The sequence below is a fragment of the Shinella sp. HZN7 genome, assembly GCF_001652565.1.
Lineage (GTDB): Bacteria > Pseudomonadota > Alphaproteobacteria > Rhizobiales > Rhizobiaceae > Shinella > Shinella granuli.
Genome location: NZ_CP015739.1, coordinates 341,925 through 397,828, shown reverse-complemented (window position 1 = coordinate 397,828; position 55,904 = coordinate 341,925). Strand labels below are relative to the sequence as shown.

General features: G+C 64.1%; 55 protein-coding genes and 2 pseudogenes (2 of these 57 cut by a window edge). 22 read left to right on the top strand and 35 right to left on the bottom strand.

All coding sequences use genetic code 11. The features are described from left to right. Positions 1–389, bottom strand: partial view of a DUF917 domain-containing protein gene (locus shn_RS29075; RefSeq protein ID WP_064334005.1) — the start only. 706 nt of this gene lie to the left of the window's left edge; only the first 389 of its 1,095 coding nucleotides appear in the window; it begins with the start codon at positions 387–389; the stop codon falls past the left edge of the window. A 101-nt stretch (positions 390–490) separates the two neighbouring features. Here shn_RS29075 and shn_RS37230 point away from each other — a divergent pair, with 101 nt between their 5' ends. The 3 genes from shn_RS37230 (at position 491) to shn_RS29060 (ending at position 3,966) form a co-directional block, all read left to right on the top strand. After that, a complete protein-coding gene (locus tag shn_RS37230; protein WP_245337499.1) occupies positions 491–1,441 on the top strand; it encodes an AroM family protein in 951 nt (316 codons plus the stop codon). A gap of 133 nt (positions 1,442–1,574) precedes the next feature. Continuing rightward, complete coding sequence (locus shn_RS29065) at positions 1,575–3,227, top strand: OPT/YSL family transporter (protein WP_245337498.1); 1,653 nt, start codon at positions 1,575–1,577, stop codon at positions 3,225–3,227. Positions 3,228–3,240: 13 nt separating this feature from the next. Beyond that, complete coding sequence (locus shn_RS29060; RefSeq protein ID WP_168168989.1) at positions 3,241–3,966, top strand: aspartate/glutamate racemase family protein; 726 nt, start codon at positions 3,241–3,243, stop codon at positions 3,964–3,966. Positions 3,967–3,993: 27 nt separating this feature from the next. Here shn_RS29060 and shn_RS29055 read toward each other — a convergent pair whose 3' ends face one another. From shn_RS29055 to shn_RS29035, 5 genes are all read right to left on the bottom strand, one after another. Next, entirely contained in the window at positions 3,994–4,746 is a 753-nt protein-coding gene (locus shn_RS29055) for an ABC transporter ATP-binding protein (RefSeq protein ID WP_064334002.1), read from the bottom strand. Further along, positions 4,743–5,552: an ABC transporter ATP-binding protein gene (locus shn_RS29050; protein WP_064334001.1), complete on the bottom strand. Its 810-nt coding sequence runs from the start codon at positions 5,550–5,552 to the stop codon at positions 4,743–4,745. Before shn_RS29050 ends, shn_RS29055 begins: the two co-directional genes overlap by 4 nt. After that, on the bottom strand, positions 5,549–6,394 hold the full coding sequence (locus shn_RS29045; RefSeq protein ID WP_145926092.1) for an ABC transporter permease: 846 nt from the start codon (positions 6,392–6,394) through the stop codon (positions 5,549–5,551). The genes shn_RS29050 and shn_RS29045 overlap by 4 nt, the downstream gene beginning before the upstream one ends. Before the next feature lie 14 nt (positions 6,395–6,408). Next, positions 6,409–7,374 (bottom strand): ABC transporter permease, encoded by a 966-nt coding sequence (locus shn_RS29040; RefSeq protein ID WP_084438639.1) that lies wholly within the window; start codon positions 7,372–7,374, stop codon positions 6,409–6,411. A gap of 79 nt (positions 7,375–7,453) precedes the next feature. Continuing rightward, positions 7,454–8,977 carry an ABC transporter substrate-binding protein gene (locus tag shn_RS29035; RefSeq protein ID WP_064333998.1) on the bottom strand — a complete coding sequence of 508 codons (1,524 nt, stop codon included), beginning with the start codon at positions 8,975–8,977 and terminating at the stop codon, positions 7,454–7,456. A gap of 209 nt (positions 8,978–9,186) precedes the next feature. On the opposite strand from shn_RS29035, the gene shn_RS29030 reads away from it, so the two are divergent. Further along, positions 9,187–10,425: a Xaa-Pro peptidase family protein gene (locus tag shn_RS29030; protein ID WP_064333997.1), complete on the top strand. Its 1,239-nt coding sequence runs from the start codon at positions 9,187–9,189 to the stop codon at positions 10,423–10,425. 103 nt (positions 10,426–10,528) lie between these two features. On the opposite strand, the gene shn_RS29025 is transcribed toward shn_RS29030, so the two are convergent. Next, positions 10,529–11,536, bottom strand: a complete 1,008-nt coding sequence (locus shn_RS29025) for a LacI family DNA-binding transcriptional regulator (RefSeq protein WP_245337497.1) — start codon at positions 11,534–11,536, stop codon at positions 10,529–10,531. Positions 11,537–11,671: 135 nt separating this feature from the next. On the opposite strand from shn_RS29025, the gene shn_RS29020 reads away from it, so the two are divergent. The 3 genes from shn_RS29020 (at position 11,672) to shn_RS29010 (ending at position 13,499) form a co-directional block, all read left to right on the top strand. Further along, a complete protein-coding gene (locus shn_RS29020) occupies positions 11,672–12,508 on the top strand; it encodes a phytanoyl-CoA dioxygenase family protein (RefSeq protein ID WP_064333995.1) in 837 nt (278 codons plus the stop codon). A gap of 148 nt (positions 12,509–12,656) precedes the next feature. Beyond that, positions 12,657–13,094, top strand: coding sequence for a VOC family protein (locus tag shn_RS29015; protein ID WP_064333994.1), 438 nt, complete (start codon positions 12,657–12,659; stop codon positions 13,092–13,094). A 180-nt stretch (positions 13,095–13,274) separates the two neighbouring features. Beyond that, complete coding sequence (locus shn_RS29010) at positions 13,275–13,499, top strand: hypothetical protein (protein ID WP_064333993.1); 225 nt, start codon at positions 13,275–13,277, stop codon at positions 13,497–13,499. Between the two features lie 40 nt (positions 13,500–13,539). Here shn_RS29010 and shn_RS29005 read toward each other — a convergent pair whose 3' ends face one another. From shn_RS29005 to shn_RS28990, 4 genes are all read right to left on the bottom strand, one after another. Next, positions 13,540–13,755: a hypothetical protein gene (locus shn_RS29005; RefSeq protein WP_064333992.1), complete on the bottom strand. Its 216-nt coding sequence runs from the start codon at positions 13,753–13,755 to the stop codon at positions 13,540–13,542. A gap of 53 nt (positions 13,756–13,808) precedes the next feature. Next, positions 13,809–15,437 (bottom strand): chaperonin GroEL, encoded by a 1,629-nt coding sequence (gene groL, locus shn_RS29000; RefSeq protein ID WP_064333991.1) that lies wholly within the window; start codon positions 15,435–15,437, stop codon positions 13,809–13,811. 58 nt (positions 15,438–15,495) lie between these two features. Further along, positions 15,496–15,810 (bottom strand): co-chaperone GroES, encoded by a 315-nt coding sequence (locus shn_RS28995; protein WP_064333990.1) that lies wholly within the window; start codon positions 15,808–15,810, stop codon positions 15,496–15,498. Between the two features lie 246 nt (positions 15,811–16,056). Next, positions 16,057–16,938, bottom strand: coding sequence for a LysR family transcriptional regulator (locus shn_RS28990; RefSeq protein WP_064333989.1), 882 nt, complete (start codon positions 16,936–16,938; stop codon positions 16,057–16,059). 122 nt (positions 16,939–17,060) lie between these two features. On the opposite strand from shn_RS28990, the gene shn_RS28985 reads away from it, so the two are divergent. The 8 genes and pseudogenes from shn_RS28985 to shn_RS28945 all read left to right on the top strand — a co-directional run bounded on the left by shn_RS28985 (position 17,061) and on the right by shn_RS28945 (position 24,004). Further along, positions 17,061–17,714 (top strand): hypothetical protein, encoded by a 654-nt coding sequence (locus shn_RS28985; protein WP_064333988.1) that lies wholly within the window; start codon positions 17,061–17,063, stop codon positions 17,712–17,714. Between the two features lie 167 nt (positions 17,715–17,881). Next, complete coding sequence (locus shn_RS28980) at positions 17,882–18,496, top strand: glutathione S-transferase family protein (RefSeq protein ID WP_064333987.1); 615 nt, start codon at positions 17,882–17,884, stop codon at positions 18,494–18,496. Between the two features lie 53 nt (positions 18,497–18,549). After that, entirely contained in the window at positions 18,550–20,607 is a 2,058-nt protein-coding gene (locus shn_RS28975) for a pyridoxamine 5'-phosphate oxidase family protein (protein ID WP_064333986.1), read from the top strand. Between the two features lie 196 nt (positions 20,608–20,803). After that, positions 20,804–21,268 (top strand): DUF1348 family protein, encoded by a 465-nt coding sequence (locus shn_RS28970; RefSeq protein WP_064334054.1) that lies wholly within the window; start codon positions 20,804–20,806, stop codon positions 21,266–21,268. 129 nt (positions 21,269–21,397) lie between these two features. Then, a complete protein-coding gene (locus shn_RS28965) occupies positions 21,398–21,724 on the top strand; it encodes a hypothetical protein (RefSeq protein ID WP_245337496.1) in 327 nt (108 codons plus the stop codon). Between the two features lie 65 nt (positions 21,725–21,789). After that, positions 21,790–22,425: pseudogene (locus shn_RS28960) on the top strand (LysR family transcriptional regulator); the annotation flags it as partial. Between the two features lie 75 nt (positions 22,426–22,500). Next, positions 22,501–23,720 (top strand): IS3 family transposase gene (locus shn_RS28950; RefSeq protein WP_145925869.1). Its coding sequence is split into 2 segments (ribosomal slippage): positions 22,501–22,837 and positions 22,837–23,720, totalling 1,221 coding nucleotides; the frame shifts between segments, so codons are not numbered across the junction. A 14-nt stretch (positions 23,721–23,734) separates the two neighbouring features. Beyond that, positions 23,735–24,004, top strand: a complete 270-nt coding sequence (locus shn_RS28945) for a LysR substrate-binding domain-containing protein (protein WP_245337511.1) — start codon at positions 23,735–23,737, stop codon at positions 24,002–24,004. 416 nt (positions 24,005–24,420) lie between these two features. Here the strand turns inward: shn_RS28945 and shn_RS28940 are convergent, their stop codons facing one another. The 3 genes from shn_RS28940 to shn_RS28930 are packed head-to-tail and all read right to left on the bottom strand — an operon-like array spanning position 24,421 to position 26,892. Next, positions 24,421–25,860, bottom strand: a complete 1,440-nt coding sequence (locus shn_RS28940) for an MFS transporter (protein ID WP_064333984.1) — start codon at positions 25,858–25,860, stop codon at positions 24,421–24,423. After that, entirely contained in the window at positions 25,853–26,500 is a 648-nt protein-coding gene (locus shn_RS28935) for a DsbA family oxidoreductase (protein WP_064333983.1), read from the bottom strand. Before shn_RS28935 ends, shn_RS28940 begins: the two co-directional genes overlap by 8 nt. Next, entirely contained in the window at positions 26,497–26,892 is a 396-nt protein-coding gene (locus shn_RS28930) for an antibiotic biosynthesis monooxygenase (protein ID WP_064333982.1), read from the bottom strand. Before shn_RS28930 ends, shn_RS28935 begins: the two co-directional genes overlap by 4 nt. Positions 26,893–27,049: 157 nt before the next feature. On the opposite strand from shn_RS28930, the gene shn_RS28925 reads away from it, so the two are divergent. Both shn_RS28925 and shn_RS28920 read left to right on the top strand, forming a co-directional pair. Continuing rightward, positions 27,050–27,370 (top strand): helix-turn-helix domain-containing protein, encoded by a 321-nt coding sequence (locus shn_RS28925; RefSeq protein ID WP_064333981.1) that lies wholly within the window; start codon positions 27,050–27,052, stop codon positions 27,368–27,370. Between the two features lie 485 nt (positions 27,371–27,855). Further along, positions 27,856–28,119, top strand: a complete 264-nt coding sequence (locus shn_RS28920; protein ID WP_064333980.1) for a helix-turn-helix transcriptional regulator — start codon at positions 27,856–27,858, stop codon at positions 28,117–28,119. Positions 28,120–28,195: 76 nt separating this feature from the next. Here the strand turns inward: shn_RS28920 and shn_RS37655 are convergent. Both shn_RS37655 and shn_RS28915 read right to left on the bottom strand, forming a co-directional pair. After that, positions 28,196–28,338 (bottom strand): annotated as a pseudogene (locus shn_RS37655) (type II toxin-antitoxin system VapC family toxin); the annotation flags it as partial. A gap of 25 nt (positions 28,339–28,363) precedes the next feature. Further along, a complete protein-coding gene (locus shn_RS28915) occupies positions 28,364–28,915 on the bottom strand; it encodes a TetR/AcrR family transcriptional regulator (protein WP_168168991.1) in 552 nt (183 codons plus the stop codon). A gap of 402 nt (positions 28,916–29,317) precedes the next feature. Here shn_RS28915 and shn_RS28910 point away from each other — a divergent pair, with 402 nt between their 5' ends. The 3 genes from shn_RS28910 to shn_RS28900 are packed head-to-tail and all read left to right on the top strand — an operon-like array spanning position 29,318 to position 33,721. Beyond that, positions 29,318–31,468 carry a TonB-dependent siderophore receptor gene (locus tag shn_RS28910; protein ID WP_064333979.1) on the top strand — a complete coding sequence of 717 codons (2,151 nt, stop codon included), beginning with the start codon at positions 29,318–29,320 and terminating at the stop codon, positions 31,466–31,468. A gap of 11 nt (positions 31,469–31,479) precedes the next feature. Further along, positions 31,480–32,586, top strand: a complete 1,107-nt coding sequence (locus shn_RS28905; RefSeq protein ID WP_371328628.1) for an ABC transporter substrate-binding protein — start codon at positions 31,480–31,482, stop codon at positions 32,584–32,586. A 28-nt stretch (positions 32,587–32,614) separates the two neighbouring features. Further along, positions 32,615–33,721, top strand: coding sequence for a siderophore-interacting protein (locus shn_RS28900; RefSeq protein WP_064333977.1), 1,107 nt, complete (start codon positions 32,615–32,617; stop codon positions 33,719–33,721). Between the two features lie 119 nt (positions 33,722–33,840). Here shn_RS28900 and shn_RS28895 read toward each other — a convergent pair whose 3' ends face one another. The 8 genes from shn_RS28895 to shn_RS28860 all read right to left on the bottom strand — a co-directional run bounded on the left by shn_RS28895 (position 33,841) and on the right by shn_RS28860 (position 42,449). Continuing rightward, a complete protein-coding gene (locus shn_RS28895; protein ID WP_064333976.1) occupies positions 33,841–35,274 on the bottom strand; it encodes an NAD(P)(+) transhydrogenase (Re/Si-specific) subunit beta in 1,434 nt (477 codons plus the stop codon). Between the two features lie 19 nt (positions 35,275–35,293). Further along, positions 35,294–36,886 (bottom strand): Re/Si-specific NAD(P)(+) transhydrogenase subunit alpha, encoded by a 1,593-nt coding sequence (locus shn_RS28890; protein ID WP_064333975.1) that lies wholly within the window; start codon positions 36,884–36,886, stop codon positions 35,294–35,296. Between the two features lie 299 nt (positions 36,887–37,185). Further along, entirely contained in the window at positions 37,186–37,986 is an 801-nt protein-coding gene (locus shn_RS28885; RefSeq protein WP_064333974.1) for an ABC transporter ATP-binding protein, read from the bottom strand. A gap of 45 nt (positions 37,987–38,031) precedes the next feature. Continuing rightward, a complete protein-coding gene (locus shn_RS28880; protein ID WP_064333973.1) occupies positions 38,032–38,802 on the bottom strand; it encodes an ABC transporter permease in 771 nt (256 codons plus the stop codon). A gap of 64 nt (positions 38,803–38,866) precedes the next feature. After that, on the bottom strand, positions 38,867–39,862 hold the full coding sequence (locus shn_RS28875) for an ABC transporter substrate-binding protein (protein ID WP_064333972.1): 996 nt from the start codon (positions 39,860–39,862) through the stop codon (positions 38,867–38,869). A gap of 333 nt (positions 39,863–40,195) precedes the next feature. Continuing rightward, on the bottom strand, positions 40,196–41,194 hold the full coding sequence (locus shn_RS28870; protein WP_064334051.1) for a GTP-binding protein: 999 nt from the start codon (positions 41,192–41,194) through the stop codon (positions 40,196–40,198). Between the two features lie 2 nt (positions 41,195–41,196). Next, the gene (locus tag shn_RS28865) at positions 41,197–41,664 is read right to left on the bottom strand and encodes a RidA family protein (RefSeq protein ID WP_064333971.1); all 468 of its coding nucleotides are present in this window, start codon (positions 41,662–41,664) and stop codon (positions 41,197–41,199) included. Between the two features lie 23 nt (positions 41,665–41,687). Continuing rightward, positions 41,688–42,449 carry a GntR family transcriptional regulator gene (locus tag shn_RS28860; protein ID WP_245337495.1) on the bottom strand — a complete coding sequence of 254 codons (762 nt, stop codon included), beginning with the start codon at positions 42,447–42,449 and terminating at the stop codon, positions 41,688–41,690. Positions 42,450–42,655: 206 nt separating this feature from the next. Between shn_RS28860 and shn_RS28855 the strand changes: the two genes are divergently transcribed. Continuing rightward, entirely contained in the window at positions 42,656–44,029 is a 1,374-nt protein-coding gene (locus tag shn_RS28855) for a cytosine deaminase (RefSeq protein ID WP_084438633.1), read from the top strand. A 141-nt stretch (positions 44,030–44,170) separates the two neighbouring features. On the opposite strand, the gene shn_RS28850 is transcribed toward shn_RS28855, so the two are convergent. The 9 genes from shn_RS28850 to shn_RS28810 all read right to left on the bottom strand — a co-directional run bounded on the left by shn_RS28850 (position 44,171) and on the right by shn_RS28810 (position 53,593). Further along, the gene (locus shn_RS28850; RefSeq protein WP_064333969.1) at positions 44,171–45,160 is read right to left on the bottom strand and encodes an isochorismatase family protein; all 990 of its coding nucleotides are present in this window, start codon (positions 45,158–45,160) and stop codon (positions 44,171–44,173) included. Beyond that, on the bottom strand, positions 45,160–45,357 hold the full coding sequence (locus shn_RS28845; RefSeq protein ID WP_064333968.1) for a 2-hydroxymuconate tautomerase: 198 nt from the start codon (positions 45,355–45,357) through the stop codon (positions 45,160–45,162). The genes shn_RS28850 and shn_RS28845 overlap by 1 nt, the downstream gene beginning before the upstream one ends. A gap of 1 nt (position 45,358) precedes the next feature. Further along, positions 45,359–46,042 (bottom strand): hypothetical protein, encoded by a 684-nt coding sequence (locus shn_RS28840; RefSeq protein WP_064333967.1) that lies wholly within the window; start codon positions 46,040–46,042, stop codon positions 45,359–45,361. Continuing rightward, complete coding sequence (locus shn_RS28835) at positions 46,039–47,385, bottom strand: dihydroorotase family protein (protein ID WP_064333966.1); 1,347 nt, start codon at positions 47,383–47,385, stop codon at positions 46,039–46,041. The genes shn_RS28840 and shn_RS28835 overlap by 4 nt, the downstream gene beginning before the upstream one ends. Continuing rightward, positions 47,382–48,272 carry a dipicolinate synthase subunit DpsA gene (locus tag shn_RS28830; RefSeq protein WP_064333965.1) on the bottom strand — a complete coding sequence of 297 codons (891 nt, stop codon included), beginning with the start codon at positions 48,270–48,272 and terminating at the stop codon, positions 47,382–47,384. The genes shn_RS28835 and shn_RS28830 overlap by 4 nt, the downstream gene beginning before the upstream one ends. Then, the gene (locus shn_RS28825) at positions 48,269–49,357 is read right to left on the bottom strand and encodes an NAD/NADP octopine/nopaline dehydrogenase family protein (RefSeq protein ID WP_064333964.1); all 1,089 of its coding nucleotides are present in this window, start codon (positions 49,355–49,357) and stop codon (positions 48,269–48,271) included. The genes shn_RS28830 and shn_RS28825 overlap by 4 nt, the downstream gene beginning before the upstream one ends. Positions 49,358–49,671: 314 nt before the next feature. Then, positions 49,672–51,111 (bottom strand): amidohydrolase family protein, encoded by a 1,440-nt coding sequence (locus shn_RS28820; RefSeq protein WP_064333963.1) that lies wholly within the window; start codon positions 51,109–51,111, stop codon positions 49,672–49,674. A 112-nt stretch (positions 51,112–51,223) separates the two neighbouring features. Next, the gene (locus shn_RS28815; RefSeq protein WP_064333962.1) at positions 51,224–52,396 is read right to left on the bottom strand and encodes a Xaa-Pro peptidase family protein; all 1,173 of its coding nucleotides are present in this window, start codon (positions 52,394–52,396) and stop codon (positions 51,224–51,226) included. Between the two features lie 36 nt (positions 52,397–52,432). After that, positions 52,433–53,593 (bottom strand): mandelate racemase/muconate lactonizing enzyme family protein, encoded by a 1,161-nt coding sequence (locus shn_RS28810; protein ID WP_064333961.1) that lies wholly within the window; start codon positions 53,591–53,593, stop codon positions 52,433–52,435. Positions 53,594–53,732: 139 nt separating this feature from the next. Between shn_RS28810 and shn_RS28805 the strand changes: the two genes are divergently transcribed. Next, positions 53,733–54,056 (top strand): hypothetical protein, encoded by a 324-nt coding sequence (locus shn_RS28805; protein WP_064333960.1) that lies wholly within the window; start codon positions 53,733–53,735, stop codon positions 54,054–54,056. A gap of 56 nt (positions 54,057–54,112) precedes the next feature. Here shn_RS28805 and shn_RS28800 read toward each other — a convergent pair whose 3' ends face one another. Next, positions 54,113–54,886: a TSUP family transporter gene (locus shn_RS28800; RefSeq protein WP_064333959.1), complete on the bottom strand. Its 774-nt coding sequence runs from the start codon at positions 54,884–54,886 to the stop codon at positions 54,113–54,115. After that, on the bottom strand, positions 54,883–55,904 hold the 3' portion of the coding sequence (locus shn_RS28795; RefSeq protein ID WP_064333958.1) for a mandelate racemase/muconate lactonizing enzyme family protein. 148 nt of this gene lie beyond the right edge of the window; the window shows 1,022 of its 1,170 coding nt (coding positions 149–1,170); the start codon falls outside the window, past its right edge; the stop codon is at positions 54,883–54,885. The genes shn_RS28800 and shn_RS28795 overlap by 4 nt, the downstream gene beginning before the upstream one ends.

Genomic DNA, 55,904 nt, shown 5'->3' with positions numbered 1-55,904 from the left:
CCCATGGCATCGGCATCGACCACCGGAAGCCCGCTCGCCGCCGCGATCAGCAGGGGTTGGAAGGAATTGGCACCCCCTACCTCGATGGCCATGACGGCGGAAAACCGCCGACCAAGATAAGCCTCCATCAGCCGGAGCGGCTTCATGGCGAAGTCCGGATCCGTCATTCGCTCAACGAAGACGAGCGGTGCGCCCATCGTCGAGACCACGGCGACCAGGTCGTCGTCACCCAGATCTTCGGGATCGATGAGGTCCACCGAGCCGCCGCCTTCATAGAAGGCGCGCATGGTCAGCTGCGGCACATAGGGTGAACCACCGCCGCCGGTTCCCAGTATCCAGGCACCCGTTGCAAGGTGCCGCATATCGTCTATCTTCAGCGTCTGTCGCATGAGCACTCCACCACTCCCAAGAATTCTGTCGAGTCTAGGCGGGACACGCCGGAGAGCGATATACGTGCGGCTGCGTATGTAACCGCCATAACGGAATCGAGATGACGATGGGGACTCGTGTTGCCCTGATCTATGCCGGGCAAGCGCCGCGGCCCGACATCCGCTTTGAGCCGATCGAGGGCTGCATCACCGAGGAATTCGGCGCGCTCGATGGCCTCACGACAAGCGAGATCGCCGCTGCCCAGGCCGCTCCGGGCGAGCTTGCGCTGCTGACCCGCATTGCCGGTGGCCAGAGCGTCGCCGTGCGTGCGAGCTATGTCGCCAACCGGCTGCAAATGCTATTGGCGCGGCTCGACCAGGAGGGGTTTTCCGCTCTCGTTCTGCTCTCTACCGGCATCTTCCGCTCCTTTGCCACGCGCACGCCGCTGATCCACGGCCAAAAGGCGGTCGATGCCTGGATCGGTGCACTGGTGCTCGGTGATTGCCGCATCGGCCTCATCCACCCGCTACCGCAGCAGGACAGCCATTTTGCCGACATGCGCTTCGGCACAATGGTCCACTCCGCGAAATCCATCGCGAAGGGCCGTCTCAGCCAGAACATCGCGGAGGCGAGTCAGTCCATGGCGGATGCGGATCTCATCGTCATGCATTCCGTCGGCTACACCGAGGAGATGGCGAAGGAGGCCGCGCGGGTCAGCGGCCGACCCGTCGTCACGGCGACACGCATCATCATCGGCGCGCTGCGGGCCCGGCTTGCCGAGGCCAGTGCGGATGATGGCCCGTTTCTGCCGAAGACCGACCTCGACGGCACCAGCCTTGTCGCGGCACTCAATGCGGTGGACCATGCGCTGACGCCGCGCGAATGCGACGTCATGGCGCTGGTTCTCGAGGGCGATTCGAACAAGGTCATCGCCCGTCGCCTCAACATCTCGCATCGCACGGTCGACATCCACCGGGCGCGCGGCATGAGCAAGCTGGGCGCGAAATCGGTGGCCGACCTCATCCGCCGGGCCATCATGCTCTCGGCGCATGGCCTGCCGCCTGAGGACTGACCGGCCTCCCGAAGATGGATAGGTAGTCGCACGTATTTTACAAAAATAGGCATCTCCTTAGCGTTGACCTATCGTGAAAGCCGCCTTGTCAGAACCCCGGAAAGGGGCGCAAGGCCACTGGGAGAGGTGCCACTTGAACATCATCGCCAAAGAGATCCCGCCGACCGATCAGCCGGTGACGCAGTTTCATCCCCGCGCTTTCGAGCCGGCGACGCTGATCGTCATCCTCCTCGTTTCGGTCGTCGGCGCCATCATCGGCCTGCAGATCCTGACCACGCTGGGCATGACCCCCAATACCTCGATCATCGGCGCGCTCGTCGCCATGGTCATTGCCCGGATTCCGAACCGGCTGTTCGTCTCCTTCCGCTCGACGCATGTGCAGAACCTCGTTCAGAGCGCCATGTCCTCCGCGACGTTCGGGGCGGCAAACGGCCTGCTGCTGCCGATCGGCATTCCCTACGTGCTGAACCGGCCCGATCTCATTCTGCCGATGTTCGCGGGCGTCTCGCTTGCCATGATCCTCGACGGCTACCTGCTGTACCGCATGTATGGCAGCGCGCTCTTTCCCTCGAAGGCGGCCTGGCCGCAGGGCATTGCTGCCGCAGAAGCCATCCGCGCCGGGGACCAGGGCGGTCAGAACGCCGTCGTGCTGGGCGCAGGCGCGGCCGTCGGTGCCGCCGGTGCCTGGTTCGGCATTCCGATGTCCGCCTTCGGCACGGCCTTCATCGGCAATGTCTGGGCACTCGGCATGTTCGGCATCGGTCTGCTGATCAGCGGCTACTCAGCCATCCTGTTCGCCGGACCGTTCTTCCAAGACATCTTTCCCGGTGCGAGCCCGATGAAGGCGCTCGCACCGCATGGGCTGATGGTCGGGGCGGGTCTTGTCGCACTCCTGCAGATGGGCTTCATCATGCTGGCACGGCGGCAACCAGCCGCTTCGGCGACGGCGATGGAGGCGCCCGAGATCCAGCCGACCGCGACCCGTCGCGTCCTCGGCTTCGGCGCCGTCGCTTACATCCTCATCGCCATCCTGCTTGCGGTGACGGGTGGCCTCATCGAAAACATGAGCCCGCTCGGCCTCGTTGGTTTCATCCTGTTTGCAGCGGCGGCGGCCTTGGTGCACGAATTGATCGTCGGCATTTCGGCGATGCATACGGGCTGGTTTCCAGCCTTCGCCGTCGCGCTCATCACGCTTCTCCTCGGCATCCTGCTCGGGCTGCCGCTGACAGGTCTCATCCTTCTGACGGGTTTCAGCGCGGCCACCGGGCCGGCCTTCGCCGATATGGGTTACGACCTCAAGACCGGCACCATCCTGCGTGCCGGAGAAAGCCATGCCTTCGATCTCGATGGCCGGCGCCAGCAGTGGTTCGCCTCATTGGTCGCCTTCGGCGTCGCGATCGTCGTCGTGGCGCTCAGTTGGCAAAGCCTCTTCGGCATGGGCCGTATTCCGCCTATCAACTTCGTCTACGCCTCTGCCATCGAGGCCGGGGTTACAGGCGAAGCGGCGCGCAACCTCTTCCTGTGGGCCATTCCGGGCGCCTTGCTGCAATTCATCGGCGGATCGCGGCGGCAGATGGGTGTGCTCTTTGCAACCGGAATGCTGCTCGGCAATGTTGCTGCCGGCTTCGCGGTTCTGCTCGGCATCCTGGTGCGGCTTGCTCTGACCACGGTCTGGCCGGGACGCTTCGACAGCCGGATTCCGGTTTTTGCCGGCGGCGTCATCGCCGGTGATGCGCTCTTCTCCTTCACCAATGCCACCATTCGAAGCCTCGGCTCGGGCAAATGATCGGGGACCCGACATGAACGATATCCATATCCGCATCCTCTCCGCCGTCGTCGGCACGAACCGGAGTCTCGAGGCCGAGCAATCCGTTCTCGCCATCGCGGGCGTGCGGCTCAGCAAGGTCCATGTCGCGCACGGCACCCGCTCGATCGAAAGCATCCACGATTCTGCATTGTCCGTGCCTGAGCTGCTGCGGCTTGCAGCGGAGGCGGAGCAGGAGGGTGTCGACGCGCTGGTCATCGACTGCATGGCCGATCCAGGTCTCGTTGCACTCCGCGAACGCGTGAAGATCCCCGTTCTAGGCCCCAGCCAGACGGCCATGCACCTCGCCGCGCTTCTCGGACACCGTTTCTCCATCGTGACATTGGCGCGGCATCTCAAGGTTCTGTTCGAGATTGCCGCGGCCAGCTACGGCACGGCCGCTTCGATGGCGAGCTGCCGCTGGATCGACATTGCCGCAGACGAACTTGCCGATGGTCACGACCGCATCTTCGCCGCCGTACTTGCACAGGCCGTCAGGGCGATAGAAGACGACAACGCTGACACGATCATCCTCGGCTGCACCGGCTTGCTCGGCCTTGCCGGGGAAATCACCCGGGGTCTCCATGAACGCGGATACGACGCCCTCGTCATCGACCCTCTTCCAGCCACCATCCGCCAGGCCCATGCCCTCGTCGCCGCCGGGCTCAGCCACTCGCGCTACGCCTATCCCCTGCCCGCGAGATTACGATGCCCTGCGTAGCGGCCGTCCGGAGGGAAATGCTCCAGGTCAGGCACGGGCTGGCATTCTTGGCGTGCTGGCAAGCAGTTTTTGGGTATAGGGATGCATCGGACGGGCGAGGATTTCCCTGGTTTGGCCCTGTTCGACGATCCGGCCCTTTTCCAGCACGACCATTCTTTCGCAAAGCAGAGCCACGAGGGCGATGTCATGCGAAACGACGACAAACGTCATCCGTGCCGAAAGCTTGCGCAAAAGATCGATGATCCGGGTGCGGGTCGTCAGATCCAGCGCGCTCACCACCTCATCGGCGATGATCAGGTCGGGGCTGGCGACGAGGGCCCGGGCGATGGCGATGCGCTGGCGCTGGCCGCCGGAGAATTCGTGCGGATAGCGCCGTGCCGCATCGGCCGGCAGGTCGACATCCCGCAGCGCTTGCGCCACCGCCGCCTCGACGTCGGTTTCGATCTTCAGTGAGCGCAGTGGCTCGGCGATGATATCGAAGACCCGCTGGCGCGGATCGAGCGAGGAATAGGGATCCTGAAACACCGCCTGCACGCTGCGGCGGAAGCCACGCATGAAGGTGCGGTCGGACGTGTCCAGGGGATTGCCCCGAAAGGAGATCGCGCCGGTCGAGACACGCTCCAGCCCGAGCAGCAGCTTCAGCAAGGTCGTCTTGCCTGAGCCGGATTCCCCGACGATGCCGAGATTCGCGCCGGCCGCCACGGCAAGATCGATGCCGTGCAGGACGGTCTTCGACCCCGCATAGCCGAAGGATACGCCAGAAAGATCGAGCAGCGTCACAGGGCGGCCTCCAGGGCTTCGTCGAAGGCGCGGGCGGCCGCGACCAGCCCTTGCGTATAGGGATGGGCGGGACGGTTGAACAGCGTGCCGACCGGGCCATGCTCGATCAGTTCGCCTTCGCGCATCACCAGCGCCCGCTCGGCGATCGTGGCGACGATCGGCAGGTCGTGGCTGATGAAAAGAAGGCCCATGCCCTCATCCTGCACCAGCGTTTCCAGCAGCTTGAGGATTTCGGCCTGCGTCGTGACGTCGAGCGCCGTCGTCGGTTCGTCGGCGATCAGCAGCTTCGGGCGGCAGGCAAGCGCCATGGCAATGGCCGCGCGCTGGCGCTGCCCGCCGGAGATTTCGTGCGGGCAGGCGCGGGCGATGCGCTCCGGTTCCGGCAGGGCGACACGCTGAAGCAACTCCGCCACCCGTGCCCTTACATCGGCCTTGGCGAGCCTGATCCCGTCGCGCTGGGACCTTCGGCGCACCACCTCGGCCACCTGATCGCCGATGCGCATCAGCGGGTCGAGCGCCGTCATCGGTTCCTGGAACACGGCGGCGATGCTGCGGCCGCGCAGAGGCACGAGGTCGCGATCGAGTGCGCCGACCACCTGGTGGCCGTCCAGCGCAATGGAACCGGAGGCGCGCATGGTTTCCGGCAGGAGGCCCAAGACGGCGAGCGCCGTCAGCGACTTGCCGGAACCGGATTCCCCGATGAGACCGAGCCTTTCGCCAGGAGCGAGCCAGAAGGAAACACCGGAGACCAGCACGCGGCCAGCCGTGCGGACTTCGAGATTCTCAACGGACAGCAACGGGCTCACCGGCTCCTCCTGCGGGTGGGATCGGCGACATCGCGCAGGCCATCGGCAAAGAGATTGAGGCCGATGACGAGGGAGACCAGCGCAAGGCCGGGGGCGATGGCGCCGAAGGGGGCGGTGTAGACGGAGGCCTGCGCCTCCTGCAGGAGCCGTCCCCAGGAAGCGTTCGGCGGCGGCGCGCCGAGGCCGAGATAGGAAAGCGATGCCTCGGCAATCACCGCCAGACCGAATTGCAGGGCGAAATTGACGATGAGCGTCGGCCAGATATTCGGCAGGACATGGATGCGAACGATGCCCGCCCAGCCTGTTCCGGCAACCCGCGCGGCGGTGATGTAATCCATCGCGAGAACCCGTTTCGCCAGGATCCGGGTCAGCCGCGCGACGATGGCCGAGCCGGCGATGCCGATGGCAAGGATCGCCGTCCAGAGGCTCGCACCATCGCTGGAGGCAACGATCAGCATGGCGAGAAGCAGCGTCGGGAAGGCGATGAGGATATCGAGCCCGGCGGCCAGGATATCGTCGAGCGTGCGGGTGGCGAAGGCGGCGAGAACGCCGATCGTGACGCCGATCAGCGCGCTCAGCGCCACCGCGCCGCAGCCGACGAGAAGGGCGATGCGCGAACCGATCATGATCTGGGTCATGAGATCGCGGCCCAGCCGGTCTGTCCCGGCCCAATGGGCAAGCGAGGGACCTTCCAGGCGTCCGCCCACCATGTCCCCGACCCCGTAGGGCGTCCAGGCGAGGGAAAGCAGCCCGACGACGACATGCAGGCCGACCAGAAGCCCGCCGACGGCCAGCGGCCAGGGGATCGAGGCCCTTTGTGCGGCACCCTCACCCGCCGCCATGGTCTCGTGCCCGCTCATGCGCCACCTCCCGCGGCCCGGCCGCGCAGCCGCGGATCGACCAGCCTTTGCAGGAGATCGGCGGCAAAGCCGACCAGCAGCACCAGCAGCGTGGAAACGAAGAGGACGCCCTGCACGTTGGGATAGTCGCGCTGCTCTATGCCGAGCAGCAGCATGGAGCCGAGACCCGGCAGGGCGAAGACCCGTTCCACCACCACCGCGCCGAGCAGCGTCGAGGCAAGCTCGATGCCGAGGATGGAAATGACCGGCACCGCACCATTGCGGATGCCATGGCGCAGGAGCGCCTCGGAAAAGCTGGCGCCGAGCGCGCGGGCCGTGCGCAGGTAGTCGCTGCCAAGCACATCCTGCGTGGCCGAGCGCACATAGCGGATCAGCGAGGCCGACATGACGATGGCGATGGTCGCGACGGGCAGGACGAGGTTCTGCAATGCGGCGCCGGGCGCCTGCCAGCCGCGCGAGGGAAAGCCGCCGGAGGGGAAGAGCCTGAGATTCACCGCAAAGACCGTGACGAGGAGGATGCCGATCCAGAATACCGGCACGGCGATGCCGAGCTGGGAGACGACGGAGATGAGCCCGCCATACCAGCGGTTCTGCCGCACGACCGAGAGGATGCCGAGCGGCACCGCGAGGGCGATGGCGACGACGAAGGCCATCAGCGTCAGCGGCACGGTGACGATGAGACGCTTGCCGATCTCCTCGAGCACCGGTGCGCCGCTGACGAAGGAATTGCCGAGATCGAAGCGGGCGAGGCTGGCGGTAAACCGCACGAACTGTTCGTGGAGCGGCAGGTCGGAGCCGACCTGCTTGCGCGCGGCCTCGATCTGCGCGGCATCCGCGCCGACGGAGACGAGCGCGTTGGCGGGATCGCCCGGCAGGAGACGCAGCAATACGAACAGGATAACGGCGGCAATGACGACCGACAGCGCCAGAATGGCGGTGCGGCGGAGTATGTAGGAAAGTATGGTATCTACCTCTCATGGAGACGCCGCCCGAACATAGTTCAGGCGGCGTTTCGAGTCGAGCATCCCGGATCGGGACGTGTTACTCGGCCTTGGTGATGCCGTAGGCGAAGAACTGCGAGTTGAGGCCGTTGACCGGATAACCGCTGACGGTGTTCTTCGACACCACGATCTGCGGATAGAGGTAGAACCAGTTGCTGGCCGCATCCTCGGCGATGATCGTGTTGGCTTCCTTCAGTTTCTCGGTCTGCTCGGCTTCGGTGGCGCTGGCCTCCGCCTGCGTGATCAGGTCGACGACCTTGGGATTGTTGTAACCCCAGTAGAAATCCGGGTTGCCGTAGAAGACGATGTCGCGGTGGTTGACGTGCTCCTGCAGCGTCGCCTGGAAGTCATGTGCCTTGTAGATCTTCGTATACCACTCGTTGGCGGTGATGACGTTGATCTCGACCTTGACACCGATCTTGGCCAGTTCGCTCTGGATGAACTGCGCGGCGATCGGGTGCGGATCGTAGTTCGGCGTATCGATGGTGAAGGTGAAGCCGTCGGGATAGCCGGCTTCCGTCAACAGCGCCTTGGCGCTTTCCGGATCATAGGCGTCAGTCCCGGTCAGGTCGGCGTACCAGGCATCGGTCGGCGGCACGAAGGAGCCGATCAGGGTGCCGTAATCGCCCCAGACAGCCTTCAGAAGCTTCTCGTCGTCGATGGCACGGGCAAGCGCCTTGCGGACCTTGACATTGTCGAACGGCGCAACGCGATCGTTATAGGCGAGCAGGAGCTTGGTGGTCGACTTGCCCTCGCTGACGGTGAATTCCGGGTTGTCCTTGAACTGCGCCAGCGAATCCGGGCTCTGAACCGAGGTAATGATATCGACGGAACCCGTCAGCAGCGCGTTGTTGAGCGCCGTCGCCTCGGTGAAATACTGGAAGACGACCTCACCATTCTTCGGCTTCTCACCCCAGTACTTATCGAAACGGGCGATCGCCAGCGATGAGCCGCGGCGCCATTCCTGAAGCGCATAGGGGCCGGTCCCGTCTTCCTTCGACTGGAAATCCGCCGCCTCGTCATTGGCGATCCAGACATAGCTCAGGTTATAGGGCAGCGAGATCGAGCGCGAGGCGAGTTTTACAACGACGGTCGCATCGTCGGGTGTCTCGATACCGGCGATGGATTTCAGGCTGTTCTTGCGCGAGCTCTTGGAGGCCTCGGCCGTCACGCGCTCGATAGAGAATTTGACATCCCTGGAGGTGAGCGGCGCGCCGGAATGGAAGGTCACGCCCGGCTGCAGCGTGAACGTGTAGGTGAGGCCATCGTCGCTGACCTTGGTCTCCTTGGCAAGCACAGGCTCGACCGTGCCCGCGTCCGTCAGGCGGAACAGCGCCTCGTAGACATTGCCGTTGAAGGCTTCATTGATACCCTGGCCGGCACCGGCCGTGTTGTCGAGGTTCTGCGGTTCATAGAGCGAGCCGATATTGATCGTGGCGTCCGGATCGCCTTCCGCGGCAAGGGCCTGGCCGGAGAGGCCGAATGCAAACGCCGCCGCGAGCGCCGCCGTCGCGGCCCTGTTGCTGCGGCTCCGGGCTCCGCCGTGGATGTTGAAACCGTTCATCTCATTCTCCTGTTTCCGTGCAGCCACGATCGAAGGCCGCCATGGGGAAGGATTGTATTGATCCTGGCGGAACAAAGGTATGCGTTTCCACTCCAATTTGCGGAAATTAAAGGGAATTGTCTTTCAAGGACACTCAAATCCATGGATAGTTTTCGCGCCTGCGCAGCAGGTCGGCACGATGCCAGCACGAGCACAGACACGAGGAACGAATGGGCGACTTGAACCGCACGAGGGCGCAGGCGCTGCTTGCAGCAGACGGACTGGACGGGATGGTGCTCTTCCGGCCGGAGGCCTTCCGCTACGCGACCGGCCTGGCCGCAGGCGTCGCCACAATGTGGGGCCGCGCGGGCTCGGCAATCGCCCTCGTGCCCGCGGATGCGGCCGCGCCGCTTGCCGCCGTCATGAGCGATCACGCATCCGCCGGCGCACGACAGATGCGCGACGAGATCGACCTTCGCACCCATCGCATCTGGATCGACAGCGTAACGGCGATGGGCACCGGGACGATTGCGGAGATCGACGCGGCCTACCGCGCCACCGGCAATACCGGGCCTCGCCCGGAAACCTTCGATCAGCAGGCCTGCTTCCGCCTTCTGGCCGACATCCTGTCCGAACGCGGGCTGTCCAACGCCGTGCTGGGGGTCGATCTCGACTTTATGCCGGCCGCAGACTTCGCCCGGCTGCAGGCGGAGATCCCTGACGTCGACTGGCGGGACGCGTCCGACATCGTCCGGCGCCTCCGCCTCATCAAGAACGCACGGGAAATCGAGCGGCTGCGGCAGGCGAGCCACTGCGCAGAGGCCGGACTTGAAGCGCTTGCGCGCGCCGCACGACCTGGTGCCGGAATAGCGGAGCTTTCCGCGGCGTGGCTTGCCGGTGCGATCCAGGCAGCCGCGCGGAGCGGCCAAGCGCTTTCCGGCCACTGGGATTACATCTCCATCGGCCCGGACCTGAAGAACAGTGCAGCCACCCTCGGCGAGGGCGACCTCATCAAGGCTGATGTCGGCACATTGATCGACGGATACTCGTCGGATGGCGCCCGAACCTTCGTCTGGGGCAAGCCGTCGTCGCTTGCCGAGGACATCTACAAGGGGCTGCTGGATGCATTTCTGAGAGGTGTCGAGGCGCTTCGGCCCGGCCTAACGTTCGGCCAGGTGCATGAAACAATGCTCGGCACCATGCGCCGGCATGGCTTTCAAGAATATTATCGCGGCCATTTCGGCCATTCCGTCGGCGCTGCCGCCGGCATCGAGGAATGGCCCTTCCTGTCGCATGGCAATGATATTGTGATCGAACCCGGCATGGTGCTGGCCTTGGAGGCTCCATTCTACGCCGACGGGATCGGAGCCCTCATGATCGAGGAGCAGTTTCTCATCACGCCGGAGGGCGCACAGTCCATGAACCGGTTACCCCGCGAACTCATCTCCCTTGGTGGGCACCCCTCCTGACAGTCGGCAGCAAAGGAGCCGGGATGGAAAACCCGCTGAGAGCGATTGTTCCCTTCATCGCACAGCCCCGGCAAGCGTGCTTTTCGGGATTGCCCCGCGGCGATCATGCGGATTTGCGGCCGATCGAACCTCTGGCCACGAGCGTGCATCCGACCTTGTGAACGCCGTGACGCCCTGGCCGAGGCTTTCTTGCGAGCTGTTCAATCGCCCAGGCACCCATCGGCCGGTGCGGAAGCTCCAGGGTCGTCAACTGTGGCCGCAGATGGCGCGACAACTCGTCGTCATCGTAGCCAACGACGGATATGTCGCCGGGCACGCGCAGGCCGGCCTCGCCGATCGCATTGAAGCATCCCATCGCCATCTTGTCGTTCTGGCAGAAGATCGCCGTCGGCGGCTCCCCAAGCGACAAGAGCTTCCGGGTCGCTTCAAAGCCGGACGTCGGCGTCCAGTTTCCTTCGACCACCAGACGGTCGTCATAGGCGAGCCCGGCCTCCGCCAACGCCTCGCGGTAGCCGGCGAGCCGGTCCTGTGCGGCCTCCATGAAGCTCTCGCCGACGATCGTGCCGATGCGGGTGTGACCCTTCCTGATGAGCGAAGCCGTTGCCATGCGTCCCCCGGTCACTTCGTCGGGAACGACCGCGGGAAAACGGTTGTCGCTGGTATAGCAGTTGAGAAGGACCAGCGGCACGGGAAGATCCTCGAAGACCGGATCGAGCGAGACGCGACGGGTGAAGATCGACATGTAGACGATGCCCTGCGCGCCGGCCTGCAGAAGACGCGCAACCGCCTTGCGCTCATGCTCGGCACGCCCCTGCGTCTGCACCACGAGGATGGTCACATCGTTTTCCCAGGAGGCATGCCGGGCGCCTTCGATGGCGTTGACCGCTTCCGGGGTGGTTGCAAGCTGGTCGACGATGAAGCCGACGCAGCTTCCCCGCAGATCCTGAAGACCCGCGCGCCGGATAGGGCTTGCGAGCCCATAGCCGAGCGTGCGCGCCGCCTCCAGCACCCGCGCGCGAAGGTCAGGTGAAATCTTGATGTCCGTGACATTGTTGAGGACGACGGAGACCGTCGCCTGCGAGCAGCCTGCGGCCCTGGCGACATCCATCATTGTCACACGCTTCGTCGTTCGCCGGCCGCCCATGCTTCCCCCGTTTTGTCCTCTCTACATCAACTAATAAAATTCGACCATTGACTAATAATTATTAGTAGCTGTAGCCTTGACACAGATCGGGAGGAGAACCGAATGAATACGAAACCAGCATTCGATTACGACATCGCCGCGCAGATGGCGCAGCTTGCAGCGGAGGGCATCATCGGACTGAAGGGCGCCTTCAGCCCGGAATGGGCCGACGAGATGCGCGAGGACATGATGACGGCTTTCTGGTCGGCGATCCAAAGGCCAGGCGGCGCGGTCGGCCGCGGCCCGCGCCGCTGGTATGTCGAGATCCATCCACAGGCCTTCCGCGGCTTCGTCGATCTCGTCACCCATCCCTGGGTCGTGGATGTCTGCACCAACATGCTCGGGCCGGACTACCAGATCGTGGAGATCGGTCTCGACGTGCCGTTCCAAGGCGCGAAATACCAGCCGTGGCACCGCGATTTCCCCTCGCCAGTCGATACCTATCGCGACCGCAAGATCACCTCGCTTGCCTTTAACCTCACGGGCGTGGACGTCACCGAGGATATGGGACCGTTCGAGGTGGCGCCCGGAACGCAATATGACGATGGCCGTGACTGGAAACACGAGATGTTTCCCGACAAGGCGCTCTGGGGCCGCTTCCAGGAGCGCGCCACGCGAAAGTATCCGCAGCGTGGCGACATTTCCTGCCGCTCGGCGCTGACGGTCCATCGCGGCACGGAACATCAGTCGCCTGTCGCGCGGCCTGTCATGGTGCTGGGCGTCGATCGGCCGGGCGCGGGACATGCCGAGCTGCACGACATGATGGTGACACGCGATTGGTATGATGCCCTGCCTGACATCGCCAGGCAGCACCTTGTCTGCCGGGTTGTCGATGAACTGGTGCCGATCACCCAGAAGCACGATATCGAAGGGCTCGTCATGGGAGCCGATCCGAACTGATCATTGCCTTGCCGACGGCAGGCCGAAAGTCCGGGAGGCACGGCGCGAGTAGAGCCATCCGGCCGGCGCGTCCTCGCGTCCGTGAAGCGTCCATTGTGAGACCAGGCGACACCTTGTAGGCTGGAACGACACCTGGGAGATCGTAACCATGGCGCTCAAGCGGATGGACAATGTCGGAATCGTCGTCGAAGACCTCGACGGGGCGATTGATTTCTTTTGCGAACTCGGCCTCGAACTCGAAGGGCGGGCCATGGTCGAAGGAGAATGGGCCGGCCGCGTCACGGGCCTCGGCGATCAGCATGTCGAGATCGCCATGATGCGCACACCAGATGGACACAGCCGGCTCGAACTCTCCCGCTTCCTGAGACCTGCCGTCATCGCAGACCACCGGAACGCCCCGGTGAACGCACTCGGCTACCTCCGCGTTATGTTCACCGTTGACGATATCGGCGGGACGCTCGAAAGACTGCGCACGCACGGCGCTGAACGCGTCGGCGACGTCGTCGACTACAAGGATGTGTATCGGCTCTGCTACATCCGTGGGCCCGAAGGGCTTCTCATCGGGCTAGCGCAAGAACTCGGCTGAGCACGGCGATAGCGCGCTCCGGCAATGGTATGGATCAGGTCAAAACGGAACATCTAGAGCAGCAGGTTCTGATCTTCGGAAACGAAATGCGCCTCCTGGACGTTCGTCGACCCCAGATGGATTTCCGCTACACGCTCTCCATATAAACTGGACCGCAGTCCGCGAGAGAGAGGAACAGTCATGACCATGACTTTTCAAGATGTCATTGCCGTGCTCGGCCCTGTCGATGAGACGCTCGTAGCCGAGGTGATCGCGACAGGTGCAACGCAGGCCGAGCTCGCCGAGGCCTGGGCCTGGTGCAACAATGACGAAGCCTTGATGGGGGAAGGACGACACCTGGCGACAGGCAGGGTGGCGGTTCTCGTCGATCTCCTGGCGGCCGACGAGGAAGAACAGGACGAATAGGCGTCATTCCGATCGGCTTCGGCCGGAAGGACGCTGCATGTCAGACTTCCGACCGGTCCCCTTCACCGGATCGCATCGCAGCCGCCAGAAGTTCGTCCCCGTCACGCAAGCCGCCGTTATAAAGTCTGGCGACCGTAACGATCAACTGCCCGACAGCGGCTGGGTCTTCCGCGATGCCGTGCCTGCGCGAGACCTCCCTTACGACGCCCGCGCACAGGCGTGCGGCTTCTCTGGGCAGCAGGTTTGCCGAACTCATTCCTCCCTCCGAAACCGGCCCGCCCCCGCGGAGGCGGGCCGAATGCTCGTAGCTTAGAAGTCCATGCCGGCGCCAGCGGGCAGCGCCGGAGCGGCTTCCTTCTTCGGCTTCTCGGCGATCATCGCTTCGGTCGTCACCAGCAGGCCGGCGACGGAGGCGGCATCCTGAAGCGCGGTACGCACGACCTTGGCCGGATCGATGACGCCCTGGGCGTAGAGATCACCATACTCGCCGGTCTGCGCGTTCCAGCCATAGGAGAAGTCTGCCTTCTCACGCAGCTTGCCGACGATCACCGAGCCTTCGGCACCGGCATTCTCGGCGATCTGGCGGACCGGCGCCTCGATCGCCCGGCGGACGATCTCGACGCCGACGCGCTGGTCCGGATTGGCCGCCTGGATGTTGTCGAGCGCCTTCACGGCTCGCAGCAACGCAACGCCGCCGCCCGGCAGGATGCCTTCCTCGACAGCCGCCCGGGTGGCATGGAGCGCATCGTCGACGCGGTCCTTCTTCTCCTTCACCTCGACTTCGGTCGAGCCGCCGACGCGGATGACGGCAACGCCGCCGGCGAGCTTGGCAAGCCGTTCCTGCAGCTTCTCGCGGTCGTAGTCGGAGGTGGTTTCCTCGATCTGCGCGCGGATCTGCGTAACGCGGCCGTCAATCTCGGTCTTGGAACCGACACCATCGATGATCGTGGTGTTTTCCTTCTCGATCGCCACTTTCTTGGCACGGCCGAGCATGTTGAGCGTGACGTTCTCGAGCTTGATGCCGAGGTCTTCGGAGATGACCGTGCCGCCCGTCAGGATGGCGATGTCTTCGAGCATGGCCTTGCGGCGATCGCCGAAGCCGGGAGCCTTGACGGCAGCGATCTTCAGGCCGCCGCGCAGCTTGTTGACGACGAGCGTCGCAAGCGCTTCGCCTTCGACGTCTTCGGCGATGATGAGAAGCGGCTTGCCGGACTGGACGACGGCTTCGAGGACCGGAAGCATCGCCTGCAGGTTCGAGAGCTTCTTCTCGTGAATGAGAATATAGGGATCTTCCAGTTCGACCCGCATCTTGTCCTGGTTGGTGACGAAATAGGGGCTGAGGTAACCGCGGTCGAACTGCATGCCTTCGACGACTTCGAGTTCGGTCTCGGCGGTCTTGGCCTCCTCGACCGTGATGACGCCCTCGTTGCCGACCTTCTCCATCGCTTCGGCAAGATAGCGGCCGATCTCGGCATCGCCATTGGCCGAGATGGTGCCGACCTGGGCGATCTCGGCGTTCTTGGAAATCTTGCGGGCGTTGGCCTTCAGTTCCTTGACGACGGCGTCGACGGCGAGGTCGATCCCGCGCTTCAGGTCCATCGGGTTCATGCCGGAAGCAACGGCCTTGGCGCCTTCCTTGACGATGGCTTGGGCAAGCACGGTCGCGGTCGTGGTGCCGTCGCCGGCGAGATCGTTGGTCTTCGATGCCACTTCGCGAAGCATCTGCGCGCCCATGTTCTCGAACTTGTCTTCCAGTTCGACTTCCTTGGCGACGGAAACACCGTCCTTGGTGATGCGCGGAGCGCCGAAGGACTTGTCGATGACGACGTTGCGGCCCTTGGGGCCGAGCGTGACCTTCACCGCGTTGGCAAGCACATCGACCCCACGCAGCATGCGTTCACGGGCATCGGTGTGAAACCTGACTTCTTTCGCAGCCATTTCTTCAACTCCTCAATAGGCAGCTATCTGACTGATGGTTTGGATTTCCTAGGTCGTCTCAGGCAGCGTGTTTTTGTTCGGCCTGCGCCTCGATGACGCCCATCACATCGCTTTCCTTCATGATCAGCAGGTCCTCGCCGTTGATCTTGATCTCCGTGCCGGACCACCTGCCGAACAGGATGCGATCGCCGGGCTTGACGTCGAGCGCCTGGATCTGGCCGGCATCGTTGCGCGCGCCCGGACCGACGGCGATGACCTCGCCTTCCTGCGGCTTTTCCTTGGCGGTATCGGGAATGATGATGCCCCCCTTGGTCTTCTCTTCGGATTCGACCCGGCGAACGAGGATGCGATCATGAAGCGGTCGGAACGACATGTTTTCCTCCAATGGACAAACAATGATGACGTTGTTCCCCCTGGCCGGACCGGATGACCAGTCCGGGCGGGTGCAAAACCTCGGTCGAGCGTTTTGCGCGAATGATCTGGTTTGGCTGTTTTTCGATTTCAAGAGGAGCAGAAGAAAAAATCAGCACTCGCTCTACGGATCTGCTAAAGCTCTGGAAAAAATAACAAATTTAGTTCGCGCGTTCGGGAATTCGTTGATGGTGGCAAATTTTTTGCGTCACAACACTTTCCGCAGTTCCTTCGTCAGAAAATCCACCAGCCGTCTCAATCGCTGCACCGTCCGCCTGGTCTCGGGATAGACAAGCGAGACAGGCAATGGCTCGGGCTCGAAATCGACCAGCACCCGCACCAGCTTGCCTTCGGCCACATCCTCGGCTGCCTGGTACGACAGTGCCGATGTGATGCCGAGGTCCACGCGCGCCGCTTCCAGTGCCGAGGTCGCATCGTTGACGATGAGACGCATGTCCAGAACCCGCGGTGACGAACCGTGCAAAGACAATGGACCGGGAGAGCGAAGGCTTGAATGCTGGATCCAGTGATGACGCGAGAGATCGTTCGGTTCCTGCGGCACCCCGTGCCGGGACAGGTATGACGGGCTCGCAAGAGCCCACCAATGGACATAACCGATGCGCTTGGCGATCAGCGAAGGCGCATCGACCGGGCCGATGCGGACGCCGAGATCGAAATCCTCCGCCTGGAGATCGATAATGCCGTCGGATAATTCCAGCCCGACGTCGATCAGCGGATGCTCCTTCAGGAAGTGGCAGACCGCCGGCAGCACATGCATCCGGCCGAATGTCAGCGGCGCCGTCATGCGGATCTGGCCTTGCGGCTCGTTCCACCGACCGCCGACGACCTGCAGGATCTCGTCGTAGTCGGCCAGGAGATGTCGCGCGCGGTGTACCAGCACGCGGCCGGCCTCAGTTGCGCGGCACCGGCGCGCGCTGCGCTCGAACAGGACCACGCCGAGCGATTGCTCAAGCTCTCCAAGGATACGCGAGATCGACGGAAGCGAGAGGTTGAGTTTGCGCCCGGCAGCGACAAGCGACCCCTCTTCCTCCACCGCGACAACGACTTTGAGCTGCCGCAACCTGTCCATGAATCCTTCCAGATTTCAAAACCATTGCTTTTTCCAATACTGAATTGTTCAGCATTACGGAACCATATAAAACGCGTCCATCACAATGGCTGCCGCATGAGCGGCCACAAGGCGGTGGAAAAATGCAGTTTCCTCAATCGATCACGGATGTGGCCACGTTGACCGAATACGGACGACAGCGTCTCTCCGAACATTTCTTCATGCGTGAGATGCTCTATTCGGAGGTCGGCAACCTTCACGGCGTTCCCAACATTCCCGAGAATCCCGAACTTGCATTGCAGGTCGGATGTGAGGTCGCCTCCCGGCTGCTGGAGCCCTTGAAGCGCGCGTTCGGCCATGTGTCGATACGCAGCGCCTATCGTTCCCCGGTGCTCAATGCCTTCTGCAACGAACGTTTTCGAGCCGGGGATACCGCGTGCTGGTGCACCGACAACGACATCAACGCTGCACGCCACATCTGGGACCGGCGCGACAGTGACGGGCATCTGGGAGGAACCGTTACCGTCTTCATCCCGGCCTATCTTGAGCACTACCGGAAAACCGACGACTACCGACCTCTCGCGTGGTGGATCCGCGACCACATAGACGATTACGCAGAGCTGTTCTTCTTCAGGAATCTCTGCGCCTTCAATATCCGCTGGTATCAAGGGCCTTCGGAGAAGGCGATCTGGTATCTCGATCCACCAACGCGCAGCATGCTGACCAAAATGGGCACGGACGGTTTCGACGGCGACCACGGCCAATTCTACCGCAGCATCATCAAGCCGCAGGGATAATAGTGCGCTTGGCGTCGGAGGCGCCTTCTCGACGGCACGGACGAGCGATTGTTACGATGTGCGCAATAATGAAGTGCGGAACACGGGCGTTCTGCCTGGACGTCGTCTGTAGCACCTTGCAAGCGCGGATCGGGAATGGACCCGGCCGATACTCGCAGGAGTGCAAAATGAAGCTTTATCACCATCCGCTGTCGGGCCATTGTCACCGGGCACGCCTCTTCCTCTCGCTGCTCGGCCTGTCTCATGACCTGGTCGAAGTCGATCTCAAGTCGGGCGCACACAAGAAGCCGGACTTCCTTGAAATGAACCCGTTCGGCCAGGTCCCCGTCCTCGATGACGGTGGTGTCTTCATTTCCGATTCCAACGCGATCCTGGTCTACCTCGCGAAGAAGGCCGCCCGCACCGATTGGCTGCCGGAAGATGCGAAGGGTGCCGCCGCCGTCCAGCGCTGGCTGTCGGTTGCCGCCGGCGAAATCGCCTATGGCCCGGCCGCCGCGCGACTGATCACGGTCTTCGGCGCCAAGTTCAATCCGGAAGAAGTCATCAATCGCGCGCACACGGTACTGGGCAGAATGGAAAGCCAGCTCACCGGTCGCGACTGGCTGGTTGGCGACCGCCCGACGATCGCAGACGTCGCCATCTACAGCTATGTGGCACGCGCTCCCGAAGGAAACGTCGATCTTTCGGACTACCCGGCCGTCGGCGCCTTCCTCCGCCGTGTGGAAGCGCTGCCGGGTTTTGTGGATTTCGTCCGCACGCCGGTCGGCCTCGCAGCAGCCTGAATGCGATCGGAGCGCGCCTGCCCGCGCGCTCTGCCACTCCTGGAGGGCGGGACATGCACGACAAGACACTGCCGACATGGCACGAAGGCGAAAGGCTTCTTCAGGAGAAGGTGGGCGTCGTCGAGCGCATGGCCGTCGTCGGCCAGCGCGTCGTCCGCGACTACATGCCCGACCAGCATCGCGACTTCTACGCCCAGCTCCCCTTCATCGTGCTCGGCAGTGTCGATTCCAGGGATGACGTGTGGGCGACCTTCATCGAGGGGCGCCCCGGCTTCATGTCCTCTCCTTCACCGACCGCGCTCGACATTGCGGCGCCAAAGGACGCAACCGACCCGGCCAGCGAGGGCATTGCGGACGGCAAGCCCGTCGGTCTGCTCGGCATCGAGATGCACACCCGTCGCCGCAATCGCATGAACGGATTCGTTTCCGCGATGGAGAACGGCTTTCGCATCAACGTCGACCAGAGCTTCGGAAACTGCCCGCGCTATATCCAGTTGCGTGATTTCGCGTTCACCCGCGAACCCGGGCAGGCATTCTCTGGCACCATGGAGGACCTTCCCGAATTCGACGATCCGGCCCGTGCCATGATAAGAAGTGCCGACGCCTTCTTCGTCGCATCCTATGTCGACCGCGAAGACAGGCGGCAGGTGGATGTCTCCCATCGTGGCGGGAATGCCGGTTTCGTCCGTGTCGGGGATGACGGGACGCTGACGATCCCGGACTTCGACGGCAACCTGTTCTTCGCGACGCTCGGCAACATCCTGCTGAACGGCAAGGCGGGGCTGCTTTTCGTGGACTTCACGACAGGCGACATGCTGCAGATGACCGGTGACGCCGAGGTCATTCTGGACTCCCCCGAGATCGCGGCCTTCCAGGGGGCCGAACGGCTCTGGACGTTCAAGCCCCGGCGGATCGTCCGCCGCGCCAATGCCCTGGCTCTGCGCTGGGGTTTCCAGAAGGACGGTTGGTCCCCGAGCTCCCTGATGACGGGTAACTGGGCACAGGCTGCCGACCGGCTCCGCGCGGCTGAACTTGCCAAGCAGTGGCGCCCGCTGACCGTTACCAGGATCGTCGAGGAAAGCGAAACGATCCGCTCGTTCCACCTGCAGCCAGGCGATGACGCGGGACTTCTGCCGCATGCCGCCGGGCAACACCTGCCGATCCGTGTGACGCCGCCAGGCCGCGAAAAGCCCGTGATCCGGACCTATTCGCTTTCCGTCGCGCCCTCGGACGGCGCCTACCGCATCAGTGTCAAGCGGGACGGACTGGTCTCGCAATTCCTGCACGACAGCGTTGCCGTCGGCGACGTCATCGAGGCGCGCGCACCGGCCGGCGGCTTCACCATCGACGCCGGGGCGACACGCCCGGCCGTGCTCGTTGCCGGCGGCATCGGGATCACGCCGCTGCTCGCGATGCTCCGCCACCTTGTCTACGAAGGGCTTCGCACACAGCGCATTCGTCCCGTCACGCTGTTCCATGCCGCCCGTTCGAAGGCCGAGCGCCCCTTCGAAAAGGAAATAGCCGGACTCGCCGATGCGACGAAAGGCGTGATGCGCGTTGTTCGGGTCCTGAGCGACACCGACGGCGCCGCATTGGGTATCGACTATGATGCCGCCGGCAGGATCGACATGGCGCTGCTGACCCGCCACTTGCCGTTCAACGACTACGACTTCTATCTCTGCGGCCCGCCGCAGTTCACCCAAGCGCTTTACGACGGGCTTCGGGGCTACAATATCGCCGACGACCGCATTCATGCCGAGGCGTTCGGCCCCTCGTCCCTGAAGCGAAACTCTGACGCGGCCGCGACTGCGCCGGTTCCGGCCCGCGCACCGCCGTCCACCCGACCCGTGCCTGTCGTGTTCACGAACTCGCTGAAGGAGGCGCGCTGGACGCCTGGTTCCGGCACGCTGCTGGAACTGGCGGAAGCGCGCGGCCTCGAACCCGAGTTCAGTTGCCGCGCGGGAACCTGCGGCACATGCCGCACCAAGCTGATCAAGGGCAAGGTGACCTATGTGAAGGAGCCGACCGCGACGATCGACGAAGACGAGATCCTGCTCTGCTGCGCCGTCCCTGCAGACGAGGTCCGCGGCGGTATCCAGTTGGCGGTCTGAGGGCGGGCATTACTGCGTCACGCGCAATAGTGCCTTCCTCGTTTTCGACGTTCAGCCTCAGGCGCTGCGGCATCATTCTGCACATACGGGAGCCGCGTCTCTCACAACCGCCAAGAAGTTACAGATGTCACGCATGACGGTGACGTTATCGCGCCACCCCTTCCCTTTTCTTTGCAGCAACCCGAGGAGTTGAATGATGTCTCGTCCCCCGCTTCCCCCGTTCACCGAACAGAGTGCCATCGAAAAGATCCGCCTCGCGGAAGATGGCTGGAACAGTCGCGATCCGGCAAAGGTCGCTCTCGCCTATACCCTGGACACGCGGTGGCGCAACCGCGCCGAATTCGTGACCAACCGTGCAGAAGCGCAAGCCTTCCTGACCCGCAAGTGGAACAAGGAACTGGAATACCGCCTGATCAAGGAGCTCTGGGCCTTCACGGGAAACCGGATCGCAGTGCGCTACGCCTACGAGTACCGCGATGACAGCGGCCAATGGTTCCGCGCCTATGGCAACGAGAACTGGGAATTCGCCGAGGACGGCCTGATGCGGACCCGCCATGCCAGCATCAACGAACATCCGATCACCGAGGCCGATCGCAAGTTTCGCTGGCCGCTTGGCCGCCGGCCGGACGATCACCCCGGCCTGAGCGACTTCGGCTTTTAAAGCAATTCCAGCAAAGTGCGAAGCGGTCTCGCCTCCGGAACTTCATTAAAACAAAGAGTTAGAGTGTTTTCGCGATTCAAGGAAAAGCGCAAATGCTCTGGATCACGGTCCACGTTTGGGAGATAGACCATGACCGGGTTCAAGCTCGACGAGCGCATCCGACTGCCGGTGGAACTCGCGCTCACTGCGACGAGCAACGATTCTCTCCTGCTCCGGAAACAGGAAGAATCCGCCCGCGCCATAGGCATGACGGGTGCAGAGATCGACGTTGCACGAAGGGGGTTCAGCTTCGATGTCAAGACATCGATGGCGATAGCCCTGGCGCTGGCGGTTTGTGAAGAAAACCGTCAGCGCGCCCTTCGCACAGGCCTGTGCGCGCGAAGCTGCGCGGAAATCGAGAAGATGGCCGCGGCATTCCGGCAGTCGGGCTCCCGACCCACGGCCGGTTTCACATGAAGACTTGCTGCCTTGCCTACGACATCCCTACTATCGTCTCGAGCGCCGGGAAGAAGGGGAAGCGGATGGATCGTTGGCAGGCGATGCGGATTTTCGTGAAGGTCGCCGAAACCGAGAGTTTTGCAGAGACTGCCCGCCACCTGCATATGAGCGCGCCTGCGGTGACACGCGCCGTCGCTTCGCTTGAGGATCTCATCGGAGCCCGGCTGTTCGTGCGAACGACGCGCTCGGTGAAGATGACCGAGGCCGGATCGCGCTATTTCGAGGATTGCCGCCGGATCCTTGCGGACATCGCCGAAGCGGAGGCCGCAGCGGGAGGCTCCTATGCCACGCCGACGGGAACGCTTGCCCTGACCGCTTCAGTGTTGTTTGGTCAAATGCATGTGCTTCCGATCGTGATGGACTATCTCGACACGTATCCCGCCATGAAGGCCAAGACCCTTTTCGTTGATCGCCCCGTCAACATTGTCGATGAAGGGATCGATGTGGCCGTCCGTATCGGTCGTCTCCCGGACTCGGGTCTTTCGGCCATCAAGGTCGGCACTGTCCGGCGTGTCATCTGCGGATCGCCGGACTATTTCGAGCGTCATGGCACTCCGAACACGCCAGCGGACCTCAAGGATCACCGCATCGCCGCCTCGACAGGCGCCTGGGCCTCGCCTGAATGGCGGTTCGCCAACGAACAGCGCGTGACGATCGACGCCACTGAATTAGCCCCCGAAAGGCCCGGACATGCTCCCCCACTTAGCTAAGTGGGTAGGAGTAATGTTGGTAATATGACTGGTAGCAATTTTAAGATGGAAGTTCTCTCCGGGCCGGAACGTCGGCGGCGCTGGAGCACGGCAGAGAAGCTGGCGATCATTCAAGAGACCTACGAGGCGGACGCAACGGTGAGCATCGTCGCGCGTCGGCACGGCATCCAGCCGAACCAGTTGTTCGCCTGGCGCAAGCTGGCATCCCAGGGAGCACTGACGGCGACGGCCGCCGAAGAGGAGGTCGTTCCGGCATCCGAATACCGGGCGCTTCAGGCCCAGGTTAAGGAGTTGCAACGCCTGCTGGGCAAGAAGACGATGGAGAGCGAAATCCTCAAGGAAGCCCTCGAAATCGCCGGTGGCCCAAAAAAACGGATGTTGCGCTCGATCTCTCTGCCGAGAGGGATTTTGGAATGAAGACCATCTGCGAAACCTTGGGTGTCGCCCGCTCGAATATCGCTGCGCGTGCCACGGGTTCCCCTTCCAGAGCCAGAGGACGGCCGCCACTCCCGGATCGGGAGCTGGTGGAAGAAATCAGGGCCGTCATTGCCGACATGCCCACCTACGGCTATCGGCGGGTCCATGCCATCCTGCGCCGGAATGCCCGGAAAGACGGGCGTTCGTGGCCCAACGCCAAGCGCGTCTATCGGGTCATGAAGCTGCACAACCTGCTTCTGGTGCGCCACACCGGAGCGGTCGATGATCGCCGCCACGATGGTCAGGTCGCTGTCGAACGCTCCAACATCCGATGGTGCTCGGACGGCTTCGAGATCGGCTGCGACAACAAGGAGAAGGTCCGTGTCGCCTTCGCCCTCGACTGCTGCGACCGTGAGGCAATCGCCCATGTCGCCACCACGGAGGGCATCAAGAGCCAGGACGTGCAGGACCTCGTGATCACCGCCGTCGAGAACCGCTTCGGTCGCATCAACATGTTGTCCGAGCCCATCGAATGGCTCACCGACAACGGTTCGTGCTTCGTCGCCAGGGATACCGCATCCTTGCTCCGCGACATCGGCATGGAGCCGTGCACGACGCCCGTGCGCAGCCCGCAATCGAACGGCATGGCCGAGGCCTTCGTCAAAACCTTCAAGCGCGACTACGTCGCGGTGAACCCCACCCCGGATGCCGAAACCGTCATCGCGCAACTGCCGCTCTGGTTCGAGCACTACAACAATCTTCACCCGCACAGTGCTTTAGGATATCAATCACCGCGCGAGTTCATCAGCTCGCAATCTCAAACCTGAGCATGTCCGGTCTTTTGGGGGCAACTCCAGCCACCCTCCAATGCAACACCAACGAGGCGGCGATCACGTCCGCACGGCAAGGCTGGGGCCTGACGAGAGTTCTCCACTACCAGATCGGTCCGGCACTCATGGCAGGAGATCTGCAGATCGTGCTCAGCGAGTATGAAGAGCCGCCGATACCCATCCATATCCTGCATCCGGAGGGCCGCCATGCCTCCGCAAAGGTTCGGGCTTTCGTGGATATCGCTGCGATGCGCCTTCGCGAGAACCGTCTCCTCAACTGAGATCGTCGACGCCCCGGCCTTCCCGGAAATCCCGCTGAAACAGCCAACCTCTATTGTTGATGCCGTCCGTCTGGCGGTCACGCTGACCTTCGTTCTCGCCCACAACATTCTCCATACCTCTATCGCCCCTTCCTCGTGCCGTCGGGGTTGGGCGATCGCATCGATCTCATGCTTCTTGCCTTTGGCGCCGCTTCTCCGGTTCTTGGTCTTCGGGTTCCAGCACCGGGGCTGTCGTCGTCGCGCTTGGTGTGTGGAGCCTCGTCCACGCAATCGAAGGCCGGCGACGGATTGGTCGAACCGGCTTTTGCAACCGCGCCACGCCGGTCCAAGCCCATGGGGGTCCCTTCATCTCCGGCAGCCGGGTACCCCCCGGGTGCATGACGCTCGATCAGAGCAAGCCGGCGCCTGCCACATCGTCAAGGATCAATCTCGTCGCGGCCGCGTCCCCGTTTCGTGAACAGAAGGACGAAACCGACAGCAAAGGCGGCGAGCGGCGCGAACGCCAGGAGGAGAAAGGCATCCGAGAATGCCGCGACGCCGAAAGCATGAAATGGATTGTATGCTTCGCCGGCGCTTGCGCGAGCCGTGAGTATCCCGCCAACCAACACCGGCCCGGCCGCGCCGCCGAGAAAAAAGGCTCCGGAGAACACGCCCATTCCGGCACCGAGCTCGGCAGGACGCAAGGTGTTGGCGGCGGCATTGGTAAGCGGGGTCTGAACAAAGGCGAAGCCGGCAGAAACGCCGATCATGCCGAGCGCCAGCAGAAGGACGGAATTGCCGGTTCCAAAGGTGGAGATCGCCAGCAGCGCGAGCGCCATGACGGCAAGCCCCGCGAGAGTCGGCGTCCTCGCACCGTATTGATCGGAAAGCCTTCCAGCCGCAGGCGACAGCAACGCAGAAGCGACGGCACACGGTGTCAATGCCAGTCCAGCCATGCCCGGTGAAAGGCCGATTTCCCGCACCGCCAGCAGCGAGGCAAAGATGAGCGCCGACAGATTGGCCCCCATCGCCAGAAATGCCATCGCCGCAATGGCCAGATAGTCGCGGTTTGCAAACAGCGACGGCGGGACGAAAGGATGTTCCGCGCGGCGTATCCGCCATGCAAAGGCAATGGCCGCGACGATCGAAACGGCAAGGTAGCCCATGCCCTCCGGGCTGAGGAGACCTTGCGCAGACCCCTCCGCCATTGCCAGCAGCAGGGCGCCGGCTGCCGTTCCGAGCAGGACACCGCCCGCAAGATCGGCTCTGCGTTTCCCGGTCCCCTCATCCCTGGGCAATGCGTGCGGAAAAAACGGCAGCAGGAGCAATGCAAGAACAGCCGAACCAAAGAATAACGTCCGCCACCCCATCGTGTCCGTCAATATTCCGCCGATCGCGGGACCAGCGGCTGCGCCGATGCCCACGCTTGAGGCGAGCAGGCCGAATGCGCCGCCACGGTTACCCGCAGGCAGCGCCTTCGCGATCACCACGCTGGCGAGAGCCGGCACGGCGGCACCGCCCACGGCCTGAACGGCGCGCCCGATGATGAGGGTCACCAGGTCTTGCGAAAGCGCGCAGAGCAATCCGCCCAGCGCGAAGACGAGAAGACCAGACAGCAAGAACCGCCGTGCCCCAAAAGCATCCGACATACCGCCATAGAGCGGCACGGCAATGCCATAGGCGAGCGAGAAGCCCGTGAAGACCCAGGCGATTTCCGCGGACGACGCAGCGAATTCTTCCGCCATGTCGGCACCGGCCACATAGATCATCGAGTTCGACAGCACGGAGAGGAAGACTGCCGCCGCGATCACCGGCAGGAAAAACCGGGACGTGGCGCCCACTTCTTTTCGTAGTGCGCCTGTCACCGGCTCAGTCATGTTCCGCTCCCCGTCCATCGGCCAGCCTGGCCGCGAAAAGCCGTGCAAGATCTTCGGGGGACTGGATTCCGGGCAAAGGCTGACCGCCGTCGATGATCAGGGTGGGAACGCCGGTTACACCCCGCGCGCTGGCACCCTGCTCGTCCCGCCGTGTCTCTGCTGTGAATTCGTCGGCCTCCAGCGTCGCACGCACCGTGTCGCCGGCGAGACCGACCTGTGTTCCGAGTCTGAGGAGAACGGCAAGGTCCGCCACACTCAATCCTTCGGTATGGTAAGCGTGAAGCAGCCGCTCCATCATCGCATCGGCAAGGCCGTTCGCCGCAGCCAGGTGCACCAGCCTGTGAGCATCGAACGTGTTGACCGGACGCGCCAGATGCAGGTTGAGTTCCAGCCCTTCGGCAGCGCCGAGCGTCCGGATGCGCTCGATGCGCGCCGCGCCCTCCTGCTTGCCACGCCATTCAAGGATTTCCTCGGCCGCCGACGGGCCGGGCGTGCGGGACTGGTCCGGCGACAGCTCGAAGCTGCGCCATGTGACACACACCTCGTCCCTTCGATCCAACAAGGCCAGCGCGGCAGAGAGCCGACGCTTTCCGATGTAGCACCAGGGGCAAAGTATATCGGCGTAGATGTCGATGTTCATGATGTCGCCCGCCCATTGCCACGAGGAAGGCCACATGCCTCATCCGGCTGGTATGCGCCGGGTCCTGTCTGCGGATCGACCACGCGGACCAATTTGAAAGACCGCCGTTCGGCGGTGCAGGACAGGCCCCGCAGCGCCTGCTGAATCGCCTCCGAACGCCCCTTCGTGTCGGAAACGTCCTCGAAGTGCGCGAAGTCGGCTTCGCTTGCCCAACGGACGATGCATTTTACCCGCGTGCCATCCGCGCTGGCGAGAAACTGGGCCGAAAGGTAACCGGGATAGGGCGCGACCCATTGGCGTTGGATATCGGCGAAGGCCGAAATGACAGCTTCCTGCGTCTGCGGGCCGTCGACGATGTAGTCGATGATAGAAAAGAACTCTTCGATAGCCATGGCGGTTCTCCATCGCATGCCGGATATGGTTTCCAGTAGACTTACTATTGGAAAGCTCATAACGTTTGGCAAGAACGTACCTTGAGGTAAGCCCATCGTGAAAATAAACGGCCCGGTTCCGGGCGAGAGCCCGTTGAAGGCAGACTGCCCGTGTCGAATGGTCTTCGACCACCTGACCAGCCGCTGGGCGCTGCTCGTGCTGATCGCTCTCAGCGACGGCCCGCTGCGCTTCCATGCGCTTCGTGATTGCGTCGAAGGCGTCAGCGAGAAGATGCTGTCTCAAAGCCTGAAGACACTGGTCCGGGACGGGATGGTTTCACGACATGTAGAGCCGACCGTGCCACCGAGGGTGTCCTACGAACTGACCCATATCGGACAGGAAGTGTCCGAACCTCTTCGTGCGGTTTTCGAATGGATCGGTCACAGGGTGGAAGACATCAAGGCCGCCCAGTATCGCTATGATGCCACAGGAGCCTAGCGCTCCTTTGGCAGATCGATGGCAGGGTGTGCCCCGGGCCTGCTCTACCGTGCCGATACGACCGTCTGCACCATTTCATTTTCGATGGCATCTGGGATGACGAGCCGCTCAGGCATGAACTGGCACGGCAGGCGGATAGGATGGTCGGCGGAGACGATGCCTTTGACCCGTGAGATAACTACGATATCGCCGACATGGCCGAGAAGGGGGTGACGGTTCGCACGGATTTAAACCTTCCTTAGCTGCTGGAAACCGTTTATTTGTGCAACTCGAACCAATGCCGCTCGGCTTGGCCAGAGGTGTCATTCGTGATGTCGAAGTAATAAGGTTCTGACCTGAGCGGTCGGGAAACGGAGACAGTGCGTATTGCCCTGGCAAACGTTGACTATCTTGACGCACAGATCGCCGCTTCTGGCGAAGCCATTGCAGATATCGGCAACTTTCTCATCAAGCAGACCAATTCGTAAATTATAGTTTATTCGACAATGGCGAGCAAGCGCAAGAAGCCCGACACTGATCTTGGCACGATGATCCTGCGAAACATGGCAATGGTCATGGAGCGCGAGCGGGAGAAGCGCGAGCTGACGAAAAAAGAAATGGCCCGCCTCTGTGAGATCACCAGTCCGTTTTATTTCGCGATCCTCAACGCGACAGCGAACCCGTCCCTGCAGGTCATTACGCGGATCAGCACGAATTTGAAGGTTCCAATGCAAGAGCTGATGATGGGCATAAAATCCAGCGACGGTTGAACGTGATCGTGCAGGGCCTCGTCCGCTGATTTGCAGGCCGATGAGATAAACGCATTGGCTTTTAACGACTATGCCAGCCGAGATCGCCGGAAGTCATCGCCTCCTTGCAATCCAGGTCGGATATGAACTGCTCGACAAGAGGCGTGCCTTTTCCAGCATTTCGGGCATGGCAGGCCTGTCCCTGCCCGCGGCCTCAGCAAGCCGGCGCGTAAGCGACAAGTCGCTTCCATCCGCCCGGGCCGCGTCAGTCTGCCCTCTTTCCGGCGCCTCGCATGAACAGCTCCCACGCCTGCTCGAAATAGGCATCGCGAGCTTCGGTGGAGGCAAAGGCGGCGCTTCCGAGCATGGCATAGGTGATCGGCTTCACCGTCAGCGAATAGATGAGTTGATCGGCGATGAAGGCTGCCTCTCCTTTTGCAAGGTCACCGCTTGTCTGTGCGGTCTCGATCAGCTCGATCAGACAGCGGACGGTCGGATCGCTGCCCGCTCCGTCGGCAAGGCTCTGCCTGAACATCGCGGCTTCACTCAGGGTGATGCGTTTCATGGCGATTTGCTGCGGCTCGAGATGGGCGGTCAGGAACCAGTGGCCGGCCACCTTGAGCCGCTCCAGCGGCGCGCCCACGGGTGGAACGGTCATTTCGAGGCTACGCAGTGCCCTTGCGCGGATGCGCTCTATAACGCCGCGGAACAGCGCTTCCTTCGATGGGAAGCGCCTGTAGACCGTGTCCTTGCCGGCACCGCAGGCAGCCGCGATCTTCTCCATCGAGGTGCCCGCATAGCCCTGTGCCGCGAACATGCCGGTCGCGACATCGAGGATCCTGGCCGTCAGCTCTTCGGATTTCTGCCGCGACGGCCGACCGGTTTTCGAAGCACGGGCCTGTTCGTCGGGGCCTGATGCACCTTCGACACCGATTTCCGCGGCCGATCGCCGAACGCCATCCGCCATGCTCCGCTCCGACATCGCTGAATTTCCCATCATGCTCGTTTGCGCCCTTCCTTAGCAGACTCCACCGCCCCCGCCCAACCCTTGGCCGACCGCGGGTGTCGGGCAAGGCGGCGCCAAAAATATGAGTTACAAACTCATATAATTAACTGGACACTACCGTCCCGTTTGATTAATAGACGACTCCGACCGGCCAGGCAAATGCCTGCCGCCGTGATGGTGTCCGAGGGTCGGACAAGGGGCTGGGGATACACAATGGGACGCAAGCTGACCTACCTTCTCGCAACTGCCAGCCTCCTGCCCTTGCAGGTTGCCGGCGCGCACGCTCAGGACGCCGCCACCCGGCTCGAGACGATCGTCGTCGAGGGTGAAAGCGAAGCCCCGCGGAAGGGCGACCGTTATGTCGTCAGTCGGACGACCACCGCGACCAAGGGCGCGACGCCAGTCGAGAGCACGCCCCAATCGACGACGACCGTCAGCCGCAAGCAGATCGATGACCAGAACGCCCAGACGGTGCAGAGCGCACTGAACTATACGGCAGGCGTTCTTTCCAGCGTCGATGAGAACAGCCGCTTCGACAGCCTCTCCATTCGCGGCTTCGGCGGCTTCTTCAGCGCCATGCGGACCGTCGACTATCTCGATGGCTTGAAGCTTCCGCGCGGCCAGGCATGGGGCATACCGCAGATCGACCCCTTCCTGCTCGACCGGATCGACGTGCTCAAGGGTCCGTCGGCGGTTCTCTATGGCCAGGGAAGCCCCGGCGGGCTCGTCAACCAGATCAGCACCATGCCGAGTGCCGACCCGTCCCACGAGCTGCGCCTTGAGACCGGCAGCCATGGCCGGGTCCAGGCCGGCGTCAGGAGCCGCGGCGCACTGAGCGAGGACGGCGTCCTGCAATATTCGTTCAGCGCGATCGGCCGCCAGTCCGGCACGCGCCATGAAGACGTGGACGAACAGCGCCTTGCGGTCGCGCCGGCGCTGACATGGCAGCCGGACGAGGACACGAGCCTGACGCTGCTCGGCTTCTACCAGAAGGACCCCGAAGGCGGCTACTTCAACCACATCTATCCGCGCTTTCTGGCGCCGGCCGCATACCGCCCCTACCTGACCGGCAGCCTCAATGTCGGCGACCCCTCGTATGACAGCTATGACCGCGACCAGTTCGGCATCGGCTACATCTTCGAGCACCGCTTCAACGATGCGGTGAAAGTGGGCTCGCGCCTGCGCTATGGCGGCCTTGATTCGACATTCCGGACCCTTCAGATCTCAGGGCCGCTCACTCCCGACGGCCTGCTGCCGCGCTGGGCGGCGCACTCGGCGGAAAGCGTGCGCGGCGTGAGCGCCGACAACAACGTGGAACTGAGCTTCGCGACGGCGGCCCTGGAGCACAAGGTCCTCGTCGGCGTCGATGTCCAGCGCTCGACAAGCGATTTCCTGTTCCTGCTCGGCGGCGCCCAGCCGCTCGACGTGACAAATCCGCAGTACGACCTTCCCATCGGGCCGTTCGCCACCTTCACGGATGCAAAGCAGGATTTGCGGCAGACCGGGATATATCTCCAGGATCAGATGACCCTCGGCAATCTGCATATTCTGCTGGGCGGCCGCTACGACTGGTCCCGGGAAGGGTCGCTCAACCGTCTCACGGGCGTTCGGCGCAACCAGACGGAACGCGCGGCCAGCTACCGGGCGGGCCTGCTCTACGAGTTCGACAACGGCATCGCACCCTATCTCAGCTATTCGACTTCCTTCGAGCCCATCGTCGGTGTCGGATCGGACGGCCAGCCTTTCGTGCCCACGGAAGCCGAGCAGTTCGAGATAGGCGTCAAATATTCGCCCGACAGCCTCGATGCCATCTTCACCCTCGCCGCCTTCGACATCAAGCAGGAGAATGTCCTGACGCCCGGCCCCGTGCCTGGCTTCAGCATCCAGCAGGGCGAAGTCCGGTCCCGCGGCATCGAGTTCGAAGCGCGTGGGAACGCGACCGACAATCTCGAACTGATCGCAGCCGTCACGCTGCTCGAAACCGAGATCTCCCGATCGAACGTCGTTCCGTCGATCGTCGGCAACCGGCCGCAGGGCGTGCCGCGGTATTTCGGCTCGCTTTGGGCGAACTACACCTTCGATGACGACGTGTTCGATGGCCTTTCGGTCGGGGCCGGGGTCCGGATCGTCGGCAGCAGCTACGCGGACGATGCAAACGCCGTGCGCACGCCGGGTTACGCACTGGTGGACGCGGCCCTGCGCTATGATCTCGGCGCGGCCAACCCGGCCTTCAAGGGGGCGGAGGCGACCCTCAACGTCACGAACCTTTTCGACAGGGACTATTATTCGGGTTGCAGCAACGGTTTCTACTGCCAGGTCGGCAAGGGCCGCGAAGTCGTGGCCGGCCTTCGCTATCGCTGGTGACAGGCATGCGGATGAACCGAAGACGCTTCCTGACGCTTGCCGCAGCAGCCCTCTCCGGCCCGGCTCTCGGCGCCGGTCCGCGGGCGATCACGGTAACGGACATGGCGGGACGCACGGTGGAGCTTGCGGCACCACCGCAACGCATCGTGCTTCTGGAGGCGCGCGACATCCTCACCATGTCCATGCTGCATCCCGACCCGGCACGGCTCGTCGTCGGCTGGGCCGCGGTCGAGCGCATAGACAGCGACGATCTCCATTCCGCCTACAGCACGGGTTTCGACATCGCCCTGGTCGGCCGGCAGACGCCGGAAACCGTCTCGCTGGAGGGTCTGATATCCCTGCAACCCGATCTCGTCGTCGCCACCGCCTACATGGCGCCGGGAAACGGGGCCGGCGCTCTGTCCGAACGGCTTGCGGAACTTGGCATTCCCGTCCTGTTCAGCAGCAGCTTCAGCAATGACGCGGCAGGCAAGGCGCCCTCGCCGCTCGAGGAACTGCCGCGCCTGATGCACATGTGGGGCGCGATCCTGGACCGCCGCCGGGAGGCCGAGGCCTTCCTGACCTTCCATCAGCAGAAAATCGAGCGGCTGCAAAAACGCCTGGCGGGCGTGACGCCGCGCAAGACCTATTTCGAAGTCGGCTCGCTCTACGATGATTGCTGCTGGGCCGTTGGCCGGGACATCTGGGGCACGCTTCTGGAAGCGGCCGGCGGCCGCGGGCTTGATGCCGCATCCTCCCCGTGGGCCGCAAAGATCCAGCTCGAACAGCTACTCGCGGAAGGCGCCGACGTCTATATCGCGACGGGCGGCGGCTATGCGAACACCACGAGGCCCGCGATCGGCCCCGGCCTTCCCGAAGCCGAAGCGCGCGCCGGGCTGGAGCGCCTCACCGGCCGGCCCGGCTTTCACCTCTTGAAGGCTGTGGAGCGGAAGCAGGTGCATGGCATCTGGACGGGGCTGATCACCGCCCAGCCGCTCAACCTCCTCTTCCTGGAAGTCGCCGCCAGATGGCTGCATCCCGATCGCTGCCACGACATCCATCCGCACGAAACGCTGGCGGAATTGAACCGGCGCTTCCTGGCAAGACCGATCGCCGGCCCGTGCTGGGTCAGCCTCTGACACCCCCGGAAATCCCTGGAGTTTGGCCATGTCGAGCCTAAAGGCGCACACCACGATCACATTTTCCGATCTGACGCGATATCTGGACAAGATCGTCACCTTGCTCGGCGATCACGACATGCAGGTTCGTTTCGCGGACGGCACCCATGTCGCGGCGTCGCCCTATGGCACCGTTCGCGTGCGGCCCGCCGGCCAGATGCTTCACATTGCGGTGGAAGCCGAAAATGGCGCATCCCTCAACCGCCTGAAGAACGCCCTCACCGGCCTGGTCGATTTCGTCGCGCGGGCCGAGGATCCCGACATCACCTGGACCGGCGACAAGGCCGGCGACACATGGCCACCGGACTTTCGGGTCCTGACGGTGCGCGCCGTGCGCGACCTGACACCGCGGATGCGCCGCATCCGCTTCGCCGGGGAAAACCTCGCCCATTACGACGTGCCCGATCAGATCCATTGTCGCCTGCTGTTCCAGCCGCATGGCGAGCCGAATCCCGAATGGCCGAGGCTCGGCGACAATGGACGGCTGGTCTGGCCGAAGGGCGGGCAACAGCTCGCATCGCGCATCTACACGATGCGGACCGTCGATGCGGCAACGGGCATGCTGGAGGTCGACTTCTATCTGCACGATGCCGGCGGTGCCGGCGTCGAATGGGCCCGCAAAGCGGCACCGGGCGCGCTCGTCGGCCTGCTCGGCCCGGGCGCTCACGGGCCCAAGCCTGCAGGATGGAACGTCTATGTCGGCGACGAGACGGGCCTGCCGGGCATGGCCCGCATGATCGAGGCGTTGCCGCGGGACGCAAGGGGTATCGCTCTCATCGAGGTGGCCGAACAGGCCGAGGAACAACCGATCGCCGCACCAGGCGGCGTCGACATACGCTGGTTTCACAGGCACGGCCGGCCGCCGGGCACTCCGGATCCCCTGGTGCAGGCGGTTCGATCCCTCGACTGGCCCGCCGACAAGGAGGGCACCTTCTTCTGGTGTGGCTGCGAATATTCGACCTTCCGGGAAATCCGTCAGTTCCTGCGCGAGACAGTCGAGCTGCCGAACCACCGGCAGGTCGCCTTCTCCCATTGGCGTCGCGGCCTGAGCAATGACGAAATCATCGCCGCCGGCGGAGATGTCGTCGCCGGTTGACGCCCGCATGCCTTACAGGGAAAGGCGGCCCCCCGCCTCCGGCAGAGGGACCGCCGCCTTTGCCTCTCCCGTCCGGCCTGGAGAAAACGCAGCATAGGCGACGGTCCTGGTCCTCTGAATTACGCCAGTGCCGGCAACAACTGATCGATGCTCTTCTTCGCATCTCCATAGAACATGCGTGTATTGTCCTTGTAGAAGAGCGGGTTCTCGATGCCGGAATATCCGGTGCCCTGGCCGCGCTTGGAGACGAACACCTGCCTGGCCTTCCACACTTCGAGGACGGGCATGCCCGAGATCGGCGAGTTCGGGTCTTCCTGGGCGGCCGGGTTGACGATGTCGTTCGAGCCGATGACGATGACGACGTCGGTGTTCGGGAAGTCCTCGTTGATCTCGTCCATCTCCAGCACGATGTCGTAGGGGACCTTGGCTTCGGCGAGCAGCACGTTCATGTGGCCCGGCAGGCGGCCGGCGACGGGGTGGATGGCGAAGCGCACGGTCTTGCCGGAAGCCCGCAGTTTTCGCGTGAGTTCCGAGACCGATTGCTGGGCCTGCGCCACCGCCATGCCGTAGCCCGGCACGATGACGATGCTGTCGGCCTCGTTGAGCGCGGCGACGACGCCCTCCGCATCGATGGCGATCTGCTCGCCCGTGATCTCCATCTGCGGGCCGGCCGTCGCGCCGAAGCCGCCGAGGATGACCGAGACGAAGGAGCGGTTCATCGCCTTGCACATGATGTAGGAGAGGATCGCACCCGAGGAGCCGACCAGCGCGCCGGTGACGATCAGGAGATCGTTGCCGAGCGTGAAGCCGATGGCCGCTGCCGCCCAGCCGGAATAGCTGTTCAGCATCGACACGACGACCGGCATGTCGGCGCCGCCGATGCCCATGATCAGGTGATAGCCGATGAAGAAGGCGGCGAGCGTCATGAGAACAAGCGTCCAGGCCCCGGCGCCGTTGACGTAGAGGATGAGCAGGACGAGCGACAGCAGCGCCGCGCCGGCATTGAGGGCATGGCCGCCCGGCAGCTTCCTCGCCTTGCCGTCGACCTTGCCGGCGAGCTTGCCGAAGGCGACGACCGAGCCGGTGAAGGTGACCGCGCCGATGAAGACGCCGAGGAACACCTCGACCTTCAGGATCGTGAGCTCGACCGGCTCCTTGTGGGCGAGGAGCGCGGCAAAGCCGGTCAGCGCGGAGCGGCCGGCCTCGTCGAGCCCGGCGACATGGGCCGCCTCGATATGGGCGTTGAAGCCGATGAAGACGGCGGCAAGGCCGACGAAGGAGTGCAGCGCCGCGACGAGCTGCGGCATCTCCGTCATCTGCACGCGTGAGGCGACGTAAGCCCCGAGCACCGCGCCGCCCGATATCATCAGCACGATGACGAACCCGTTGCCGACATCGGGCCCGAAGACCGTGGCGATGACGGCAAGGCCCATGCCCACCATGCCGTACCAGACGGCGCGCTTGGCGCTTTCCTGGCCGGACAGGCCACCGAGCGAGAGGATGAAGAGGATGGCTGCCGCGATATAGGCGGCCGAAACGATACCGATCGTCATGTTGATGAGCCCTACCCGATCAGGATTTCTGGAACATGGCGAGCATGCGCCGGGTGACGAGGAAGCCGCCGACGATGTTGATCGTGGCGATCAGCACCGAGAGCGCCGCCAGCACCACCACCAGCCCGTTGCCGGAGCCGATCTGCAGCAGCGCGCCGAGGATGACGATGCCGGAGACCGCATTGGTGACGGCCATCAGCGGCGTGTGCAGCGAATGCGAGACGTTCCAGATCACCTGGAAGCCGACGAAGCAGGCGAGCACGAAGACGATGAAGTGGCTCATGAAGGCGGCGGGCGCGAAGGCCCCGACGATCAGGAGAGCCGCCGTGCCGACGGCCAGCAGCGCAAGCTGGTTCTTCGTCCCGGCCTTGAAGGCGGCGGCCTCGGCCGCGCGCTTTTCCTCCGGCGTCGGTTCCTTGGCCTTCTCCTTGGGTTTCTGTGCGGCGATGGCCGCGATCTTCGGCGGCGGCGGCGGCCAGGTGATCGCGCCTTCGAAGGTGACCGTCGCCCCACGGATGACGTCGTCCTCCATGTTGTGCACGATGACGCCGTCCTTGCCGGGCGTCAGGTCCGTCAGCATGTGGCGGATATTGGTGGCATAGAGCGCGGAGGACTGGGCGGCCATGCGGCTCGGGAAGTCCGTATAGCCGATGACGGTGACGCCGTTGTCCGAGACGATCTTCTGGTCGGCGACCGTCAGGTCGCAATTGCCGCCGCGTTCGGCGGCGAGGTCGACGACGACGGAGCCCGGCTTCATCGCCGCCACCATGTCGGCGAGCCACAGTTTTGGCGCGTCACGGCCGGGGATCAGCGCCGTGGTGATGACGATGTCCATCTGCGGGGCAAGCTCACGGAACTTCGCAAGCTGCGTCTCGCGGAACTCGGGCGAGGACGGGGCGGCATAGCCGCCGGTCACAGCACCATCCTGCTGGCCGCCCCCCTGACCATCGGCAAAGTCGAGATAGACGAACTCGGCGCCCATCGACTCGATCTGCTCGGCGACCTCGGGACGCACGTCGAAGGCATAGGTCTGCGCGCCGAGCGAGGTGGCGACGCCGATGGCGGCAAGGCCCGCAACGCCCGCGCCGATGACCAGCACCCTGGCCGGCGGCACCTTGCCGGCGGCGGTGATCTGGCCGGTGAAGAAGCGGCCGAAATGGTTGCCCGCCTCGATCACCGCGCGGTAGCCGGCGATGTTGGCCATCGACGACAGCGCGTCCATCTTCTGCGCTCGGCTGATACGCGGCACCATGTCCATGGCGATGACGGTCGCGCCCTTCGAACGGGCCTGCTCCAGCAGTTCGGCATTCTGGCCGGGGTAGAAGAACGAGACCAGCGTCTTGCCGGGCGACAGGAGGCCGACCTCTGCCGTCGTCGGCGGGCGGACCTTGACGATCACGTCCGATGCCGCCACCAGCGCAGCCGCATCCTCCACCACCGTCACCCCGGCCGCACGGTAGGCATCGTCCGATATGCCCGACCCCTCCCCGGCGCCCGCCTCCACAAGGCATGCGTGGCCCAGCTTCTGCAACTGCATGGCGGATTCGGGCGTCAGCGCGACACGTAACTCTCCAATGGCCAGCTCCTTGAGAGCCCCAACCTTCTGTCCCATTTCTTTCCCGGCAAAGCCGGCCCTCTTATATGGCGTATGTTGCGAAAACCGCCGAGAGGTGAGCGGCGCAGTTGGGAGGGACCCCGAAATGCGGCGCTCGGACCGGCGAATTCAATCCAGATGTTCGGCGGCCGCGCGTGCTGGACCCCTTCCGGTGGAACGGTGGTCGCCCGCATTGCTTCGGCCCTGTGTTCTCCGACAAGTCCGGACGCTAGTCACGCGAGCTGCTCTTGCGTCCGAAATTGCGTTAAAACAAGGAGTTAGAGTGTTTTCGCGCTTCGAAGAAAGGCGGAAATGCTCTAGTGCGCGACCAGAATGCCCTTGGCCTCGAAGATGTCGCGAATCTTGCGGACATAGCCGTGATAATCCTTGTTCTCATGTATCCTGCTCCACTGGCGGGGGCGGGGCATGTCGATATTGAGGTCGAGGTCGACGCGGCCTGGACGGGGCGACATCACCAGCACGCGGTCCGCGAGAAACACCGCCTCGTCAATGCCGTGGGTGATGAACAGCACGGTGTTGCCAAGCCGCATCCACATGGACTGGAGATCCATGATCATCTGTTCGCGCGTCAGCGCATCGAGCGCGCCGAACGGCTCGTCCATCAGCAGGAGGCCGGGCTCCTGGATCAGCGCACGGCAGATCGCCACGCGCTGGCGCATGCCGCCGGAAAGCTCGGAGGGATATTTGTTGCCGAACCCTTCGAGCCCGACCTGGGCCAGCAGTTCCTCCGCACGGCCCCGGTATCTGGCGACATCCAGCCTTTTGATCTCGATGGGCAGCAGGATGTTTTCGAGCACGGTGCGCCAGTAAAGCAGGAGATCGGACTGGAAGACGACGCCGATCTTGGGATGCGGCTTGCTGATGGCCTCCCCATCGATGGCGATCGTGCCGGTCGAGGCTCCGATCAGGCCGGCAAGCAGCGACAGAAGCGTGCTCTTGCCGCAACCGCTCGGCCCGACCACGGCGACAAATGTGCCGGGCTCGAACTTGAGGTCGATCTTGTCGAGCGCCACGACATCTTCGTCTTCGCGCGTCTTGTAGATCTTCGAGAGCCGGGAGATGTCGACCGCCGCACCCGTCTGGACAATGGCATTCATGGAATTACCTCACCTGAATCTTTCGATGTTTGAGCGGCCGCCGGCCTATTTTGTGTCGCGCTTGTAGGTGACGCGGCTCTCGACGAAGTCGATGACGAAATAGAGCATGACACCAAGCCCGGAGATGGCGACGACGGTCGCGAAATTCAGCGTGGTGTCGAACAGGGAGTTGGCCTGGAGCTGCAGGTAGCCAAGCCCGCGTTCGGCAGCGACGTATTCGCCGATGACCGCACCGATGACGGCAAGCGACACCGCCACTTTGAACCCCCCGAATATGTTGGGAAGCGCCGCCGGCAGGCGCACCTTGAAGAAGGTCTGCCATTCGCTGGCCCCCATGGAGCGAACGAGGTTGACGAGGTTTTTGTCCAGCGCCTGGAGACCGACGACGGTCGAGATGACGATGGGAAAGAACGAAATCAAAAAGGCGAGCGTGATCTTCGGCGCCCAGCCATAGCCCAGATAGAGCACCAGCAGCGGCGCCAGCGCCACCTTCGGCACGGTCTGCAGCGCGACGAGGATTGGATAGATGGCACGCTCGAACGCACGCGAGTAGAATATCGCGAGCGCCAGGGGTATGCCGACCAGCACGCCCATCGCAAATCCGGAAACGACCTCGAACAGGGTGACGTAGGCATGGGTGGCGAGCAGGGGAAGCTCGTTGACGATCCGCGTGGCGATCGCCACCGGTGTCGGCAGGACGAATTCCGAAAGCCCGGAAAGCGGAACCAGGACCTGCCAGGCCGCAAGCAACACGGTCGCGAGAATGACCGCCGAATAGCGTTCGAGCCATGGTCCTCGCGATTTCTTCCTGCGCATGGCCTTGTCCTGCTTTGACTGCGCGCGATCGGCGCCTAATACATTCGTGCTCGCCACCGTAACCTCACTGAGTCAGAAAGTCGTTCGTATAGAAGGTCGAAGCCGGCTTGGGATCGCCGATGTCCTCGGCGCTGCCGACCAGTTTGAGCGCATCGACGATCGCCTTCTCCTCGATCCAGCCGAGGGGCTTGCCGTCAGCGGGCGCGTGGAGCGATGCCGACGTCGCCTCGATCTGCTGCTGGACGACCTTGTCCGAGGGACCGGCCTGCCAGACCGCCTTGAGCGCCGCGGTCGCGGCCGCCGGGTCGGACCGCGTCATCTCGATCGCCTTAGCATTGGCGGCAAGGAAGCTCTTCAACGCCGCCCCCCTCTTGGCAATGCCATCGTCGCTCGCCACCACCGCCATGCCGGGAATGGCGAGGCCATATTCGGTCATGTCGAGCGTCGGGAACGTCTGGCCGGTCCTGTCTTCGAGAACGGGCAGGTCATTGGTCCTGTAGACGCTGACCACATCGACCTGGCCCTGCAGGAACTGCGGAACCCGCGACTGGGAATCCATCTGGATCTTCGAGACCTTGCTGCAATCCACCTGGTTGATTTCGCAGAAGGCATCGAGATAGGACGTGCCGGTCTCGCCGACCGCATGGGCAATGGTCTTGCCTTCCAGGTCCTTCGGCGTCGTCACCGCCTTGTCGGCATGCGAGATCAGGGCAATCGGCGTTTCCGGCTGGTAGAGCGCTATGATCTTGACCGGCATTCCCTTCTGAATGGCGGAAATGGCGAAGATCCCGGGCAGGATGACGGCGTCTTCCTGGCCCTGGATGAGCGAGCCGAGCGCCGCCTGCGAGCCGGCGCCCTCGCCGAGCTTGAGGGCGACGCCGGCATCCTTGTAGACGCCCTTCTGTTCACCGAGATAAAAGAAACCGTATTCGCCCTTCAACTTCCAGCTGAAACGGACCTTGACCTCCTCGGCCATGGCGCCCTGGCTCGCCACAAGCGTGGCGACGGCGGTTGTCGCGATGAGTGCGGCACCGCGAATGACACGTGTAATGTGCAACATTTCACTCCTCCCTAGCGGACGCCCGCTGGCGTCCAATTGGCTTCATGCCTCATGTCTTCCCCAAGGATCGAACCGGGGCCTCCTACCCCATCAGCTCAATTCTTGATCTCATAGTGTGATCACATTTAAGGATTGTCAAGGGGAGAATCTGCGAGAAATTGCGCGGCATTCCTGCCGATCGACATGCCCGGGCCGGTGGCCCCGTGCATCATCCAATGTTCGGGAATCTCTTGTAAATTTCACGCGCGCCACGCCGCACAATCGCCCGTTGCCGGGCAGGATTGCGCGGGTGTCGGCCCTTTCCGGCAGGGCACGATGAGGCCACTTATCGCCTCACCTTGTCGAGGCAAAAATACTCGGCAACGCGTTTTCAATGGCCGCGCGGCTCAGGTCCCTGGCGATGAACACCAGCCAGCCGCCCGAGGTGCCTTCCGGCCAGCGCGGCAGGTATTCCGGCGGGTAGACGACATGCTGGACCCCGTGGATGACGACGGGGCGGGGATCACCCGCCACGGACAGCAGACCCTTGACCCGCAGGATGGACTGGCCCCGGCTGGCGAGCAGCAATTCCAGCCAGTCGACGAAGGCCGGCCAGTCCACGGGGTCGTCGATATCGACGACGAAGGTCTCGACGCCGGCGCTGTGCCGGCCGCGGAGCGGGACATCGGAAATGTCGAGATGGCGCGGCCGCCGATCTCCGGCCTTTTCGAAGATCTCGCCGGCGCCCGGCATCTCCGCCTTGCTGGAGACGAGCTGGCCGACCGTCGGATTGATCGTGGCGATGTCGTTGCGAAGCGCGTCCAGCCGCCAGGGCTCGGCAAGATCGGACTTGGTCACGACCACGCAGTCGGCCAGCGCCACCTGCTGGACGGCTTCGGCGAACCGGGCGAGCGTTCCCGCGCCCCCTACGCCATCGACCGTGGAGACGATCGTGCCGGCGCGATAGCCGCGTCTCAGCCGCAGGTCGCTCATCACCGCCTGCATGATCGGGGCAGGGTCGGCAAGCCCCGTCGTCTCGACGACGACGCGGCGAAACGGCGCCACCGCCCTGCGCCGCACCATTTCCAGCATATCCGCAAGCGTCGAAACCAGATCGTCCCGCACCGCGCAGCACAAACAGCCCGAGGACAGCAGCACGGCGTCTTCGGACACTTCGCGGACCAGCAGATGGTCGAGGCCGACCTCGCCGAACTCGTTGATGACAACAGCGGTGTCGGCGAAGTCGGGTTCGCCGAGCAGGTGGCGCAGGAAGGTTGTCTTGCCGCTGCCGAGAAAGCCGGTCAGGACATGGACGGGAATGCGATCATCCGAAACGGAAGCGCCGGGCTGCACGGTCAACGGACCTCGAAGATCGCGTCGATCTCGACCGGCACGTTTCGTGGCAGCGAATAGCAGCCGACAGCAGCACGGGCATGGCGCCCCGCTTCGCCGAAGATCTCGACCATCAGATCGGACGCGCCATTGATGACCTTCGGGTGGTCCTTGAAATCCGGCTCGGCATTGACGAAACCGCCCAGCCGGATCACGCCGACGACGCGGTCGAGATCACCGTCCAGCGCCTCCTTGAGCTGGGCGAGGATGTTGACGGCGCACAGGCGCGCCGCCGCCTGCCCCTCCTCGACCGAGAAGTCGGAGCCGAGCTTGCCGGTGAACTTGTCCTTGCCGCCCTCGGCGGGCACCTGGCCGGAAACATAGACCTGGCTGCCATGGCGGCGCGCCGGTACATAATTGGCCAGTGGAGCCGTCGTCGTCGGCAGCACGATTCCGAGGCTCGCCAGTTTGTCGTCGATCTTCCCCGCCACGATGGTTCCTCCCCTGGGAAATGTCAGTAGTCGAATTGCAGTTCCGGCCCATGGGCGAAAGGCAGTTCCAGCCCCTGCGGGCCGGCCACGCTGAGCAGAGCCTTGCAGGTGGTGCGGATGTCGTGGACGATGCCCTTCTTGGCCGCCGAGGCGTTCTTCTCCTTGAGAGCCGCAAGGATATCCTTGTGGTCCGAAGCGTTCCACGGCATCGAGGGTATCAGCAGCGACATGTACATGGTCGGGCCGAACTGCAGCCATAGCGATTCGATCAGCGGCATCAGCACTTCGCTGTCCGCCGCCTCGTACAGCGTGAAATGGAACTTCTGGTTGGACGACAGGCAGTTCAGGATGTCGCGCTTTTCGATGGCGGTCAGAAGCTGCTTGTTTATCGCCGCCAGTTCCTCCACCAATTCGGGACCTGCCTTCTTGACGGCAAGTTCGGTCGCCATGCCTTCCAGCATCTCCCGAATCGTGAACAGCTCGCTCAATTTATCCGGCCGCAGCCTCGGCACGCGGACCGAGCCGCCCTTGGTTTCCTCCAGCGCGTTGGCGGCGACGAGGCGGCTGAGCACCTCGCGCACCGGCATCGGGCTGGTGCCGAGCCCGACGGCCAGCTTGCGCAGGCTCATCACCTGCCCCGGCAGAAAGGCGCCGACCATAAGCCCGCGCCGCATGTAGCGAAGGACATGTTCATGGACATGGCCGCGCGCCGGCTTTTCCGCAGCGCCGCCGTTGACCTCGTTTTCCGGCTTCTTGATCGGCATCCTGTCTTCAGACTCCGTCATCTTGTCTCAAATCCGCGATCCGCCAAAAGGCCTATCCCGCCATGCCCCGCCCGTCGGCCTCAGGGGTTGACAGGTCGGGATTTGTGATCTCACATTGTGATCAATAAACGACTTTTCACAAAACGGCAACCTTTAACTGTGCTGCCGGTCCGCGCCCGAGATCCGAAAGGGAAAGTCGTCCCGCGATCCCCTGGGGAGAATGAGATATGGCTGCAATCGTTTCCGACCAGTCTGCCCTGCGTGCGCAACTCGACAGCGCCGCCCGTCTCGGCCGATACGTGCTGCGGAATGTGCGCCTCTGCGCGGCGACCACGAGAACGGACGCCGCAAACGCCGCAGGCACCGAGTTCTTCCTGGCGGATGCAAGTGTAGAGAAGGGCAGAATATTGGCAATAACGCCTGCCTCTCCTTGCCACGCCGCGGCAAGCGACCCGGACCTGCCTGCCATCGATGCCGGCGGCCGCGTCGTGATCCCGCCCTTCGTCGACTGCCACACGCATCTCGACAAGGGCCACATCCTGCCGCGCACACCCGCGGCGGACGGCACGTTCGACGGGGCGTTGGCAGCAACGCGGTGCGACCGCACGGCCAGGTGGTCCGCCGGCGACCTCGGCAGACGCATCGATTTCGCCCTTCGCTCGGCCTTTCACTACGGCACATCCGCCATCCGCACGCATCTCGATTCGCAGCCGCCGCAGGACGGGGTCTCATGGCCCCTGTTCCTCGAACTCCGGCAGCATTGGCGCGGGCGGATCGCCCTGCAGGCCTCGTGCCTGTTTCCCATCGACATGGCGCGGGACGACGCATTCCTGCGCGCCATTGCAAGGCGGGTCGCCGATGCCGGAGGCGTGCTCGGCGCGGTCGCCTATCCGCTGCCCGACATCGACCGCCTGCTCGACAGGATGTTCCGGGCAGCCGCTGATCACGGACTGGATCTCGACTTCCATGCCGACGAGAGCGCCGACCCGGCCGCCGATGTGCTGCGCCGCATCGCCGACACGGCATTGCGCATGTCTTTCGCAGGCAAGATACTGGTCGGGCACTGCTGCTCCCTGGCGATGCAGGCCCCCCCGGTTGTCGACGCGACGCTCGACAAGGTCGCGGCGGCCGGCATCACCGTCGTCTCCTTGCCGACCTGCAATCTCTACCTGCAGGATCGCAGCAAGAAGGGCATGACGCCGCGCTGGCGGGGCGTCACCCTGCTGCACGAAATGAAGCGGCGCGGGATACCCGTCGCGCTCGCCTCGGACAACACACGCGACCCGTTCAATTCCTACGGGGACCTGGACATGCTCGACACGTTCCGCCTCGGCACGCGCGCCCTTCATCTCGACCATCCCCACGGCGACTGGATCAAGGCGGTTTCCACGACGCCGGCGCAGATCATGCGCCTGGACGGCCATGGCGTCATCGCAACGGGGCAACCGGCCGACCTGGTCATTTTCGAGGGGCGTTCCTGGTCGGAGATCCTCTCGCGGGCGGAGAGCGACCGCATCGTCATGCGAATGGGTTCGCCGATTTCCGCCCCCCTGCCCGCTTACGCGGAACTCGATGCGCTGGAAGGGCTGGCGCCGGCGTGACGGCATCAGGCGCGGCGATGGACCGTCCGTCCGTCGCCGTCATGCAAGTCGCCGCACCAACAGAAAACCCCGCCCTTGTCGGGCGGAGTTCTTTGGCGGTCCCGGCGCCGGGCGCTGCCCGGTCCGGTTGTCTCTGTGCGATCAGGCCGTTGCGCCGACCTGATAGAGCTCCACCTTCGTGCCGTCGGGATCGGCGATGTAGATCGTCAGGCCATAGGGGCCGTCGTGAAGGTCGGTATAGTAGCGGACGCCGGCTTTCTTCAGCTTCGCATCCATGGCGCGCACATCGTTGACCTCGAAGGCGATATGGTCGAGCTGGCGGTGCCCGCTCGCCTTGCCGTGGATGAGGGCGATCCCCTGATGGAAGGCGGTGAACGGCCGGCCGTCGGCGAGCGGCTTGGCCGGACGGATCGTGAAACCCAGCAGGTTGGTGTAGAAATCGACCGAGGTGTCGATATCGTCGACCATGATCAACTGGTGGCCGTAGTTCGTCACGCGCGGCTCGACCTGTTCGCCGATCCAGTCGAGCACTTCGGACGAGGGAGCGATCTCGCAGAAATACTGCTTCCACACCTGCTTGGCCGTCGCCTCCCAGTCGGCATTCACCCCCGAGATGCAGTCATCGACGGCGATGACGTCGAGGTCGCGCAGATAGGCTTCGCGGATGGAGGTTTCGACGCAGGCATTGGTGGTCGCCCCCGTGACGAAGAGATGCTGCGTGCCCAGCATCTTCAGCATCATCTCGAGGCGCGTCTCGTAGAACGCGCCGAAGCGATGCTTGCGGATGACGAAGGCCGGATCGAAATCCGCAAGGTCCTTCAGCTCGTCGATGATCTGCTCGTCCCAGCTTCCGGCGAGCGCGGAAACCTGCTTGCGGCGCGCGGTATGGCCGAGCAGTTTCTTCCTGGCGCGGTTGTGGTCGACCGCGAAATGCTCCTGCATCGTCCAGATCACCGGAATGCCCGTGTCCTGGCAGCGCTTGATGAGCTTGGCCAGCGGCGGCACGATGGATGACAGCCGCCTGGTGTCGACGCCCGAAATGCCGAGCGTTCCCTTCTCGTGGATGAAGGCGTTCTGCAGGTCGATGACCAGAAGCGCCGACTTGCGATAGTCGAGAGTTTCAAGACCCATCACTTGTGCTCCACCATGTCGATGCCGAGCACGCCGCTGCGGCCCCAGCTGTCCTTGGGGGTCTCGTGGATCACCACGTGCAGGTGATCGGGCTTGCAGGCGGCCTCCTCGACCATGGCCTTGGTTATGGCCTTCACGAGGTTGCGCTTCTGCTCGACGGTGCGCCCCTCCCACATTTCGACGACGACGAATGGCATGCTATGTCTCCTCTCCTTCAGCAGGCGTTGCGCCAGAGGCCCAGACGGGCACAGCGGACGCAAAGCCCGAAACCAGATCGTTGTTTGCCCGGTCGGCGCCGGAGAGCAGCCATAGCGGGCGGTTCGAATAGTTCACCAGGACCTGCTCTTCCATGCAGGCCCGGTTGGCCGGATGCGCGGGATCGCGCACGAAGCGGCTCGTCGCCGGCATCAGCCGGATCACGTAAAGCGGTTCGGCGTCTTCAAGGCCGCAGAGCATTTCGGGCCCCATCGCCTCCAGCGGGACGGCCCGGGGCACCGGATCGTCGCCGGCGACGGGCACGAGCACCACGGCGCCGGCAAGCGGCGCGACCGGCCAGTACCGGCCTTCCCGGCGCGCATCCAGAAACGCGCGGTATCGACCGGCCTCGGCAAACAGCTCGCTGTCCCAGAGGATGATGTCGGCCCCGAGGACGCGCCGCGCCGCATCGAGGACAGGGGCGCTTTCGCACAGTTCGAGGAAGGCCCACGGATCGGTCAAGGCGATGCCGTGGCCCCAAGGGTTGTGGATCCCCGACAGCCTCTCCTGGCGGATCGACGCCTTGCGGCCGACGATCCTGGCGACGGCCTCGCGCACCGACAGTCGCGCCGGTGTCAACGGGATCCGGCCGGCCAGGTCGAGGTGATCGGGGATCGCCATGGTCATGCCGGCACGGTCACGCAACGGCCGCGGCCGTAGTGCCGCGCGTCGACGGCGCCGTTCTCATAGACGACCTCCCCGCGCGCGACCGTCATCACCGGCCAGCCCTTCAGTGTCCAGCCCTCGTAGATGCAGGTGCCCTTGCCCGTGTGCTCGACCGTGCGCTCCTCATCAAGGTCGACCAGAACGAGGTCCGCGTCGAAGCCGACGTCGATATGGCCCTTGCGCGGCCAGAGACCGAAGCGGCGCGCCGGATTGAACGAATTGAGCTCGACCAGGCGGCTGAGCGGCAGCCCGCGCTGGTGCACGCCGAAGTGCAGCATCAGCGACAGCTCCCAGGGGAAGCTGACGACGCCGGGGAACTCCGTCCAGAGGTCCTCGAGCTTCTTGGGCAGGAACGGCACGTGATCGGTGCCCAGGCTGTAGACCGAGCCGTTGAGCATACCGGCCCACAGGCCTTCCAGCTCGTTGCGGTCGCGCAGCGGCGGCGAGATCTTGGCGCGCATGTCGAGATCGTCGTCATAGCAGGTGCGCGTCAGGTAGTGCGGGCAGGTTTCCACCGTGACATGAATGCCGCGGGCCTGCGCCTCGGCAGCGAGGACCGGCCCCATGCCGACCGATGTGTGCACGAGATGCAGCGAACAGCCGGTCTTCTCGGCCAGGAAGATCATGCGCCGGATCGTTTCGACCTCGCAGAAGGCCGGGCGCGATTCCGTATAGGCGCCGAGGTCCTGGCGGCCGGTCGCGGCGATCTCCTTCTTGATCCACGAGGCGATCTGGGTGTTCTCGCAATGGACGTTGATCACCGCGCCAGGGATCTTCGACAGGATGCGCATGGCGGCGTAGACCCAGCCGTCGGTCGCCGGAACGATGCCGATCGGGTTGTCGGGCTCGTAGCCGAAATAGCACTTGAAGGACTTCACGCCGGTCTTGGCGACGATTTCGGGGATTTCGGCGATATGCTCCTCGCGCTGGATGCCGAAGTGGAAGCCGAAATCGATGACCGCATTCTCCTCCCCGAGCGCCTTGCGCTCCTCGTAGAACGGCAGGTAGGATTCCTTCAGATTGCGGATATAGAGCAGTGCCGTGGTCACGCCGCCGGACGCGGCGGCGGCCGTCTCGGTCCGCATGTCCTCCGGGAACGGAAACTTCACGCCGAGATGGCAATGCGGATCGATCAGGCCCGGCATCAGGACGCGGCCCTCGGCGTCGATGGTGCGGGTGGCGTCCGGCAGGACCTCGTCCGCGCCGGTCAGCACGATCTTGCCGTCCTTGACGGCGACCCCGCCGAAATACTCGCCGTCGTGGCGAACCACGCGCGCGTTCTTGATGACCAGATCCGCCTTCATTGCCCTTGCTCCAATATGCCTTCGATACGCCTGCTGATGCCGGTCCACTGGCTGCGTCCCACGGTGATCGGCGCCCGCGCGCCCATGCCCCGGGCCCAGACCGCCTTCAGCCCGAGTTCACCGGCCGCTTCGCGGTCGATCGTGCCCGGCGGGGCCGCCACATCCACCAGAAGCGCATGCTTGGGCAGCATTTCGAGCTGCTCGCGCTCCATCAGGCGCTTCGGCACGCTTCCGATCACGATGTCCATCCTGGGCAGGAATTCGGGCAACTCCTCCAATGTCAGCGATTGCGCGCCGGCCGCATAGGCAGCGGCACGCTGTACCGGATTTCGCGCCGCGACATGGACATGGGCGCCGAGCGCCACCAGCGTGCTGGTCAGCAACGAGCCGATGGTGCCCTGTCCCACGAGCATGACGTTCGACTTGTGGATCGTGATCTGCGTGTTCTCGATGATCACCTTGAGCACGCCCTCGACAATTGCCGGGCCGCGCAGCAGCATCAGATCGACGTCCCACTCATATTCATGCAGCGTGATGCCGAGCGCCTCGCAATGCCCTTTCAGATTGGCGTCGGCCCAGCCGAGGATGATGTGGCCCGGCGTGTTCATGCCCGCGAGCATGTCGCGTGTCGGAATGATCTTCTCGGGGCACTTCGGCGCAAACAGCGCGCCCTCCGCCGTGATGCCGGGGATCGGGAAGAGGGCGATATCCGCCCCCTTGAGCGCATCGGCCGCATCCCTGGCATGGTAGACGCCTTCGATGCCCTCGTCCGGCCAGGGGAAACCATAGGCGCGCACGGTCGCGCCGGCCCGCAGGGCGCAGCGGGCGATTTCCTGCTCGCGGGCATCCCCCGCGACGACCGCGATCACTGTGTTCTTCCAGCTCATTTCGCCCTCACCTTCTCGATCACCTGATCCTTGCTCATCCCCGCAATGCCCATCGCCTCGGCGGTGCGGCCGCCCTCGCGATAATTGGCGCCGACCGCGATCTGCGCCAGGCTGTAGAGGGAATGGGCCACCGGCGTCTCGACGCCGGCGATCCGCGCGAATTCGAGGAACGGCAGGAGGCCGTGGCCGAAATCCTCCTTGTAATAGCGATACTCCAGGGAATCGGGGCCCTTGATGCGCTTGTTGGCTTCGCCCCCGGCGATCGCCGCCCGGTAGTCGCTGGTGTCGACCACATCGGCCTCGACCGTGCCGAGAAGCTTCATCTCCTCGATCAGGTTCGGCAGGTCGTGCCCGAAGGCCTTGGCGACCGCCAGCCGTTCTTCGTCGAGCTGCTTCATGACGCGGGCGACGCCGGGCGTCATTGCATCGACATAGAAGGTGAAGTTGCCGCCCGTCGCCTCGACCCATGCGGCCGCCAGCACTGCGCCCGGTGGATGCAGGACCATGTTGACGTTGGAAAGATCCGAAGCGATGACATCGGCGACGGGATCGAGGCCTGGGAAGAGCTTCCCGGCGATCTCCAGAACCTCCGCCCCGCCCTTCAGGGCCGCCGCCTTGAGCCGCTTGGCACGGCCGGAAACGGTCACGCCGTCCGGCCGATACTTGCGCGCCACATAGGTCAGCGTCGAGAACTCGACCACGGCCGGCGCCGGACGCCCGCTGCGCGAGAAGGTTTGCGCAAACTCCAAAGCGCCGCCGGTATGGCCCGGATTGAGGACGACGGGGCTGGACGAAGGCCAGCCTGCGGCGGCGAGCGCGGCGGCGATCGGCGAATGCGAGAAGGTCGGCAGGGCCACCACCGCGACATCGACGCCCGCGATTGCCGCCTTGAGGTCGGTGGTGATCAGCGCCGGCCTGGCAATGCCCTCGCCGAGCTTGCCTTCATGGGCGACGCCGCCTAGTTTGATATGCGGCTCGAGCGTTTCCGCCGATCTCGCCCAGAAATGCACGTCGTGCCCGGCCTGGACCAACTCCGCGACCGAGGCTGCCCCGCCCGCACCCGCGCCTAGTACTGCTACTTTCATTGTCTCCTCCGGGGGACGGTGCGGCTGGAAGACCGCCCGACCCTATTGCTGAAACGGGTCTCATGTCCCGGTTCCAGCGGGTTGCTCCTCAACAACTTTGATCACACTTTATGATCACATATAGAATTGTCAAGCGGGAGAACCGCCGCGGCAAGGCCGACGCGGCTTTCCCCTTCGGCCGGCGCTCGCCGTGCCTTTCTCCAGATCGTCCGACTGCCCGGGGAGGACTGCTCCGCCGGCACCGGCCGGTCTCTCAAGCAGCCCTTCGAACGCAGTTCGTTCGACCGTCGAACGCCGGTCAGGGATGACCCGCCTCAGTTTCCTTCGTCGTACAGCGTCGTGGTCGTCTCGACATTCCCTTGGTGAAGCCCGGCCCGCACCACCGCGGCGGCCGCAAGTTCCCGGGCCTTGCTGCGGATCGCCGCCTCGTCGACGCCCTGCACCCTGCCATCGGCATAGAGTGCCTTGCCGTCCACCCAGGTCTGCGCGATCGATGCGGTCGATGCGGAGAAGACCAGCGCCTGCAGCGGATCGTAGAACGGCGTCCACTCGATATGGTCGAGGTCGAAGAGAATGAAGTCCGCCTTCTTGCCCACTTCGAGCGAGCCGATTTCGTCGTCCCACATCAGGGCCCGCGCGCCCTCGATGGTGGCGGCGCGCAGCGCTTCACGCGCGGTAAAGACATCGGGTTTCAACCGCGCATCCTTGAACATGCCTGCCACGACCAGCATCTGCCGCATGAGGTTCATGTTGCCCGCCGCCGACACGCCATCGGTTCCGAGCCCGACCTTGACGCCGGCCTTGACCATTTCGGGATACTTGCCGATGGACGTCGCGCCCTTGCCCAGCTTGAAGGACGAGCACGGGCAGAAGGCGACGCTCGCACCCCGCTCCGCCAGCAGCCTGACCTCGTCATCCGAAACCGCCGCGCCATGGGCGATGACGAGATTCTTGCGGATGCCGCCGGCCTGGTCGACCCGGGTGATCGGCCAGCAGCCATACTTGCTCTCGCAGACCTTGGCCTCCTCGATCGAGGTCGCCAGATGGTAGGTCGTGCCGACGCCCAGCTTCTCGGCCAGCGCGACGGCGCCGACATGCAGTTCGAGGCTGCAAGGCTCCTTGCCCTCGATGTTCACCCAGCAGCGGGCGCGGCCGTCGAGCGTGTTGTTGTAGCGCGTGACGCACTCCTCCAGCACCTTCAGCGCCGTCTGCGCGTCCGGGAAGAAATGATGCTCGGCCATTTCCTCGGTCCAGCCGCGCGGCAACTCGGCCGGCCGGTTGTCGGCGGCGTGGCGGCCGGTGATGCCGCGGATGCCGGTCTTTTCCATCGCCCGGATGACGATGCCGGGATCGTATTGCGAGCCCATGTCGAGGAAGCAGGTCGTGCCGCACCGGAGCATCTCGGTGATGCCGAGCAGCGCGCCCCAATATTCGTCCTCCTCCGTGATGAAGGCGTAGAAGGGTTTGGCCCAATGGAAGACCCAGGCGCGCGTGTTGAGATTGTCGGGGAAGACCGCACGCGACAGGGTTTCCGACAGATGGACGTGGCTGTCGACGAAGCCCGGGCACATGCCCAGCATCCTGCCATCGATCACCTTGTCGAAAGCCCTGCCCTGGTGGCGCGTCTTCACCTCGTCCGCCGCGCCGATGTCTGCGATGCGGTCGTTCTCGATCACCACGCTGGCGTTGCGCAGCACCGTGTCGTTCTTGTCGACCGTGAAAGCGAAGTTCAGATTTTCAATCAGCGTGCGCATGCGGCTCCACCCAATGCTCTACCAAGATTCCGTCCCGATCGCCCGCCGTGCGAGACGGCGGGCGGAATGCGCGGCTGCCGGACAGGAGACCGGCCAGCCGCCGTTCGTGCCTTCAGGCGACCGCCTGCGCCTTCATGCCCCGTTTGGCCGTGCCGCAGACGATGAGCTTGTCGGTGTCGGTGTAATCGGACAGGAGTTCCGATCCGTTCGACGTCACGAGCAACATGTCCTTGTTCTGCATGCCAAAGCCGTAGCCGGTGTTGTAGCAGAGCGGCTCGAAGCCGAGGACCATGTTTTCCTCCAGCGGCGCATCGCTGCCCGGCTTGCCGAGCACCGGCGTGAGGCCGAGATAGGGATCCTCATGGAGATGAAGGCCGATGCCGTGGCCGACGAAGGAGATCGGCGGCAGGTCGAGCTTGGCGAGCTTGGCGATGAACGCGTCGTAGATCGCGCGGCAGCTCGCGCCCGGCTTCACCTTCTCCATGATCTCGTACTTGCACTCGACCAGATGGGCCCAGATCTTGTCGGCCATGGGCGGCGCCTCACCGACGATGGCCGTCCGGCACACGCCGGCCTGGTAGCCGTCGATGACGGAGAAGATCTCGACGCGGCAGACATCCCCGCGCTTGAGGATCCGGTCGGACGGGCCGACATTCGGCAGCACGCTGCGCTCGCCGGTGGCGACGATGAGGAGCTTGAAATGCTCCGCGCCAAGCGAATAGACGTTGCGGGTCAGGTGGCCGGCAATGTCCATTTCGCTGTCGCCCGCATCCACTTCCGCCAGCGCATCGGCAATGGCCTGGTCGGCGATGCGCGAGAGCCTGCTTAGCAGCGCGATCTCCTCGACCGTCTTGATCTGGCGCAGCCGCGCGAGGATCGGTTCGGCGTGCTCGAACCGGGCGCCGGGCATCGCTGCGATCAGCCGGGCGAAATCGCCCGCGGGCAGATAGTCCATCTCGAGGCCGATGCGCGCCTTCGCAAGGCCGAGACCGGAGAGCTGGTCCGCCAGGACCAGCATCGGATCGTCGGAAAACTCCGCCCAGATGCGCGACGGCACGTCGGGCAGGCGCCGCTTGATCGTCGACGCTTCCATGTCGACGCCGAAGATGGCGCTGCGTCCATCCGCCGTGACGATCGTCATCGCGTGGCGATGGCGGATCAGCGGCTGCGACGGTACCACGAAGCCCGTCGTATAGGCGAAGTTCTCAGGCGACGAGCAAATGATGGCATCGAGCCCATGCTCCGCCATGGCCCTGACCTGTTTTGCAACGATTTCTGCCCGCATGTTCTTTCCTCTCTCCATGAATTTCCTGGCGTCCTCTCAGTCGCGAACGCGGTATTTTTCCACCTTGGCAAGGTCGACATCGATGCCCATGCCAGGCCCCGCCGGCACGACGATCGCGCCGTCGACGAACTGCATCGGCTCGACCAGGAGGTCGTCCTTGTAATAGATGCCGCCGACCTGGCCGTGCTGCGCTTCGGCCGGAGTCGATACGGGGATGACACAGGACAAGGTCACCGCCGGCGACGCCGCGGCGAGCTGGACATTGGCGAGGTTGCCGATGCCGGTCTCGATCGATCCGTTGACGTTGCAGATGATGCCTGCGGCCCGGCAGACCGCGCCCACCTCCATCGCCTTGTAGAGGCCGCCCGCCTTTGTCGTGTAGATCGAGACGATCTGGATGCCGCCATTCTGGACGATCTGGATCGAATCATGGGCATTCCAGGCCGATTCGTCGGCCATGACCGGCGCGTCGATCCGACGTCCGACCTCGGCGATCCGCTCGATGCCCATCACCGGCTGCTCGACATATTTGAGCCCGTTCTTCTCCATCTTGCGCACGGTCTGCACGGCTTCGCCCGGCGTCTTGTAGCCCTCGTTGGCGTCGACGCAGATCTCGACGGCATCGCCGGCGACCTCCCGCACGGCATCGACCATGGCGACATCGCGCAGCGGATCGACGCCGATCTTGACCTTGATCGTCCTGACGCCCTCCTCGACCAGCTTGGCGACCTCGGCGCGCGCCTCCTCGATGGAGATCAGGCCGATGGAATGGGTGACCGGCACCCGGCCGCGCGCCTTGCCGCCGAGCAGGGTGTGCACGGGAACGTTCAGCCAGCGACCGGCAAGATCATAGGCGGCGAACTCGACCGCAGCCTTCGAATAGGGATAGCCGCGGATGATCGCATCCATCCGGGCATGCAGTTCTGCGAAATTGCCGAGTTCGAGCCCGATGACGGAAGGCGCGAGATAGGTATCGATGACCGCGCGGGTGATCATGGCGGATTCGCCGAAATAGCGGCCGAATTCCCCGCCCCAATCCTTGAGCGCCGGCGCCTCGCCCCAGCCGACCCGGCCGTCGCTGTCGGTCATCTTGACCAGCACATAGCGGCCGATGACCTCGGTCAGGCCCGCCCATTTGTGCTCGCGCCGCGTGGGCAATTGGACAATCAATGTTTCGATGGACTTGATCGTTGGCACTGGCTCCACCTTCTCCTTGCCGTCGCAGGCGTCTCGCTGTAAAATGCGATCATCTATTGTGATCACACTTTATGATCATGATTTTGAATGTCAAGGATCGCCGGCGCGATTTTTTTACGGCCGATGATGGGAGGGAAACATGATTGTCGAAGCGACCAACTACTTCGCAAAGGAGGGCTTGGCCGACGCGGTGCTCAAGCAGCGCCGCGAGGCAAGCGACATCAGGCACAGGCTCGGGCTTGCGCCAGGACTGATCCTCCTGAAACTGGAAGGAGACGGTCCGGATGTCCGCTGGGAGTGCAGGTTCGCTTCAAGAGAGGCTTACGAGGCCGACCGGGCGGCCAGGGCGGCCTCCCCGGACTTCGAGGAGGCGCGCAGGGCCATGCATCGCCTGCTGGTGAAATTCGAACGACATGTCAGCATGGAAGCCGACGCGGGCGGCCACACGTTCCAGAGTGGTTGATATCCCGACCTCTGCGCCGGAGGCACGGCGGTCAATCGGCGAGGCGGGATGCCGCGTCATGCATGAGCAGGAACGGCCCCGAGGATCACGGGCGCGATCAGGGAAACGCCGGACAGCAAGAGCAGCACGAAGGCTGCGAAGCGGAGCGTGCGTGCCGAAAGCGCCGGGGGCCAGCGGCGTGCCAGATAGGTCGAAACCAGGACGGCCGGCAGACCGGCAAGCGCCCAGACAAGCGCGTGATGCTGCCAGTCGCCGTTTGCCGCGACGAGGCCGAGACGGAACACCGAGTTGAGCGCGAAGATCGCCACGAGCGTCTCGCGGACGACCCGATGCGGCAGGGGCTGACGGTAGAACTGAAAGACCAGCGGCGGCCCCGCGGTGGAAAAGAGCCCGCCCATCAGGCCGCCAAGCGCACCGAAGAACAGGAAGGCAGGCCCGCCCGACTGCTGCGCCAGCGGCGACGGCCGCCGGATCAGTTGGAGGCTCGACACGATGATGGCGAGCCCGAGAATGAGGCGCAGCGCCGACAGCGACGAGGCCGCCAGAAGCGTCAGCACCCCGTAGCCGGCGGCGACCATGGGCAGGGCGCCGGCAAGCGACAGAAGGAACGGTTTCACGGCGATATCCCGCCAGCCGCGCGCCAGCACCATCATGGCATTGGCAAGTGTCAGCAGGCTGACGACGATGGCGGCTTCCGGCAGCGGGACAAGGTCCGTCAGCGCCAGGGCGCCCATCAGCAACAGGCCGAAGGCGAAACCCGTCAGGGTCTGCACATAGGCCGCCACGAAGGCGAGCGCGGCGAAGACGGCAAGTTCGCTCGTGCCGATCATGCCGCGGGGCCGGACGCCAGGGCGAGGGTGCGGAAGGGTTCGAGCCGGTCGAGATCCGGCACCGTTCCGAGGCCCGGCCCTTGCGGCAGCACGACGACGCCCTCCTCCACCACGGGCCATGCGGGCGCGACCGCATCGCGCAGCGGATTCGGATTGACGTCGATTTCGAGCAGACCGTCCCCGCCAGCAGCCGCCAGGATATGGGCCGAGGCGGCAAGGCCGATGCCGGCGCCGAGGAAATGCGGGCAGTAGCGCCGGCCGGCGGCGATTGCGGCCACGGCCACCGCGCGGCACCCTGTCGGTCCACCCCATTTTGCCGCATCAGGCTGGATGACGGAGAGGTGGCCGGCGCCGATCGCCGACCGGAAGGCCCGCAAACCGGCAAGGTTCTCCCCTCCGGCCAGCGGCGTTGCGGTCAGCCGCGCAAGCTCGCCCCAAACGGCCGGGCCGGCATCGACACGCACCGGCTCCTCCACCCAGCCGAGCCCGAGATCGGCCGTCGCCAACAGGAAGTCCTTCGCCGCTTCCGGCGAAAACGCCTGGTTGGCGTCCGCATGCAGCGTTTCCCCGGGCTGCAGGCTCCCGGCGAGCGCACGGATCAGCGCCAGGTCGCGATCGAAGTCGAAACCGACCTTGACCTTGAAGTCGCGGTAGCCGGCCACGCGGGATTGCGCCACGACCGTTTCGGCGTCGCGGATATGAATGCCGCTGGCATAGGCGCGCACCGCGCCCGCCGCGTCGGGCGACAGCGCCGCGGCAAGCGGCACGCCGCGGCGGCGGGCAACGAGGTCCCAATAGGCCATGTCGAAACCGGCGATCACCTGCGCATAGGGGCCGGCCTCCCCGGTCTGCAGCACGAGTATGTGCGTTGCCGCTGTCAATTCCTTCCAAAGATCCGCCGGATCGGGCAGCGGCCTGTCGAGGATGCGCGGCGCGATATCCGAGACGAGCAGGCGGGCACGATGCTCCGCGCCACACGCCGGCCAGTTGCACCAGATCTCCCCCCAGCCGACCAGGC

Bases quoted from the DNA above. Each gene is read 5' to 3' on its own strand.
- shn_RS37230 (WP_245337499.1), top strand. From the start codon at position 491: ATGACGATGGGGACTCGTGTTGCCCTGATCTATGCCGGGCAAGCGCCG.
- shn_RS29060 (WP_168168989.1), top strand. From the start codon at position 3,241: ATGAACGATATCCATATCCGCATCCTCTCCGCCGTCGTCGGCACGAAC.
- shn_RS29045 (WP_145926092.1), bottom strand. From the start codon at position 6,394: ATGGCGGCGGGTGAGGGTGCCGCACAAAGGGCCTCGATCCCCTGGCCG.
- shn_RS29035 (WP_064333998.1), bottom strand. From the start codon at position 8,977: ATGAACGGTTTCAACATCCACGGCGGAGCCCGGAGCCGCAGCAACAGG.
- shn_RS29030 (WP_064333997.1), top strand. From the start codon at position 9,187: ATGGGCGACTTGAACCGCACGAGGGCGCAGGCGCTGCTTGCAGCAGAC.
- shn_RS29025 (WP_245337497.1), bottom strand. From the start codon at position 11,536: ATGATGGATGTCGCCAGGGCCGCAGGCTGCTCGCAGGCGACGGTCTCC.
- shn_RS29020 (WP_064333995.1), top strand. From the start codon at position 11,672: ATGAATACGAAACCAGCATTCGATTACGACATCGCCGCGCAGATGGCG.
- shn_RS29015 (WP_064333994.1), top strand. From the start codon at position 12,657: ATGGCGCTCAAGCGGATGGACAATGTCGGAATCGTCGTCGAAGACCTC.
- shn_RS29010 (WP_064333993.1), top strand. From the start codon at position 13,275: ATGACCATGACTTTTCAAGATGTCATTGCCGTGCTCGGCCCTGTCGAT.
- shn_RS29005 (WP_064333992.1), bottom strand. From the start codon at position 13,755: ATGAGTTCGGCAAACCTGCTGCCCAGAGAAGCCGCACGCCTGTGCGCG.
- groL (WP_064333991.1), bottom strand. From the start codon at position 15,437: ATGGCTGCGAAAGAAGTCAGGTTTCACACCGATGCCCGTGAACGCATG.
- shn_RS28995 (WP_064333990.1), bottom strand. From the start codon at position 15,810: ATGTCGTTCCGACCGCTTCATGATCGCATCCTCGTTCGCCGGGTCGAA.
- shn_RS28990 (WP_064333989.1), bottom strand. From the start codon at position 16,938: ATGGACAGGTTGCGGCAGCTCAAAGTCGTTGTCGCGGTGGAGGAAGAG.
- shn_RS28985 (WP_064333988.1), top strand. From the start codon at position 17,061: ATGCAGTTTCCTCAATCGATCACGGATGTGGCCACGTTGACCGAATAC.
- shn_RS28980 (WP_064333987.1), top strand. From the start codon at position 17,882: ATGAAGCTTTATCACCATCCGCTGTCGGGCCATTGTCACCGGGCACGC.
- shn_RS28975 (WP_064333986.1), top strand. From the start codon at position 18,550: ATGCACGACAAGACACTGCCGACATGGCACGAAGGCGAAAGGCTTCTT.
- shn_RS28970 (WP_064334054.1), top strand. From the start codon at position 20,804: ATGTCTCGTCCCCCGCTTCCCCCGTTCACCGAACAGAGTGCCATCGAA.
- shn_RS28965 (WP_245337496.1), top strand. From the start codon at position 21,398: ATGACCGGGTTCAAGCTCGACGAGCGCATCCGACTGCCGGTGGAACTC.
- shn_RS28940 (WP_064333984.1), bottom strand. From the start codon at position 25,860: ATGACTGAGCCGGTGACAGGCGCACTACGAAAAGAAGTGGGCGCCACG.
- shn_RS28935 (WP_064333983.1), bottom strand. From the start codon at position 26,500: ATGAACATCGACATCTACGCCGATATACTTTGCCCCTGGTGCTACATC.
- shn_RS28930 (WP_064333982.1), bottom strand. From the start codon at position 26,892: ATGGCTATCGAAGAGTTCTTTTCTATCATCGACTACATCGTCGACGGC.
- shn_RS28925 (WP_064333981.1), top strand. From the start codon at position 27,050: ATGGTCTTCGACCACCTGACCAGCCGCTGGGCGCTGCTCGTGCTGATC.
- shn_RS28920 (WP_064333980.1), top strand. From the start codon at position 27,856: ATGGCGAGCAAGCGCAAGAAGCCCGACACTGATCTTGGCACGATGATC.
- shn_RS28915 (WP_168168991.1), bottom strand. From the start codon at position 28,915: ATGTTCGCGGCACAGGGCTATGCGGGCACCTCGATGGAGAAGATCGCG.
- shn_RS28910 (WP_064333979.1), top strand. From the start codon at position 29,318: ATGGGACGCAAGCTGACCTACCTTCTCGCAACTGCCAGCCTCCTGCCC.
- shn_RS28905 (WP_371328628.1), top strand. From the start codon at position 31,480: ATGAACCGAAGACGCTTCCTGACGCTTGCCGCAGCAGCCCTCTCCGGC.
- shn_RS28900 (WP_064333977.1), top strand. From the start codon at position 32,615: ATGTCGAGCCTAAAGGCGCACACCACGATCACATTTTCCGATCTGACG.
- shn_RS28895 (WP_064333976.1), bottom strand. From the start codon at position 35,274: ATGACGATCGGTATCGTTTCGGCCGCCTATATCGCGGCAGCCATCCTC.
- shn_RS28890 (WP_064333975.1), bottom strand. From the start codon at position 36,886: ATGGGACAGAAGGTTGGGGCTCTCAAGGAGCTGGCCATTGGAGAGTTA.
- shn_RS28885 (WP_064333974.1), bottom strand. From the start codon at position 37,986: ATGAATGCCATTGTCCAGACGGGTGCGGCGGTCGACATCTCCCGGCTC.
- shn_RS28880 (WP_064333973.1), bottom strand. From the start codon at position 38,802: ATGCGCAGGAAGAAATCGCGAGGACCATGGCTCGAACGCTATTCGGCG.
- shn_RS28875 (WP_064333972.1), bottom strand. From the start codon at position 39,862: ATGTTGCACATTACACGTGTCATTCGCGGTGCCGCACTCATCGCGACA.
- shn_RS28860 (WP_245337495.1), bottom strand. From the start codon at position 42,449: ATGACGGAGTCTGAAGACAGGATGCCGATCAAGAAGCCGGAAAACGAG.
- shn_RS28855 (WP_084438633.1), top strand. From the start codon at position 42,656: ATGGCTGCAATCGTTTCCGACCAGTCTGCCCTGCGTGCGCAACTCGAC.
- shn_RS28850 (WP_064333969.1), bottom strand. From the start codon at position 45,160: ATGGGTCTTGAAACTCTCGACTATCGCAAGTCGGCGCTTCTGGTCATC.
- shn_RS28845 (WP_064333968.1), bottom strand. From the start codon at position 45,357: ATGCCATTCGTCGTCGTCGAAATGTGGGAGGGGCGCACCGTCGAGCAG.
- shn_RS28840 (WP_064333967.1), bottom strand. From the start codon at position 46,042: ATGACCATGGCGATCCCCGATCACCTCGACCTGGCCGGCCGGATCCCG.
- shn_RS28835 (WP_064333966.1), bottom strand. From the start codon at position 47,385: ATGAAGGCGGATCTGGTCATCAAGAACGCGCGCGTGGTTCGCCACGAC.
- shn_RS28830 (WP_064333965.1), bottom strand. From the start codon at position 48,272: ATGAGCTGGAAGAACACAGTGATCGCGGTCGTCGCGGGGGATGCCCGC.
- shn_RS28825 (WP_064333964.1), bottom strand. From the start codon at position 49,357: ATGAAAGTAGCAGTACTAGGCGCGGGTGCGGGCGGGGCAGCCTCGGTC.
- shn_RS28820 (WP_064333963.1), bottom strand. From the start codon at position 51,111: ATGCGCACGCTGATTGAAAATCTGAACTTCGCTTTCACGGTCGACAAG.
- shn_RS28815 (WP_064333962.1), bottom strand. From the start codon at position 52,396: ATGCGGGCAGAAATCGTTGCAAAACAGGTCAGGGCCATGGCGGAGCAT.
- shn_RS28805 (WP_064333960.1), top strand. From the start codon at position 53,733: ATGATTGTCGAAGCGACCAACTACTTCGCAAAGGAGGGCTTGGCCGAC.
- shn_RS28800 (WP_064333959.1), bottom strand. From the start codon at position 54,886: ATGATCGGCACGAGCGAACTTGCCGTCTTCGCCGCGCTCGCCTTCGTG.